48 protein-coding genes (2 of these 48 only partly in view) are annotated in these 57671 nt (G+C 66.9%); 26 read left to right on the forward strand and 22 right to left on the reverse strand.

All coding sequences use genetic code 11. The features are described from left to right. The 6 genes from QC821_RS07220 to QC821_RS07245 all read right to left on the reverse strand — a co-directional run. Positions 1-408, reverse strand: partial view of a biotin carboxylase gene (locus QC821_RS07220; protein ID WP_309718943.1) — the beginning only. The gene continues 1059 nt to the left of window position 1, outside the view; only the first 408 of its 1467 coding nucleotides appear in the window; the start codon lies at positions 406-408; its stop codon lies off the left edge, out of view. Positions 409-585: 177 nt separating this feature from the next. Further along, on the reverse strand, positions 586-1461 hold the full coding sequence (locus QC821_RS07225; protein WP_309718946.1) for a carbon-nitrogen hydrolase family protein: 876 nt from the start codon (positions 1459-1461) through the stop codon (positions 586-588). A gap of 198 nt (positions 1462-1659) precedes the next feature. Further along, positions 1660-2130: an Lrp/AsnC family transcriptional regulator gene (locus QC821_RS07230; RefSeq protein WP_309718949.1), complete on the reverse strand. Its 471-nt coding sequence runs from the start codon at positions 2128-2130 to the stop codon at positions 1660-1662. 27 nt (positions 2131-2157) lie between these two features. Next, positions 2158-3171, reverse strand: coding sequence for a N(2)-acetyl-L-2,4-diaminobutanoate deacetylase DoeB (doeB, locus tag QC821_RS07235; RefSeq protein WP_309718952.1), 1014 nt, complete (start codon positions 3169-3171; stop codon positions 2158-2160). 174 nt (positions 3172-3345) lie between these two features. After that, positions 3346-4545 carry an ectoine hydrolase DoeA gene (gene doeA, locus QC821_RS07240; protein ID WP_309718955.1) on the reverse strand — a complete coding sequence of 400 codons (1200 nt, stop codon included), beginning with the start codon at positions 4543-4545 and terminating at the stop codon, positions 3346-3348. Further along, on the reverse strand, positions 4514-4831 hold the full coding sequence (locus QC821_RS07245) for a hypothetical protein (RefSeq protein WP_309718958.1): 318 nt from the start codon (positions 4829-4831) through the stop codon (positions 4514-4516). Before QC821_RS07245 ends, doeA begins: the two co-directional genes overlap by 32 nt. Positions 4832-4896: 65 nt before the next feature. Here QC821_RS07245 and QC821_RS07250 point away from each other — a divergent pair, with 65 nt between their 5' ends. From QC821_RS07250 to QC821_RS07325, 16 genes are all read left to right on the forward strand, one after another. Beyond that, on the forward strand, positions 4897-5823 hold the full coding sequence (locus QC821_RS07250) for a 2-hydroxyacid dehydrogenase (RefSeq protein ID WP_309718960.1): 927 nt from the start codon (positions 4897-4899) through the stop codon (positions 5821-5823). A 75-nt stretch (positions 5824-5898) separates the two neighbouring features. Further along, positions 5899-6465: a nicotinamidase gene (locus QC821_RS07255; RefSeq protein WP_309718963.1), complete on the forward strand. Its 567-nt coding sequence runs from the start codon at positions 5899-5901 to the stop codon at positions 6463-6465. Further along, complete coding sequence (locus QC821_RS07260; protein WP_309718966.1) at positions 6462-7811, forward strand: nicotinate phosphoribosyltransferase; 1350 nt, start codon at positions 6462-6464, stop codon at positions 7809-7811. Before QC821_RS07255 ends, QC821_RS07260 begins: the two co-directional genes overlap by 4 nt. Positions 7812-7914: 103 nt before the next feature. Then, positions 7915-8592: a hypothetical protein gene (locus QC821_RS07265; protein WP_309718968.1), complete on the forward strand. Its 678-nt coding sequence runs from the start codon at positions 7915-7917 to the stop codon at positions 8590-8592. A gap of 109 nt (positions 8593-8701) precedes the next feature. Further along, the gene (locus QC821_RS07270; RefSeq protein WP_309718970.1) at positions 8702-9628 is read left to right on the forward strand and encodes a LysO family transporter; all 927 of its coding nucleotides are present in this window, start codon (positions 8702-8704) and stop codon (positions 9626-9628) included. A gap of 168 nt (positions 9629-9796) precedes the next feature. Next, the gene (locus QC821_RS07275; RefSeq protein WP_309718973.1) at positions 9797-11065 is read left to right on the forward strand and encodes an ABC transporter substrate-binding protein; all 1269 of its coding nucleotides are present in this window, start codon (positions 9797-9799) and stop codon (positions 11063-11065) included. 15 nt (positions 11066-11080) lie between these two features. Beyond that, complete coding sequence (locus QC821_RS07280; protein WP_309718976.1) at positions 11081-12061, forward strand: carbohydrate ABC transporter permease; 981 nt, start codon at positions 11081-11083, stop codon at positions 12059-12061. Further along, entirely contained in the window at positions 12058-12900 is an 843-nt protein-coding gene (locus tag QC821_RS07285; RefSeq protein ID WP_309718978.1) for a carbohydrate ABC transporter permease, read from the forward strand. The genes QC821_RS07280 and QC821_RS07285 overlap by 4 nt, the downstream gene beginning before the upstream one ends. A gap of 207 nt (positions 12901-13107) precedes the next feature. Then, the gene (locus tag QC821_RS07290; protein WP_309718981.1) at positions 13108-14727 is read left to right on the forward strand and encodes an alpha-glucosidase family protein; all 1620 of its coding nucleotides are present in this window, start codon (positions 13108-13110) and stop codon (positions 14725-14727) included. An 83-nt stretch (positions 14728-14810) separates the two neighbouring features. After that, positions 14811-15917, forward strand: coding sequence for an ABC transporter ATP-binding protein (locus QC821_RS07295; protein ID WP_309718984.1), 1107 nt, complete (start codon positions 14811-14813; stop codon positions 15915-15917). Positions 15918-16015: 98 nt separating this feature from the next. Continuing rightward, the gene (locus QC821_RS07300) at positions 16016-17068 is read left to right on the forward strand and encodes a LacI family DNA-binding transcriptional regulator (protein ID WP_309718987.1); all 1053 of its coding nucleotides are present in this window, start codon (positions 16016-16018) and stop codon (positions 17066-17068) included. A gap of 129 nt (positions 17069-17197) precedes the next feature. Beyond that, on the forward strand, positions 17198-18457 hold the full coding sequence (locus QC821_RS07305; RefSeq protein WP_309718990.1) for an efflux RND transporter periplasmic adaptor subunit: 1260 nt from the start codon (positions 17198-17200) through the stop codon (positions 18455-18457). Then, positions 18454-21555 carry an efflux RND transporter permease subunit gene (locus QC821_RS07310; protein WP_309718992.1) on the forward strand — a complete coding sequence of 1034 codons (3102 nt, stop codon included), beginning with the start codon at positions 18454-18456 and terminating at the stop codon, positions 21553-21555. Before QC821_RS07305 ends, QC821_RS07310 begins: the two co-directional genes overlap by 4 nt. Beyond that, positions 21555-23000: an ATP-binding protein gene (locus tag QC821_RS07315; protein ID WP_309718996.1), complete on the forward strand. Its 1446-nt coding sequence runs from the start codon at positions 21555-21557 to the stop codon at positions 22998-23000. The genes QC821_RS07310 and QC821_RS07315 overlap by 1 nt, the downstream gene beginning before the upstream one ends. Then, a complete protein-coding gene (locus tag QC821_RS07320; RefSeq protein WP_309718999.1) occupies positions 22984-23682 on the forward strand; it encodes a response regulator in 699 nt (232 codons plus the stop codon). Before QC821_RS07315 ends, QC821_RS07320 begins: the two co-directional genes overlap by 17 nt. A gap of 95 nt (positions 23683-23777) precedes the next feature. Next, a complete protein-coding gene (locus tag QC821_RS07325; protein WP_309719002.1) occupies positions 23778-24218 on the forward strand; it encodes a hypothetical protein in 441 nt (146 codons plus the stop codon). Positions 24219-24311: 93 nt separating this feature from the next. Here QC821_RS07325 and QC821_RS07330 read toward each other — a convergent pair whose 3' ends face one another. From QC821_RS07330 to QC821_RS07340, 3 genes are all read right to left on the reverse strand, one after another. Next, positions 24312-25631: a TRAP transporter large permease gene (locus QC821_RS07330; RefSeq protein ID WP_309719005.1), complete on the reverse strand. Its 1320-nt coding sequence runs from the start codon at positions 25629-25631 to the stop codon at positions 24312-24314. Further along, on the reverse strand, positions 25628-26224 hold the full coding sequence (locus QC821_RS07335; RefSeq protein ID WP_309719008.1) for a TRAP transporter small permease subunit: 597 nt from the start codon (positions 26222-26224) through the stop codon (positions 25628-25630). The genes QC821_RS07330 and QC821_RS07335 overlap by 4 nt, the downstream gene beginning before the upstream one ends. A 100-nt stretch (positions 26225-26324) precedes the next feature. Further along, complete coding sequence (locus tag QC821_RS07340) at positions 26325-27539, reverse strand: TRAP transporter substrate-binding protein (RefSeq protein ID WP_309719011.1); 1215 nt, start codon at positions 27537-27539, stop codon at positions 26325-26327. Positions 27540-27989: 450 nt separating this feature from the next. Here QC821_RS07340 and betT point away from each other — a divergent pair, with 450 nt between their 5' ends. Both betT and QC821_RS07350 read left to right on the forward strand, forming a co-directional pair. Further along, positions 27990-30020 (forward strand): choline BCCT transporter BetT, encoded by a 2031-nt coding sequence (gene betT, locus QC821_RS07345; protein WP_309719014.1) that lies wholly within the window; start codon positions 27990-27992, stop codon positions 30018-30020. A 178-nt stretch (positions 30021-30198) separates the two neighbouring features. Further along, on the forward strand, positions 30199-31263 hold the full coding sequence (locus QC821_RS07350; protein WP_309719018.1) for a L,D-transpeptidase family protein: 1065 nt from the start codon (positions 30199-30201) through the stop codon (positions 31261-31263). A 94-nt stretch (positions 31264-31357) separates the two neighbouring features. Here QC821_RS07350 and exaC read toward each other — a convergent pair whose 3' ends face one another. Then, positions 31358-32878 carry an acetaldehyde dehydrogenase ExaC gene (gene exaC / locus QC821_RS07355; protein WP_309719021.1) on the reverse strand — a complete coding sequence of 507 codons (1521 nt, stop codon included), beginning with the start codon at positions 32876-32878 and terminating at the stop codon, positions 31358-31360. Between the two features lie 166 nt (positions 32879-33044). On the opposite strand from exaC, the gene QC821_RS07360 reads away from it, so the two are divergent. Next, the gene (locus tag QC821_RS07360; protein WP_309719023.1) at positions 33045-33689 is read left to right on the forward strand and encodes a response regulator; all 645 of its coding nucleotides are present in this window, start codon (positions 33045-33047) and stop codon (positions 33687-33689) included. 98 nt (positions 33690-33787) lie between these two features. Continuing rightward, complete coding sequence (locus QC821_RS07365) at positions 33788-35074, forward strand: PQQ-dependent sugar dehydrogenase (protein WP_309719025.1); 1287 nt, start codon at positions 33788-33790, stop codon at positions 35072-35074. Positions 35075-35095: 21 nt separating this feature from the next. On the opposite strand, the gene QC821_RS07370 is transcribed toward QC821_RS07365, so the two are convergent. From QC821_RS07370 to QC821_RS07380, 3 genes are all read right to left on the reverse strand, one after another. Next, the gene (locus QC821_RS07370) at positions 35096-36595 is read right to left on the reverse strand and encodes a hybrid sensor histidine kinase/response regulator (protein WP_422720094.1); all 1500 of its coding nucleotides are present in this window, start codon (positions 36593-36595) and stop codon (positions 35096-35098) included. After that, positions 36534-37712, reverse strand: coding sequence for a nitric oxide-sensing protein NosP (gene nosP / locus QC821_RS07375; protein WP_309719031.1), 1179 nt, complete (start codon positions 37710-37712; stop codon positions 36534-36536). Before nosP ends, QC821_RS07370 begins: the two co-directional genes overlap by 62 nt. Before the next feature lie 69 nt (positions 37713-37781). Continuing rightward, positions 37782-39410, reverse strand: a complete 1629-nt coding sequence (locus tag QC821_RS07380) for an alpha/beta hydrolase (protein ID WP_309719034.1) — start codon at positions 39408-39410, stop codon at positions 37782-37784. A 412-nt stretch (positions 39411-39822) separates the two neighbouring features. Between QC821_RS07380 and QC821_RS07385 the strand changes: the two genes are divergently transcribed. Next, entirely contained in the window at positions 39823-41505 is a 1683-nt protein-coding gene (locus tag QC821_RS07385; protein ID WP_309719036.1) for a methyl-accepting chemotaxis protein, read from the forward strand. A 99-nt stretch (positions 41506-41604) separates the two neighbouring features. Here the strand turns inward: QC821_RS07385 and QC821_RS07390 are convergent, their stop codons facing one another. From QC821_RS07390 to ptsP, 4 genes are all read right to left on the reverse strand, one after another. Beyond that, positions 41605-42183 carry an antibiotic biosynthesis monooxygenase gene (locus tag QC821_RS07390; protein WP_309719039.1) on the reverse strand — a complete coding sequence of 193 codons (579 nt, stop codon included), beginning with the start codon at positions 42181-42183 and terminating at the stop codon, positions 41605-41607. Between the two features lie 312 nt (positions 42184-42495). Beyond that, the gene (locus tag QC821_RS07395; protein ID WP_309719042.1) at positions 42496-44235 is read right to left on the reverse strand and encodes a PTS fructose-like transporter subunit IIB; all 1740 of its coding nucleotides are present in this window, start codon (positions 44233-44235) and stop codon (positions 42496-42498) included. After that, complete coding sequence (gene pfkB / locus QC821_RS07400; protein ID WP_309719045.1) at positions 44232-45206, reverse strand: 1-phosphofructokinase; 975 nt, start codon at positions 45204-45206, stop codon at positions 44232-44234. Before pfkB ends, QC821_RS07395 begins: the two co-directional genes overlap by 4 nt. Beyond that, positions 45206-48073 (reverse strand): phosphoenolpyruvate--protein phosphotransferase, encoded by a 2868-nt coding sequence (ptsP, locus tag QC821_RS07405; protein WP_309719048.1) that lies wholly within the window; start codon positions 48071-48073, stop codon positions 45206-45208. The genes pfkB and ptsP overlap by 1 nt, the downstream gene beginning before the upstream one ends. Before the next feature lie 264 nt (positions 48074-48337). Between ptsP and cra the strand changes: the two genes are divergently transcribed. After that, entirely contained in the window at positions 48338-49348 is a 1011-nt protein-coding gene (gene cra, locus QC821_RS07410) for a catabolite repressor/activator (protein ID WP_309719051.1), read from the forward strand. A 133-nt stretch (positions 49349-49481) separates the two neighbouring features. Further along, positions 49482-50387, forward strand: coding sequence for a cation diffusion facilitator family transporter (locus QC821_RS07415; RefSeq protein WP_309719054.1), 906 nt, complete (start codon positions 49482-49484; stop codon positions 50385-50387). Here the strand turns inward: QC821_RS07415 and QC821_RS07420 are convergent. Beyond that, a complete protein-coding gene (locus QC821_RS07420) occupies positions 50382-52559 on the reverse strand; it encodes a hybrid sensor histidine kinase/response regulator (protein ID WP_309719057.1) in 2178 nt (725 codons plus the stop codon). The two genes, QC821_RS07415 and QC821_RS07420, sit on opposite strands and share 6 nt — an antisense overlap. 44 nt (positions 52560-52603) lie before the next feature. Continuing rightward, a complete protein-coding gene (locus QC821_RS07425; RefSeq protein ID WP_309719060.1) occupies positions 52604-53125 on the reverse strand; it encodes a putative pterin-binding protein in 522 nt (173 codons plus the stop codon). Between the two features lie 206 nt (positions 53126-53331). On the opposite strand from QC821_RS07425, the gene QC821_RS07430 reads away from it, so the two are divergent. The 3 genes from QC821_RS07430 to QC821_RS07440 are packed head-to-tail and all read left to right on the forward strand — an operon-like array spanning position 53332 to position 55608. Beyond that, a complete protein-coding gene (locus QC821_RS07430; RefSeq protein ID WP_309719062.1) occupies positions 53332-54828 on the forward strand; it encodes a DUF1538 domain-containing protein in 1497 nt (498 codons plus the stop codon). After that, positions 54825-55175 carry a transcriptional regulator gene (locus tag QC821_RS07435; RefSeq protein ID WP_309719065.1) on the forward strand — a complete coding sequence of 117 codons (351 nt, stop codon included), beginning with the start codon at positions 54825-54827 and terminating at the stop codon, positions 55173-55175. The genes QC821_RS07430 and QC821_RS07435 overlap by 4 nt, the downstream gene beginning before the upstream one ends. 40 nt (positions 55176-55215) lie before the next feature. Then, on the forward strand, positions 55216-55608 hold the full coding sequence (locus tag QC821_RS07440) for a CBS domain-containing protein (RefSeq protein ID WP_309719068.1): 393 nt from the start codon (positions 55216-55218) through the stop codon (positions 55606-55608). Positions 55609-55614: 6 nt separating this feature from the next. On the opposite strand, the gene QC821_RS07445 is transcribed toward QC821_RS07440, so the two are convergent. The 3 genes from QC821_RS07445 to QC821_RS07455 all read right to left on the reverse strand — a co-directional run. After that, positions 55615-56130 (reverse strand): lysozyme inhibitor LprI family protein, encoded by a 516-nt coding sequence (locus QC821_RS07445; RefSeq protein ID WP_309719071.1) that lies wholly within the window; start codon positions 56128-56130, stop codon positions 55615-55617. Continuing rightward, the gene (locus QC821_RS07450; protein WP_309719073.1) at positions 56127-56930 is read right to left on the reverse strand and encodes an MOSC domain-containing protein; all 804 of its coding nucleotides are present in this window, start codon (positions 56928-56930) and stop codon (positions 56127-56129) included. The genes QC821_RS07445 and QC821_RS07450 overlap by 4 nt, the downstream gene beginning before the upstream one ends. Positions 56931-57031: 101 nt before the next feature. Next, positions 57032-57671: the 3' portion of a DUF2189 domain-containing protein gene (locus tag QC821_RS07455; RefSeq protein WP_309719076.1), read on the reverse strand. The gene runs 170 nt beyond the window's last position; 640 of the gene's 810 nt are visible here — the last part of the coding sequence; the start codon falls outside the window, past its right edge — the gene reads right to left on this strand; its stop codon occupies positions 57032-57034.

Raw genomic sequence — 57671 nt, forward strand, 5'->3', positions numbered from 1 at the left:
GCGCACGGTCTCGATCTTGTTGTCCATGCGCGAGCGCAGCGCCGCCGGCGGAAACGCCACCTTGAGGCCGAGCTGCTGGCACACTTCCTCGGTGTGCTCGTCGAACATCAGGAAGGTCGCAGTGCCTTCGCCGCCGCGCGACTTAAGGAAGTCGATGACCTCCTTGTGCTCGAGCAGGTAGTTGTTGATGTCCTCGATGCTCTCGAAGTCGCGGGGGAATTTCTCCTTGGGCACGAAGACGTTCTTCTGGCGCCCGTCGAAGCAGTCGATGTAGTTGATATGGCGAAAGTTGCCCACCCAGTCGCCAATGCCGAGCAGATTGAAGTTGGTCGCCGAGATGAAGTAGATCGGCGTCTTGTTGTTATGGAAGTGGCGGCGCACATCAGAAATGCTTGTGATCTTGTTCATTTCTCTTGCTCCTTGGGGAGGACGCTCCCTGTGCTTGGGCGATGATGACCCCGCCGCAGCCGGCGGAGCATCCTGACGGCCGTCCCCGGTAGCGGACGGCGGCATGAACCATTGGCGCAACTGTCGAATGATCTCAGCTAGCATCTAACGGGTTTCCCTCCTGCGCCGGCGGCGCGATCAGATATCGTGGTGACCGTTATCCGGGCGATGCGGCTTGACCAGCGGCCCGAGCGTATCGAGGAACGGTGTCGGCGAGTTCTCACTGCGATAGACGCCGAAGTCGACGCTGCGATCGCGGAAGCTCTTGAGCGGCTGGCCAAGCCCGCGCAGGCCGACCTCACGCTCACGGCGCACCCGATTGAGATCGATCTCCAGTGGGATGATCTCCTCGCCGATACCCGCCTGGTGAATCACGTCGCCGGCCGGACCCACCACGATCGAGCGGCCGTTGCCCATGGCACCGGCGCCGTTGATATCGAAGAAATAGCACTGGTTGATCGCCGCGTTGGTGCGCGCGATGGAGAGCTCGATATCGCGGTCGATGGTGTCGGTCATGGTCGGGTGGAGGATCACCTCCGCGCCCATCGCGGCCAGGGTGCGGGTGGTCTCGGGGAACCACATGTCATAGCAGATCGAAACACCGAAGCGCCCCACATGGGGAACGTCGAAGACCACGAACTCGCTGCCACCCTCGACGCCCTCCTCGAAGGGCCGGAACGGGAACATCTTGCGATAGCGCGCGGCTACCTGGCCCTGGGGATTGATCACGCTGAGGGTGTTGTAGATCTTGTCGCCATCGCGCTCGAACATCGAGCCGGGGATCAGCCAGATACGGTGCTCCTCGGCCAGCTGGCAGAACATCGCCTCCATGTTGCTGGGCATCGGCTCGGCGTGATGAGTAGCGGCACCGTTGGCCACCAGCTCGCTGAACAGCACCATCTGCACGTTGGGGAATCTTGCCATCAGCAGATTGATGCGATGCCTCATGGCATCGGTGTTGTCTCCGTGGTGCAGGGCATGCAGCTGCACCCCGGCAATCGTGAAATAGGACATGCAGTTCCTCTCCAATGGCGAACGCCTGGTAAAAGATGACATCAATGGGGCCTGACCCCTGCAAGGCGGAATCGCCACAACCCGCGTATCTGAATCAGCTTATGCCAAATTCAACGGGCGTGTAACCAACGTTAACGACTTGACGACCGCCTAAATCCGCGGTTCATGCGCGGAGGGGAGCCTGGTGAGTGCCGCGTTTCAGCGGCTATCCAGTTGAATCGGGGGCACTTGTTGCTTGACCGTCTTGGTGACGATATAGGTGAAGTAGCGCTCGATGCCGACGTCAGAGACCAGCCAGGCGTCAATCAGGCGTTGATAAGCATCAATGGAATCAGCCTCGATCTTGAGCAGATAGTCGACACCGCCGCCCACTGCCACGCACTCGGTGGCCTCGGGCGTGGCATGGACCAGCGCCTCGAAGCGCTGGAAGCTCTCGGCGTTGTGGGCCTTGAGCTCGACCTGTACCCACACCGGCGTGCGCTTGACCAGCGCGTTGGCGTTGATGCGCGCCGAGTAGCCCTCGATGACGCCGGCCTTCTCGAGGCGTCGTACCCGTTCCCAGCAGGGGCTGACCGAGAGGTTGATGGCGTCGGCCAGCTTCGACTTGGTGATGCGCCCATCCTGGGCCAGGATCTCGAGGATCTTAAGATCGTAGCGATCGAGCTTCATGCGCCTTCCAGTGTGTGGGAGAGAGCCTTAGCCGAGTGAGTCGACGATATCGGCGATAACCGCAATGGTATCACCCATGTTGACCAGCGACGGATGACGCCGCGCCGCCAGCACCCCGCTGCGGCTGGCACGGTACTCCACCGGGGCGCTGCCGCTGCGCGTCATGTCATAGACCCTGGCCACCACGTCGCCCTTCTCGAGCCGCTCCCCCAGAGCAAAACAGAGCTCCAGCACGCCGGAGTGTTCGCTCTGCACGTAGCAGCTGGCGTCGGGCATATCGAGGTAGACCTGCGGTTCGGCGGGCATCTCCACCTCACCCGCCAGCAGGCCGTAGTGGATCAGGAAGTTGCGCACACCGCGCTCGGTGATGGCCATGCTCTCGGGGGTCGAGGTCCCGCCGCCGCCGAGCTCGGTGGCGACGAAGATCTTGCCCTGGCTCTCCACCGCGGTGTCGAAGAGAGCGGCGGCATCGAGTTCGAACATCATCATGGCGTAGGGCGCGCCGAAGGCCTTGGCGCCTTCAAGGGCGCGGCGCTGCTGCTCGGGGTCGTCGAGCACGTGGGAGGCGCCGAAGGGGATGATATCCAGGGTGCGCCCGCCGGAGTGCAGGTCGAGCACCACGTCACACATCGGTGTCATCACCCGGGTGAAGTAGTCGGCGATCTTCTCGGTGACGCTGCCGTCGGGGTCGCCGGGGAAGCTGCGGTTGAGGTTGCCGCCATCGAGCCCCGAGGTGCGCTTGCCGGCCATCACCGCCGGGGTGTTCATACATGGCACGATGATTACCCGGCCGGTGACGTCCTCGGCACGCAGGCTGCTCGACAGCTTGAGCAGCGAGGTGATGCCTTCGTACTCGTCGCCGTGGTTGCCGCCGGTGAGCAGGGCGGTGGGGCCGTCGCCGTTCTTGACCACGGTGACCGGGATCATCACCGCGCCCCAGGCTGACTCGTCCACCGAGATCGGCAGCTTGAGGAAACCGTGCTGGATGCCGTCGGCATCGAAGTCGACGGTGGCGCTGATCGGGCTAGGGCGCTTGGTCATTGTTGAAACTCCTTGTTCTTCCGTAGCAAACGGTCGCTCGGGGCTATTCCTGCGATAGGCCTTCAGGGAGGCGCTGTGAACCCATCCCTGGGCGCTACCGATGCCATCCCTGGCATAGGACCTCCCTTCCGGCCTATCCCAGGCGCCCCTCGCTGTGGCCGTTGCCGCTTTCTTTCAGCGCACGAATAGCTGGCGCGGGAAATTCGCCAGGGTCTCGCAGCCGGTCTCGGTGATCAGGATACTCTCGGTGATCTCCAGGCCCCACTCGTCCTCCCACAGGCCGGGCATGAAGTGAAACGTCATGCCCGGCTTCAGGATAGTCTCGTCCGAGGGGCGCAGGCTCATGGTGCGCTCGCCCCAGTCTGGCGGGTATGAGATGCCGATCGGGTAGCCGCAGCGGGCACCACCGCGGTCGAAGCCGTACTTGTCCATGGCCGCACCCAGCGCCATGGCGATATCCGCGGTGCGGTTGCCGGGCTTGGCCACCGCCAGGCCATTTTCGATGCCCTCCAGCAGCGCCGACTCGGCGCGGATGAAATCCCGCGGCGGCTTGCCGAGGAACACGGTGCGCGACAGCGGCGCATGGTAGCGTTTGAATACCCCGGCAATCTCGAAGAAGGTGCCCTCGCCCTGGCGAAACGGCGTGTCGTCCCAGGTCAGGTGCGGTGCGGCGGCGTCCTTGCCGGTGGGCAGCATCGGCACGATGGCCGGATAGTCGCCGCCGTGGACCTTGCCGTGCTCGTCGACCCAGCCTTCGATACCCACCCGGTAGATCTCCGAGACCAGCTTGCTCTTGGGCAGGCCCGGCTCGATCACCTCGAGAATCCGCGTATGCATGCCCTCGACGATCTTGCCGGCGACGCGCATGTAGGCGACCTCCTGGGGCGACTTGATGGCGCGGCACCAGTTGACCAGCGCATTGGCGTCCATGAAGCGCGCATGGGGCAGCTCGCGCAGCAGGCATTGGTAGGCCTTGGCCGAGAAGTAGTAGTTGTCCATCTCCATGCCCACCACGCCCTGGTGCCAGCCGCGGTCGGGCATGATCGACTGGGCCAGGTAGTCCATGGGGTGCATGTCCGGATTCTGCACGTAGTAATCCGGGTAGTAGGTGATGTTGGCCGGGTCGATCCAGCAGGTGCGCAGCGCGCCGTTGGCGTCCATGCGTCGGCCGTACCACACCGGCTCACCCTCCAGCCCCAGCAGTACGCACTGGTGAACATAGAACGACCAGCCGTCGTAGCCGGTGAGCCAGGCCATGTTGGAGGGGTCGCTGATGATCAGCACGTCGATGCCGCGATTAGCCATCTCCGCACGCACCTTCCATACGCGGCTGGCATACTCTTCACGAGTGAAAGGCAGGGTTACCTGATTCATGTGGCCACTCGCCATTACCGAAAATCACCAAAACCGGCACTCCTCCTGAGGAGAAGGCCGAGCCTGCGCGTTGACCTGCTGCACTACCTGCGTCGGAACCCGCTGAACGCTTAAGGCCGGCACGAAAATCGTTGGCCGCGGCGAGGGCTTCCTGCCAGCGGGCACGATAATGGAGGGGGTTATGCCCCATCAACATCCTGGCGACGATACTAGCACCATCGCCAAGCCCGCCGTCAAAGGCTTTATTGGCCTTTTCGCTACCGCCACGACGAACGATATGGCGCAACAACTTTACTCGATGCGTCGCAGCGGCCGATGATGGCTGTCAGATCCCCCAAGACAGGAGACATCATGCGCATTCTGGTGCATATCGACGATGCCGCCGACTGGCAGGCGGCCCTGCAGCAGCGACTCCCCGACGCCGAGGTTTTCACCAGCGACCAGACGGTCGACGATATCGACTACCTGGCGGTCTGGAAGCCCCCTGCCGAGCTGCTCGAGCGCCACGCCGAGGCCCGCGGCATCATCAACCTGGGCGCCGGCGTCGATGCCCTGCTGAGCAACCCCGGGCTACCGGACGACACCCCCATCGTCAAGCTGCGCGATGCCGGCATGGGCGAGCTGATCGCCGACTACTGCCTCTACGGCCTGCTCCATGTGCAGCGCGACTTCGACCGCTATCGCGACCAGCAGCAGCGCGCCGAGTGGCGCGAGCACCAGGTGCTCGACAAGGGCGACTGGCCGGTGGGCGTGCTGGGCCTTGGCGCCATCGGCCGCCATGTCGCCGAGCGCATCACCGCGGCAGGCTTTCCGGTTCACGGCTGGAGCCGCTCACCCAAGACCCTGGATGGCATCAGCTGCCACCACGGTGAGGAGGGCCTCTATGACCTGCTGGGCCAGGTGCGCACGCTGATCACCCTACTGCCCAACACCCCCGAGACCCACCATCTGATCAACGCCGAGACCCTGGCCGCCCTACCTCAAGGCGCCAGCCTGATCAATCCAGGCCGCGGCACCCTGATCGACGAGCATGCGCTGCTCGAGGCACTGGGTGACGCCGGGCACGAGGGCCGCCTGCGCAGCGCCCTGCTCGACGCCTTCCCCGAGGAGCCGCTGCCCGCCGACAGCCCGCTGTGGCAGCACCCGCGGCTGCTGATCACCCCGCACATGGCCGGCCCCACGCCGCTCGGTGCGGCCCTCGACCAGGTAGTGGAAACCCTCGAGGCATGGCATGCCGGGCGCGACGTGCCGACCATCGACCGCAGCGCCGGCTACTGAGCGGCACCAGGTTTCGCCGCGGCGCCGGGGAGCGCTAGGCTGTAAGCAATCAGGCCCGATAGGGAGAGGCAAACGATGACCATGCACATCGATTACGGCCCCGGCGACGCCCTGCTGGTGGTCGACATGCAGAACGACTTCTGCGAGGGCGGCGCCCTGGCCGTGGCCGGCGGTCGCGGCCTGATTCCCGGCATCAATGCCGAAATCGCCGCTGCCAGCGCGGCGGGCACCCTGGTGATCGCCTCCCGCGACTGGCACCCGGTCGACCACGCCAGCTTCACCCATCGCGGCGGAAGCTGGCCGCCGCACTGCATTCAGGACACCCACGGCGCAGCCTTCCACCCCGACCTGGCGCTACCTGACGCGGCCCTGCGGGTGAGCAAGGCCACCGCCTTCGACGCCGACGCCTACTCGGCTTTCGACGCCACCGGCCTGGCCGGCTACCTGCACGAACGCAACATCACCCGGGTGGTGGTATGCGGCCTGGCGCTGGACGTCTGCGTTCGCGCCACGGCCCTCGACGCATGCCGCGCCGGCTTCGCCACCCTGCTGCTGGCGCCGCTCAGCGCCGCCGTAGACCCCGACTCGGCGGGCGACTGCCTGGCCGAGCTCGAGCGCGCCGGGGTCGAGGTACGCCAATGAGCGCGGCCCCGCCCCTGCAGGTCGCCGACGATGACCTGGCGCTGCTCACCGACCTCTACCAGTTGACCATGCTCCAGGCTTACTGGAAGGAGGGCCTGCGCGAGCGCGCCACCTTCAGCCTCTATTTCCGCCAGCTGCCCGACACGCGCCGCTTCATGCTCGCCTGCGGCCAGCAGCATGCCGCCGCCGTGGCCAGCCGGCTGCGCTTCCAACCCCACCACCTCGAGCAGCTGGCCGCCAGCGGCCAGTTCGAGGCCGAGTTCCTCGCCTGGCTCGGCGAGTGGCGCTTCAGTGGCGATATCTGGACGCTACCCGAAGGTACGCCGGTGTTCCCCAACCAGCCGCTGCTCGAGGTCGAGGCACCGATCGCCGAGGCCCAGCTGCTCGAGAGCCTGATCATGAACCTGGTGCAGCTCGAGACCCTGCTGGCGTCGAAGGCGGTGCGCCTGGTACTGGCCGCCGACGGCCGGCCGGTGGTCGACTTCGGCATGCGCCGCATGCACGGCGTCGATGCCGCCGTACGCGGCGTGCGCGCCTACCGCAGCGCCGGCCTGGCCGGCACCAGTAACGTGCTCGGCGGGCTGCGCCACGACCTGCCGCTGCGCGGCACCATGGCGCACAGCTATATTCTCGCCCACGACGACGAGCGCGAGGCGTTCCGCACCTTCATGCGCCACTACCCCGGCACCACCCTGCTGGTGGATACCTACGACACCCTGGACGGCGTGCGCGACCTGATCGCGCTGCTCGACGCCGAACCCGAGCTGCACCTGGGCGCCATCCGCCTCGACTCCGGCGACCTCGGCGCACTGGCCAAGGCGTCGCGTCGCCTGCTCGACGACGCCGGCCACACCCGGGTCAAGATCGTCGCCAGCAGCGGCCTCGACGAGCACAAGATCGCCGCGCTGGTGGCCCAGGGCGCGCCCATCGACGTGTTCGGCGTTGGTACTCAGCTCGGGGTCTCCGCCGATGCGCCGGTGATCGATCTCTCCTACAAGCTGGTCGAATACGCCGGCATGCCCCGCGCGAAGCGCTCGCCGGGCAAGCTCAACTTGCCCGGCCGCAAGCAGGTCTACCGGCGCCTTGACGAGCGCGGAGCGCTGGCCGGCGACACCCTGGCCCTGCGCGACGAGGCGCCGCCCTCCGGCACCCCGCTGCTGGTGCCGCTGGTCGAGGGTGGGCGTCTCGATGCCGAGCAGATGGCCCTGGCCGAACAGGCACCACAGCGGGTCGCCGAGACCCTGCAGTGCCTGCCGGCGTCACTGCGCACGCTGGAGGGCGGCGAGTGCGACTATCCGCTGTCGCTCTCCCCAGCGCTTTCCAGGCTGGCCGAACGCCACCGCTGAGGCCCACACATCGCGCAAAGAATGCGCAACTCGCCCGGCAGCGGGAACCTCGCGCCGGGCCGGGGCTCTCAGGCATGTCGTTCACTGGCCCAGGGAGTCCCAGGTGTCGAGCATCCGTACACTGCTGATCGGCGCGCTGCTGGTCGGCGCCAGCACCGGCGCCGCCGCACAGGGCATGGCCGAGCCCACGCCGTTCACCGCCCACTACCAGTTGCAGATCAGCGGCTGGCCCAACGCCCGCGTCGAGCACCGCCTCAGCCAGCACGGCGAGCAGTGGCAGAGCGACATGCGCGCCGCCATCGCCGTGGCCCGCGGCAACGAGCGCAGCCGTTTTCGCGTCGATGCCGACGGCGTGAGGCCCAGCGCCTACTCCAGCGGCTACTCGCTGCTCGGCATCGGCGGCGACTACCGCCTCGGCAGCCAGGAGCTGAGCGCGCTGCCCGACCGCCAGGCGGCGCTGTTCGACCTGTCGCGACGCAGCGCAGCGCCAGGCAGCTGTGAAGGTCAGGAGGCGACACCCTGTGAACTGCACTTCGTCGATCACAAGGGCGAGGAGGAGACGCTGCACTACCGGGTAGTGGCCCGCGACATGGTGGAGAGCCCCGCCGGCACCTTCGACGCGGTCAGCGTCGAGACCTGGGACCCGGAGACCCCAGAGCGGCAGCTGGTGTTCGACTTCCATCCCGAGCTCCCCGGCCTGCTGCTCAGCGTCGACTACCACCGCGACGGCGAGCGTCGCAGCCGGCTGACGCTGAGCGCCCTCGAGACCGTCACCCGCTAAGCATCGGCGAAATTGGCTTCCCTGGCGTCCAGGCAATCCGTAAAGTAGCCCCCCGGCAGCCGAACAGGCTGCCTTTTTGTTGCCCGCCCGTCGCTGCATAAGGAACGCCATGTTCACCGGCCTGCTGATCGTTCTCCTCCCGCTGCTGCTGGGCTACCTGGTGCCGGTGCGCCATGCCGGCGCCATGGCGATGATCAACCGCGGTGTCAACGCCTCGGTCTATCTGATCCTGCTACTGATGGGCATAAGCCTGGCCGGGCTCGATAACCTCGCCGGGCAGCTGTCGCAAATGGGCGTTCAGGCCGGCCTGCTGTTCAGCATTACCGCCGCCACCAACCTGCTCGGCCTGCTGTGGCTGTCGCGGCGACTGCGGCTGCGCGTCGGCAACTCGCCGGTGGTGGCCAATGCACCAACCAGCAAGCTCACCGCGATGCTCGGCTCGCTGGCGCTGGTCGGGGTGGTCATGGCCGGCGTGCTGATCGGGCTGCTGCTCGGCTGGCTGATCGGTGAACCGGCCTACGCCTGGGCCGAGCGGCTCGCCGAATGGGCGCTGTATGCGCTGCTGGCGCTGATCGGCTGCCAGCTGCGCAACTCCGGCATGTCGCTCAAGCAGATCCTGCTCAACCGCTTCGGCCTGGCGATCGCCGCCACCGTCGCCGCCTGCTCGCTGCTCGCCGGGCTGCTCGCCGCGCCGCTGCTGGGGCTGAGCTGGAACCAGGGGCTGGCGATGGCCTCGGGGTTCGGCTGGTACTCGCTGTCGGCGATCCTGATCGGCGACCAGCTGGGTCCGCTGCTCGGCGGCGTGGCCTTCTTCAACGACCTGGCCCGCGAGCTGCTGGCCTTCGTGCTGATCCCGCTGCTGATCCACCGCGCCACGCCGCTGGCCATCGGCTACGGCGGCGCCACTTCGATGGACTTCACCCTGCCGGTGATCCAGCAGCACGGCGGCGTGGCCTGCGTGCCCATCGCCGTGGTCAGCGGCTTCATCCTGTCGCTGCTGTCGCCGCCGCTGATCCTGTTCTTCCTGTCGCTGTGATGGCGCTATCGCCGATGGCCCTTTTCTCGCTCGTGGCGCGTTAGCCCAAAGTCTAGGTTGAAGTCCCAGCGCACAAACGGCTAACTGTGTGCCAACGAACTTAATCGTTTAAGACGATCGTAATACGCACCCACGACACACAACAACAAACCGACGAGGAAGCCACCCATGCTCAACAGACTGATCCCGGCGATTGCCCTGGCAAGCGCCGCCATGGCCACCACCAGCCACGCCCAGGCCGCCGACCTGACCATCTCCTGCGGCGCCGTGGGTGCCGAACTGACGCTGTGCCAGGAAGGCGTTCGCGCCTGGGAGGAAGCCACCGGCCACAGCGTCGACGTGGTCTCGACCCCCAACTCCTCCACTGAGCGGCTGTCGCTCTACCAGCAGATTCTCTCGGCCAACTCCAGCGACATCGACGTGATGCAGATCGACGTGGTGTGGCCGGGGCTGCTGGCCAACCACCTGCTCGACCTGCGCGAGGTACTCGGCGACGCCGCCGCCGACGGCCACTTCGAGGCCATCGTCACCAACAACACTATCGACGAGCGGCTGGTCGCCATGCCCTGGTTCACCGATGCCGGGGTGCTCTACTACCGCGCCGACCTGCTCGAGGAGCACGGCTTCGACGTGCCCGAGACCTGGCAGCAGCTCACCGAGATCGCCCGCGAGATCCAGCAGGCCGAACACGCCGCGGGCAACGAGCGCATGCGCGGCTTCGTCTTCCAGGGCCGCGCCTACGAGGGGCTGACCGTCAACGCCTTGGAGTGGGTAGCCAGCCACGGCGGCGGCAGCCTGGTGGAGAGCGACGGCGAGATCAGCATCAATAATCCACAGGCCGCCGAGGCCCTCGACCTGGCGGCCAGCTGGATCGGCGACATCGCGCCCAACGGCGTGCTCAACTACACCGAAGAGGAGGCCCGCGGGGTCTTCCAGGGCGGCAATGCGGTGTTCATGCGCAACTGGCCTTACGCCTGGGCCCTGGCACAGAGCGACGACAGCGACGTGCGCGGCAAGGTCGGGGTGACCCAGCTTCCCCACGGCGACCAAGGACAGAGTGCCGGCGGCCTGGGCGGCTGGAACCTGGCGGTGTCCCGCTACAGTGACAACCCCGAACTCGCCGCCGAGCTGGTCGCCTTCCTCACCGGCGAGGAGGAGCAGAAGCGTCGCGCCATCGAGGCCTCCTACAACCCCACCCTCGACGCCCTCTACCAGGACGACGAGGTGCTCACGGCGGTGCCCTTCTTCGGCGAGCTCTACGACACCTTCGTCAACGCCGTGGCACGCCCCTCGGCGCCCACCGGCGACGCCTATGGTCGGGTCAGCAACGCCTTCTTCAGCGCCACCCACGACGTGCTTTCCGGCAACCGCGATGGCGCCACCGCGGTCGCCGACCTCGAGCGCGAGCTGTCGCGCCTCAAGCGGCGCAACTGGTAAGCCCCGGAGCCCCCAATGAGCACGACACTCAACCACAGCGCGCCCGCCGCGGCGCGCCCGCCGGCGGGTCGCTACCGCAGCACCAAGGTTCGCCGCCAGCGCGTGCGCGCGGCCTGGACTTTCCTTGCACCGATGCTGGTTGCACTGGCGCTGGTAGCCGGCTGGCCGCTGATCCGCACCTTCTACTTCAGCTTCACCGATGCCTCGCTGTCCGACCTGGGACGAGCGACCTTCATCGGCATCGAGAACTACCTGATCTACGAGGACGGCCGGTGGTACGGCGTGCTCGCCGACCCCATCTGGTGGCGCTCGGTGTGGAATACCGCCTACTTCGCGGTGGTCTCGGTATCGCTCGAGGTGGTGTTCGGCGTGATCGTGGCACTGATCCTCAACGCCGAGTTCAAGGGCCGCACCCTGGTGCGTGCCGCGGTGCTGATTCCCTGGGCGATCCCCACCATCGTCTCGGCACAGATGTGGGCGTGGATGCTCAACGACCAGTTCGGGATCATCAACCACCTGCTGATGATGGTCGGCATCATCGACGCCCCCATCGCCTGGACCGCAGAGGCGCGCTACTCGATGTGGGCGGTGATCATGGTCGATGTGTGGAAGACCACGCCGTTCGTCGCCCTGCTGGTACTTGCCGCGCTGCAGATGCTGCCCAAGGACTGCTATGAGGCCGCCGAGGTCGACGGCATCCACCCGCTCAGGGTGTTCTTCAAGGTGACCCTACCGCTGATCACCCCGGCGCTGATGGTGGCGGTAATCTTCCGCCTGCTCGATGCCCTGCGCGTGTTCGACGTCATCTACGTGCTGACCTCCAACTCCACCAGCACCATGTCGATGTCGATCTACGCTCGCCAGCAGCTGGTCGAGTTCCAGGACGTCGGCTACGGCAGCGCCGCCTCGACGCTGCTGTTCCTGATCATCGCCCTGGCCACCGTTGCCTACCTCTACCTGGGCCGCAAGCAACTGCAACTGGGAGGCGACGCATGACCCCGCGCCAGCTATCCAAATTCGCCAAGCGCATCGGCTTCTGGCTGCTGGTCGCGCTGGTGGTGTTCTACGCGGTGTTCCCCTTCTACTACGCGGTGATCACCTCCTTCAAACCCTCCAGCGAGCTGTTCCGGGTCGAGCTCTGGCCGAGCCGCTTCGACCTCTCCAACTATGCGCAGATCTTCAGCCAGCGCAGCTTCCTGCAGGCCATCGTCAACTCGATCATCGTCGCCGTGAGCGTGGTCGGTATCGCCCTGCTGCTCGGCATCACCGCCTCCTACGCCCTGGGCCGGGTGCGTTTCCGCGGCCGCTCCACGGTGCTGCTGGTGATTCTCGGCGTATCGATGTTTCCGCAGGTGGCGGTGCTCTCCGGCCTGTTCGAGGTGATCCGCGCCCTCAACCTCTACAACAACCCGGCCGGGCTGATACTCAGCTACACCATCTTCACCCTGCCCTTCACCGTCTGGGTACTGACCACCTTCATGCGTCAACTGCCCATGGAGCTCGAGGAGGCGGCGATCATGGACGGCGCCACACCCTGGGTCACCATCACCAAGGTGTTCCTGCCGCTGATGTGGCCGGCCATGGCCACCACCGGGCTGCTGGCGTTCATTGCCGCCTGGAACGAGTTCCTGTTCGCGCTGACCTTCACCCTCACCGACAGCCAGCGCACGGTGCCGGTGGCCATCGCCCTGCTCTCCGGCGGCAGCGCCTACGAGCTGCCCTGGGGCCCGATCATGGCCGCCTCGGTGGTAGTCACCGTGCCACTGGTGATCCTGGTCATCATCTTCCAGCGGCGCATCGTCTCCGGCCTCACCGCCGGCGCCGTCAAGGGCTAACTCCATCATCACCATCGGGCCCGAGCCTCTGAGGGACGCCGAGGGCAGGTCGAAGCGAAGGTCTTTTGCCATGGATGGCAAAAGTAGCGCCCAGGGAAGGGTTTACAGCGCCTTCGCGCAGGCCTGCCGTCGGATCAGTCCCGGTGTCGGGAAACTGATAGCGACCTCAATGAATACCAAACGCTTCCCATGACCCAAGGATTCAAGATGCAGGACAACACCCTCTGGTGGCGCGGCGGCGTCATCTACCAGATCTATCCGCGCAGCTTCATGGACGCCAACGGCGACGGTATCGGCGACCTCAAGGGCATCAGCGACAAGCTCGACTACGTGGCGAGCCTCGGCGTCGACGGCATCTGGCTGTCGCCCTTCTTTACCTCGCCGATGCTCGACTTCGGCTACGACATCAGCGACTACCGCGACGTCGACCCGATGTTCGGCAGCCTGGACGACTTCAAGACGCTGCTCGCCAAGGCGCATGCTCTCGGTCTCAAGGTGATGATCGACCAGGTGATCAGCCACTCCTCGGACCAGCACCCCTGGTTCCAGGAGAGCCGCGCCGATCGTACCAACCCCAAGGCCGACTGGTACGTCTGGGCCGACCCCAAACCGGACGGCACCCCGCCCAACAACTGGCTGTCGATCTTCGGCGGCTCGGCATGGACCTTCGACCCGCGCCGCCGCCAGTACTATTTGCACAACTTCCTGAGCAGCCAGCCGGACCTCAACTTCCATCACCCGCAGGTGCGCCAGGCCAACCTCGACAATATGCGCTTCTGGCTGGCGCTAGGTGTCGACGGCTTCCGCCTGGACACCGTCAACTTCTACTTCCACGACGCCGCGCTGCGCGACAACCCGCCGGTACCGGCCGGCGAGGCCAAGACCCTGGGCGCGCCGGAGGCCAACCCCTACACCTGGCAGCGCCATGTCTATGACCTGAGCCGCCCGGAGAACCTCGACTTCCTGCGCGAGCTGCGCACCCTGATGGACGAGTTCCCCGGCACCACCACAGTGGGCGAGATCGGCGACGACCACCCCCTCGAGCGCATGGCCGAATACACCGCGGGCGGCGACAAGCTGCATATGGCCTACACCTTCGACCTGCTCAATGCTCCCCACTCGGCGGCCTATATCCGCCAGGTGATCGAGCGCTTCCAGCGCCTGGCCGGTGACGCCTGGCCCTGCTGGGCGCTCTCCAACCACGACGTGGTGAGGAGCGCGACCCGCTGGGGCGACGGCGAGGACCCCATCGCCTACCCCAAGGTGGCCCTGGCCGTGCTCTTCTCGCTGCGCGGCAGCGTCTGCCTCTACCAGGGCGAGGAGCTGGGCCTGCCCGAGGCCGAGGTGCCCTTCGAGCGCATCCAGGACCCCTACGGCAAGGTGCTGTGGCCGGAGTTCAAGGGCCGCGACGGCTGCCGTACGCCGATGCCCTGGGAGAACAGCGCAAGCGGCGGCTTCAGCGCCGCGGGCGTGACGCCCTGGCTGCCGGTGGAAACCCGCCAGCTGCCGCTGGCCGTCGCCGAGCAGCAGGACGACCCGGACTCGGTGCTCAGCGCCACGCGCCGCCTGCTCGCCCTGCGTGCCGCCCATGCGGCGCTGTTCGATGGCGATCTGGCACTGGTCGATGTGGGGCAAGCGCTGCTGGGCTTCATCCGCGAAAAGGGCAACGAACGTATCCTGTGTGTCTTCAACCTCACCGGCCAGGCCCGTGACGTGCAACTGCCGCTGGCGGTCGACAGCGCGCTGCAGGGCCACGGCTTTACCCATGAACTCGACGGCGAGACCCTGAACCTGCCGCCCTATCAGGCCGCCTGGTTCGTCCTCTGAGCCACACTCATAACAGCGACTCATAACAACCAGGCCGGCCTACGGCGAGCCCCTTCATCACCGGGCCGGCAAGGAGACACTCCATGGCAAGCGTCACCCTCGACAAGATCAACAAGGTCTTCGGCAGCACCCATATCATCAAGGATGTCGACCTGGAGATCGGCAACGGCGAGTTCGTGGTCTTCGTCGGCCCCTCCGGCTGTGGCAAGTCGACCCTGCTGCGACTGATCGCCGGGCTGGAGTCGATCAGCGGCGGCGAGCTCTGCATCGGCGACAGCGTGGTCAACGAGCTGCCGCCCCGCGAGCGCGGCGTGGGCATGGTCTTCCAATCCTATGCCCTCTACCCGCACATGACGGTCTTTGAAAACATGGCCTTCGGCCTCAAGCTGGCCAAGACCGCCAAGCAGACCGTGCACGATCGAGTGATGGCCACCGCCCGCATCCTGCAGCTCGAGGAGCTGCTCGAGCGCAAGCCCAAGGCGCTCTCCGGCGGCCAGCGCCAGCGCGTGGCCATGGGCCGCGCCATGGCCCGGGAGCCGCGCATCCTGCTGTTCGACGAGCCGCTCTCCAACCTGGATGCCTCGCTGCGCGTGCAGATGCGCAACGAGATCGCTCGGCTACACAAGCGACTCGGTTCTACCATGATCTATGTCACCCACGATCAGGTGGAGGCCATGACCCTGGCCGACAAGATCGTGGTGCTCAACGCCGGCCGTATCGAACAGGTCGGCAGCCCCCACGAGCTCTACCAGCGCCCGGCGACCCGATTCGTGGCCGGCTTCATCGGCTCGCCGACCATGAACTTTCTGCCCGCGGAGCTGGTGTCCGGCAGTGGCGACGGCTGCCGGGTGACCAGTGACGGCATCGGCGAGCTGGCGCTGCCCCAGGACACCGCCCACTGCACGGCCGGCGCGGCGCTGACATTGGGCGTGCGCCCTGAGCATCTGCGCCTGGCCGAGGCCAGCGGCGACAACGCCTTCGAGATCGTCAACGTCGAGTACCTCGGCAACGAAGTCTATGTCTACCTGGAGCCGAGGGCCGGCGATACCCTGCTGATCCATCGCAGCGAGGCGCCCAGCGCCTGGCGGGTTGGCCAGCAGGTGGCGCTGGCGCCCGACCCCGAACACGTGCACCTGTTCGCTGGCGACGGCCGAGCGCTTGGGCTGGCCCAGTCGCGGGCCGCCGCCTAGCAGCGGGCAACACCTCGCCTGCCGGCTCGCTTGCCGCAGTATTCACGGCGGCAAGGGGCCGGTATTCTGTTGCCTGAATACTTAGCAGGGAAAGCACCGTGTCCACATCGCCACGCCGTATCACGCTGAAAGACCTGGCGCGCGAGCTTGGCGTCTCCACCGCCACGATCTCCAACGCCTTCAATCGCCCCGACCAGCTGTCGCCGGCGCTGCGCGAGCGAATTCTCGGCGAGGCCAAGCGCCTCGGTTACACCGGGCCGGACGCCAAGGCGCGCAGCCTGCGCACCGGCCGCTCGCGGATCATCGCCGTGGTGCTCGCCGAGAGCCTCACCTACAGCCTCAACGACGCCGTGGCCAGCGAGTTCCTGTCGGGTGTCGCCGAAATTCTCGATGCCCACGGCCACACCCTGCTGCTGCTGCCCGGCCGCGAGCACGCCTCCCAGGCGCCGGGCTCGGCGAACATCGCCGACGGCTTCATCGTCTACGGCCTGATGCCGACCCTGGCCCTGCTCGGCGACCTGCCGGCCCAGCGCCCGCTGGTGGCGGTGGACTTCGATATCGAAGGGCGACCGGCGGTGCACGTCGACAACCAGGCGGCGTGTCGCGCCATCGCCCGCCACGCCCTGGCCGCACCGCCCCAGCGCCCGGCGGTGATCAATCTGCGCCTCACCGCCGAGCCCTGCAACGGCCGGATCAGCGCGGCGCATACCCTGCTGCCGGGCAATCGCACCATCACCCGCTCGCGGCTCGACGGCTTTTACCAGGCGTTGGAGGAGCAGGGCTTTGCGCGCCAGGCCGTTCCGCTGTGGAATATCGAGGAGAACACCTTCGAGGTCTGCTCGCCGGTGATCGAAGAGATCCTCGACCTGCCCGACGCCGAACGCCCCGACCTGCTACTGTGCATGTCCGACCGCATCGCCCTGACCGCCCTGACCCTGGCCGAGCAGCGTGGCCTGCGGGTCCCCGAGGACCTGCGCCTGGTCGGCTTCGACGGCATCGCCGAGGGCCAGTACCGCGCACCGCGGCTGACCACGGTGCGCCAGGACAGCGTCGAGAAGGGACGCATTGCCGCGCAGATGATCCTCGGCCTGGCCCCCCCCGAGCAGCGCCTGCTGACCACCCAGCTGTTGATCGGTGAAAGCTGCCCGTAAGCGCGAGACGAGAGCAGCGTTGGCATCCGCGGTTGCCATCGCTTGCACCTTGCTTGCACAGTTCATGACCAATAGCTGCATCCGCCACGGCGATGCTGTGTGCTGCCTTTCCCTCGTCACGAGCCGCCCATGCCCGTCACCTCGGTACGCCCCGCCTCGCCCCTCAGCCCCCGCGCCTGTCAGCGGGGGCGCGTCCGCCTGGGGGCGGTCGCCGCGCTGCTGGTGCTGGCGTTGGGCCTGGCCGTGGCCTATTGGCTGATCAGCCAGCCGCCGCGGGTCGAGCGGCGCCCGCCTCCCGAGGTGCCGCCGCCAGTGGTCGACGTGATCGAGGCCATCCGCGGCCCCGCGGCCCCGCAGATCCACGGCTACGGCCGGGTCCAGGCCGAGCGCGAGACGTTGCTTTCGAGCCGCGTCGCCGGCCGCCTCGAGGCCTTCGCGCCCGGAGTGATCCCGGGCCGGGTGGTAGAGGCCGGCGAGCCGCTGCTGAACATCGACGACCGCGACTATCGCCTGGCGCTGCGCGCCGCCGAGGCCGACCTGGCCAGGGCCCAGGCCGAGCTCGCCAGCGAGCGCGGCGAACAGCTGCGCGCGCAGAGCGAGTACCAGTCGTTCGGCCGCGAGCTGCCCGCCGAGCGCCGCGCCCTGGTGCTGCGCGAGCCGCAGCTGCGCGCCGCCGAGGCCGGCGTAGCCGCGGCCCAAGTGGCCGTCGAGCAGGCCGGGCTGGACCTTGCACGCACCCAGTTGACCAGCCCCTACCGCGCCATGATCCAGCAGCGCCTGGTGGGCAGCGGCAGCGAGATCAGCGCCGGCACCGAGCTGCTGCACCTGGTCGACGTGGCGCACTTCTGGGTCCAGCTCTCGCTGCCCGGCGAGGCGCTTGCGTGGATCGATGCCGGACAGGCCAATGGCGGCGGCGCCGAGGTCCATCTGACCAGCCGTGGCTGGCCGGCGGGAGCCGAGCGCCACGGGCGGATACTCTCGGTGCTGCCGGCACTCGACGAGGGCGGCCTGCAGACCCAACTGCTGGTGCAGGTCGACGACCCGCTGGCACTGGATAGCGATGGCCCGGCGCTGCGCCTCGGCGACCTGCTGCGCGCCGAGGTCATCGCCAGCCCCCGCGACGACCTGTTCGCACTGCCGGCCCAGGCGCTCAGGCCCGGCGACGAGGTGTGGCGTCTCGACGATGAGGATCGCCTGCGCCGCGCGCGGGTCGAGGTACTGCACCGCGGCGAGGACCAGGTGCTGATCAGCGCCGGGCTCGAGGCCGGCGAGCGCATCGTGGTCTCCAACCTCGGCCAGCCACGCGACGGCATGCGCCTGCGACCGCGCACCCTGGGCAGCACCGAGCTTGCGGCGCTGCTCGATAGTGCGGCGGAGGACGAGTCATGATGCGGCGCGGCCCGATCGCCTGGATGGTCCACCACGGCGTGGCCCCTAACCTGCTGATGCTGCTGCTGATCGTCGGCGGCCTGATGGCCTCGCTGACGATCAAGAAGGAGGTATTTCCCGACTTCGATATCGAGGTGGTACAGATCTCGGTCAGCTACCCCGGGGCGACCCCGGAAGAGGTCGAGCAGAGCATCCTGCTGCCGATAGAAGCCGAGCTTGCCGACATCGAGGGCATCGACGAGGTCACCGCCACCGCCAGTGAGGGCAGCGCCAGCCTGCGCGCCACCCTGATCGACGGCGTCGAGGTGATGCGCGTCTATCAGGACATCCAGCAGGCGGTGAACGCCATCACGACCCTGCCTGCCGCCGCCGACCCGCCGCGCATCAACCTGGCCGGGCGCTCGCGCAGCGTGCTGCGCCTGCAGGTACACGGCAACGTCAGCGACCGCGCCCTGCACGACGCCGCCGAGGAGATACGCGCCGAGCTGATCGCCAGCCGCGGCATCGCCAAGGCCGAGCTGTCGGGCAACCGCGAGCGCGAAATCCAGGTGTGGCTCGACGACCAGGCCATGCGGCGCTTCGACATGACCCACGGCCAGCTCGCCGCACGCATCGGCGACGAGGCCCTCGACCTGGCCGGCGGGCGGCTCTCCACCCAGGAGGGCGAGTGGCTGATCCGCTACCAGGGCCGCCGCGACGACGCCCTGGCGTTCGCCGAGCTGCCGGTGGGTAGCACCGCCAACGGCGGCATCATTCGCCTCGGCGATGTCGCCGAGGTCCGCGACGGCTTCGCCGAGAGCGACCGCGAGGTGCAGTACAACGGCCAGCCGGGCCTGACCATCGACGTCTACCAGATCGGCGACCAGACCCCGCTGGGCATCTCCGAGGCGGTTCACGCCGAGCTCGACCGGCTGATCGCCAACCTCCCCGAAGGCGTCACCCTGAGCGTCGCCCGCGACAGTTCCGAGATCTACCGCGATCGCCTCGACCTGCTGCTCAAGAACGCCTGGCTGGGCCTGGCGCTGGTGATGGTGATGATGGCGCTGTTCCTCGAGGCGCGGCTGGCCTTCTGGGTCACCCTGGGCATCCCCACCGCCTTCCTCGGCGCCATGCTGTTTCTGCCGTGGATCGGCGTGTCGATCAACATGATGTCGATGTTCGCCTTCATCATTGCACTGGGTATCGTGGTCGACGACGCGATCATGGTCGGCGAGAACATCTACAGCTACCGCGAACAGGGCCACTCGCTGCGCGAGGCGGCGGTGCGCGGCGCCCGCGAACTGGCCACGCCGATCACCTTCGCCATCCTCTCCAATATCGTCGCCTTCCTGCCGCTGCTGTTCCTGCCCGGTTTCCTGGGCATGATCTTCGCCATGGTGCCGCTGGTGGTGATCACAGTGTTCGTGATGTCGCTGGTGGAGGCGCTGTTCATCCTGCCCGCCCACCTCGCCCACGGCACCAGCCGACGCCCCACGCCGCGCTGGCAGCGCCCGCTGGAGCGCGTCAGACGCAGCATGCAAGGCGGCCTGACACGCTTCACCGAACAGCGCTTCGCGCCGCTGCTGCAGCGTGCCCTCGACCAGCGTGCGCTGACCATCAGCCTGGCGGTGGCGGTACTGGCGGTGGCGCTGGCCTACGCCATGAGCGGGCGGCTGGGTTTCTCGCTGATGCCGCGGGTCGAGTCGGATCAGGTCCAGGCCAGCGTGACCCTGCCGGTGGGCAGCCCGATGGCCGACGACCGGCGTGTCCGCGACCAGCTGCTGGAGGCCGCCGAGCGCCTCGCCGAGCGCGACGACGGGCCGCACTTCACCGGCACCCGTACACGCCTCGACGGCGATAGCCTCGAGGTCCTGCTGCAGCTCGATCCGGCCAGCCTCGACGCCTGGCCGCCGTCGCGGGTGGCCCGCGAGTGGCGCGAGCTGAGCGGCGAGCTGACCAACGTCCAGGCCGTGCGCTTCGAGTCCGACGTCGGCGGCCCGGGCCGTGGGGCGGGGCTGACGCTGCGCCTCTCCCACCCCGACAGCAACGTGCTCGAGGCGGCTTCCCTGCGGCTCGCCGATGAACTCACCCAATTCGGCGGCCTCACCGATATCGACAGTGGCCTCGGCGACGGCCTGCCGCAGCTCGAGGTGCGGCTCTCCGCCGAGGGGCGCGCCCTGGGCCTCAGCGGCAGCGACCTGGCCGCCCAGCTGCGCGGGCCGCTGCAGGGCGTTACCGCCGTCGAGCAGCACGCCGGGCGCACCTCGGTGAGCGTCGAGGTGCGCCTGCCGCCGCAGGCCCGCGACAGCTTGAGCGAGCTCTATCAGCTGCCGATTCGCACCGCAGAGGGCGTCGAGGTACCGCTGGCCCGGGTCGCCGATATCGACATCGGCCGCGCCTCCACCACCCTGCGCCGCACCGACGGCCGCCGCGACATCACCGTCACCGCCGACCTCGACGGCGACGCCCAGGTCAACCAGGTACTGGCGACCCTGCAGGAGCAGGTATTCCCCGGGGTCGAGGCCGCCTATCCGGGCCTCGAGATCGGCCTCGGCGGCCGCCAGCAGGACACCGCCGACAACCTGGCCACGCTGAGGACCGCCATGTGGCTGACCCTGGCGGCGATCTACTGCCTGCTGGCGATCCCCTTCCGCAGCTACCTGCAGCCGCTGCTGGTGATGGCGGCGATCCCGTTCGGGGTGATCGGCGCAGTGGGCGGCCACCTGATCATGGGCTTCGGACTCTCCATCGTCAGCCTGCTGGGGATGCTGGCGCTGTCCGGGGTGGTGATCAACGATGCGCTGGTGCTGATCGACTACGCCAACCGCCGTCGCCGCGAGGGCATGGCCGCCCGCGAGGCGATCGTCGCCGCCGCCACGCGCCGCCTGCGGCCGATCATGATGACTACCATGACCACCTTCCTGGGGCTGGCGCCGATGATCTTCGAGACCTCGCGCCAGGCACGCTTCATGATCCCCATGGCCATTTCGCTGGGCTTCGGCATGCTGTTCGCTACCCTGATCCTGCTGATCCTGGTGCCGGTGCTCTATCTGAGCCTCGAGCGACTGCGCGAACGTCTGACACCGCACGCCGCGCCACGCCCACAGGAGGCCCGCTGATGCCCGCCTATTCGTTCCCTCGCCGCCCGGTGGTATCGCGCCTCGGCGTCAAGCTGTTCGTGATCATCCTGGCGGTCAACGTGCTGATTGCCGGGCTGGTGTTCCTGGCCGTGTCGCGTAGCATCGACCGCGGCTTCATCGACTACCTGGAGACCACCCAGACCACCCGTGCCGAGACCCTGGCCGAAGGCCTCGCCGAGGAGTGGCAGCGGCGCGGCGACTGGCAGTGGCTGCGCGACGACATGAGCGCCTGGCAGCGCCTGGTACGCCGCCAGCTGTGGCCCGGCGACGGCCCGCCCCCCCAGGGCATCGACCGGCGCCTGGGCGATCCCGGCGACTTCGTGCTGCATGACGCCAACGGCCTGCCGGTCATCGGGCTGCGTCCCGACGACGACGACGCCGCCGGCGGCTCCGAACTGCACTGGCTGCCGATCATCAGTCAGGGCGAGCAGGTCGGGGCTCTCGGCTATCGCCCTCCCCAGCAGCTGATGGCGCGCATGGACCGCATCTTCCTGTCACGACAGCAGCGCAACCTGGGCATCATAGTCGCCTCGCTGGCACTCGCTTCGCTGCTGCTGGCCGGCGGGCTGTCGTGGTGGCTGGGCGGGCGCACCGGGCATATGGCGCTGGCCACCCGGCGCCTCACCGAGGGCGACTACGACATCCGCCTGCCGGAGCACGGCGGCGATGAGCTGTCGCGACTCTCCCACGACTTCAACGTGCTGGCGGCAACGCTCGAGGCCAACCGCGAGGCGCGCCAGCGCTGGGTATCCGACATCGCCCACGAGCTTCGCACGCCGCTGGCGGTGCTGCGCGGCGAGATCGAAGCCATGCAGGACGGTATCCGCCCGATGAACGAGGATAACCTCGGCTCGCTGGCCCAGGAGGTCGGCCAGCTCGAACGCCTGGTCGCCGACCTGCGGCTGCTGGCCCAGAGCGACGCCGGCGTGCTCGACGTCTCGCTGGCGCCCCTCGATCTGGCCGAAACCCTGGCCGCGCGCCTCGAGGAGCGCCGCGGCTGGCTGGCCGACCAGGGCCTCGAGCTAGAGGTGCATATCACCGACCAGGCGCCGATCCGCGGCGACCTGCAGCGCTTGCGCCAGCTGTGGCACAACCTGCTCGACAACACCTGCGCCTATACCCAGGCCCCCGGCCGCCTCAGCGTCAGCCTGACCTGCGATACGCAGGTCGTGCGCATCGTCTGGGAAGATACCGCCCCGGGCGTACCCGAGCAGGAGCTCGACCGTCTCACCGAGCGTCTCTACCGGGTCGAGGGCTCGCGCAACCGCGCCAGCGGCGGCAGTGGACTGGGACTGTCGATTGCCACCGCCCTGGTCACCGCCCACGGTGGCAGCATGCGGGCCTCGAATTCCCCCCTCGGCGGGTTATGCTGGACCCTCGAATTTCCACTGCTCAGGGAGAACGTGCATGAGCGCCACGCCTAACGAAACCGTGCTGATCGTCGAGGACGAGCCCAAGATCGCCAGCTTGGTGGCCGACTACCTCCGCGGCAGCGGCTTCGCCTCGCACCACCTCGACCACGGCGACAGCGTGGTGCCGTGGCTCGAGCAGCAGCAGCCCGACCTGGTGCTGCTCGACCTGATGCTGCCGGGTACCGACGGCCTGACCCTGTGCCGCCAGCTGCGCGAGCGCTGGCCGCGGCTGCCGGTGATCATGCTCACCGCGCGGGTCGAGGAGGTCGACCGCCTGCTGGGCCTGGAACTCGGCGCCGACGACTATATCTGCAAGCCGTTCAGCCCCCGTGAGGTGGTGGCACGGATCAAGGCGGTGCTGCGCCGCAGCCGCGCTGCCGAGGCACCGGCGAGCGCCGACAGCGCCGCGCTGGTTCTCGACGACGACGGCTGGCGGGCGCTGGCCGACGGCCACGACCTGGGGCTCACCGCCGTCGAGTTCCAGCTGCTCAAGGTGCTGATGAACGCGCCGGGACGGATCTTCTCCCGCGACCAGCTGATGGACCACATGTACCGCGACCATCGCATCGTCTCCGAGCGCACCGTCGACAGCCACATCAAGAAGCTGCGCAAGAAGATCAGCGACGTGTGGCCGGAGCGCGAGATCATCCGTTCGGTCTACGGCGTCGGCTACAAGTACCAGCCGGAGGAGTGAGACGCTGTTGCGCGATGGTTGCACCCTTGCTGCAACCTGATTGCACCACCGCAGCCGAGAGTGTCAGCGTCACCCTAAGGAACCAGGAGTCCAGCATGATTCGAATGACCGTACGCAAGACCCTGATGCCGGCGCTGCTGGCGCTGGCCATCGCGCCGCTGTCGCTGGCCGTCAGCGCCGCCGACCACGGCGACGCTAGCGCCAAGGGCGAGCGCTATCAGCAGACGCATGCTGAGCATCGCCAGGCGATGCAGGAACGCCTTACCACGCTGGTCGACGGCTGGGAGCTCAGCGACGCCGAGCGCGAGGCGCTGACCGAGGTGCGTGAAAGCATGTACCGCGATATGCGCGAACTGCACGACCAGGACTTCGACTCTCGCGATGAGCGCCGCGAGGCCTACCGCGCCCTGCGCGACGAGCATCGTGCGGCGCTGGCAGAGATCCTCGACGAGCAGCAGCTCGAGGAGCTCAAGGCCGCCATGCAGTCCAAGCACCGCCACGGCAAGCGCGGCGACAAGCCCGAGCGCGACGCCTGACGGACGCGGCGCCGCTGACCCAGTCAGCGGCGCCGCGTTGCGCTATTACCTCCCCCCCCTGCGCCCGACATCCTTGTCGGGCGCTGTCGTCTATCAGCCGTACAGCACCCCCGGCAGCCAGAACACGATGCCCGGCACCATGTAGAGGATGAACATCGCCACGAACACCATCAGCAGGAACGGCGCGATACCGATGAAGATATCGTTGAGCTCGATCCCCTTGGGCGAGATGCCCTTGAGATAGAAGGCCGACATCGCCATCGGCGGGGTCAGGAACGAGGTCTGGATATTGAGCGCCACCAGCACCCCGAAGAACAGCGGATCGATGCCGAACATGTGCAGCAGCGGCAGGAAGATCGGCACGAAGATGATGATGATCTCGGTCCACTCCAGGGGCCAGCCCAGAATGAAGATCATCAGTTGGGCGAGCAGCAGGAACTGCAGCGGTGTCAGCGACATGCCGCTGATCCAGTGCTCGATCAGCGAGTGGCCGTCGAGCAGCGAGAACACCGACGAGAAGATCCACGAGCCGACGAACAGCCAGCACACCATGGCGCTGGTACGCGCGGTGAGGAACACCGCCTCGCGCAGCCGGGCGAAGGTCAACTGACGGTAGGCCGCGGCCAGCAGGATCGCCCCCAGTGCGCCGATACCGGCCGCCTCGTGGGGAGTGGCGAGGCCAAACAGGATCGCCCCCAGCACCGACATGATCAGCACGAACAGCGGCACGAAGGAGGTCAAAAGCCCCCAGTAGACCTTGCCCAGCGGCACATTCAACTGCTCGGCCGGCAGCTTCGGCGCCACCTTGGGGTTGATCATCGCGCGCCCCATCACGTAGAGGATGTAGAGCCCCGCCAGTAGCAGCCCGGGTATCAGCGCCGCGGCATAGAGGCGCACGACCGAGACCCCGGCCATGGCGCCATACAGGATCAACATGATGCTCGGTGGGATCAGGATCCCGAGGCAGCCCCCGGCGCAGATCACTCCGCTCGACATGCGCTTGTCGTAGCCGGCGTTGAGCATCGCTGGCAGCGCCAGCAACCCCATCAGGGTCACCACCGCACCGACGATGCCGGTGGCAGTGGCAAACAGCGCACAGGTGATCAGGCTGGCCACCGCCAACGAGGCCGGCATGCCGCGTGCCGCCAGTTGCAGGCTCGAGAACAGCCGGTCGAGAATATTGGCGCGCTCGACCATGTAGCCCATGAACAGGAACAGCGGCACGGCGATCAGCACGTCATTGGACATCACCCCGTAGGCGCGCTGCACCAGTAGCGAGAAGATGATGTCGCCGATGGCGAAATAACCGAAGGCGATGCCCATGGCGATCAGCGTGAAGGCGATGGGGAAGCCGAGCATGATCAGGATGACCAACATGCCCAGCATCATGATACCAATTTCCGGTTCGCTCATTGCCGATCCTCCGGAGGTGTCTGCTGAGCAGCAAGAATCTCATCCTGCTTGTTGATCGGAATGGCGATCTCTTCCACGTCGCCCAGGCGGCGCGGCCATTTACCGTGCTTGAGACACAGGATGCAGCGGCTGACCTCAGCCACGCCCTGCAGTGCCAGCAGCGCCGCACAGGCGGGGATCACGAACTTGTAGGGGTAGATCGGTGGCCCACCGGGGGTATAGGAGCTGTGCTCGTTCTGCCGATAGGAGAGCGCGAAGAAGTCCCAGCCGTAGAACAGCAGTGCCAGGATGCCGGGATAGAAGAAGATCACGTACAGGCCCAGGTCGAGCCCCGCCTGTACCCGTGTCGGAAAGTAGCGCGACACCACGTCGGCGCGCACATGGGCGTTATGCGCCAAGGCATAGGCGCCGGCCATCATGAACAGGGTGCCGTAGAGCATGTAGCTGGTGTCGTAGGCCCAGGTCGTGGGTGCGCCCATCACATAGCGCATGAAGACCTCGTAGCTGACCACGAAGGTCAGGATCAGGATGGCCCAGGCAAATACCTTGCCCATCCAGGTACTGATATGGTCGATGAAGAAGATGAAACGCATGACAACCTCTCACCATGGACGGCACTGCCGCATCGTGGGCAGTGCCATCAATCGACGTTCCCCGCTGCCTCCTGGCAGCGGGGGAATAAGCCTCGCGGGCCTAGAGGATGATCGAGGTGTCGGTGGGTTCCTTGCCGTAGAAGTGCCGGTAGGCGGGCCCCTTGGGCGTGGTGTGCTCGAGGTGGAAGCCGACGACGCGGTCGCAGTATTCGCGCTGATGCTCGACCACTCGGCGGAAGAAGTCGTCGTTGCCCGACTCGCGCTCGATCACCGTGTCCCAGGCGGCGAGCTGAGCCTCGAGCACCGAGTCGGGAGTGATATAGGTCTGTACTCCCTGCTCCTCGCGCATGGCGTTTAGGTCGCGCGGGTAGCGCTCCATGGCCTTCCAGTACATCTCCGACGAGGCGGCCTTGGCGGCATACTGCAGGATCGCCCGGAACTCCTCGGGCAGCTCGTCGTGCCGCTGCTTGTTGAGGATGATCTCGAAGGATTCGCAGTCCTGATGGTAGCTGCGCAGCATCCAGGTCTTGCTGACATCGGGGAAGCCCAGCAGACGATCCGACGAGGGGTTGTTGAACTCGGCGCCGTCGAGCAGGCCGCGGTCCATGGCCGGGACGATGTCGCCGCCGCCCATGATCGTCACCGCCGCACCGAACTCGTTCATCAGGTCGGCGGCCAGCCCCACCGTGCGGTACTTGAGGCCGCGCAGGTCGTCGGCGCCACTGATCGGCTCCTTGAACCAGCCCAGCGCCTGAGTCGGCATGGGCCCGGTGAGATAGCCCACCAGCGGCAGCTCCATCTGCTCGAGCAGTTCGTTGTAGAGCTCCATGCCACCACCGGTCCAGAACCATGCCAGGAACTGATGGGCATCCCAGCCGAACGGTGGCGGCGTGCCGAACAGCGAGAAGGCCTTGTGCTTGCCGTACCAGTAGGCCGACACCCCGTGGCCGCCGTCGAGGGCACCGGAGATCACCGCATCCTGCATCTGCAGGGCGCCTACCACCGCGCCGGCGGGCAGCAGGTTGAGGCGCAGGCGACCGCCGGACATCTCGTTGACAATGCGTACGTAGTCCGCCGCGAACTCGTGGAAGATGTCCTGGTTGGGCCAGGTACTCTGGAAGCGAAGCGTGGTGGTCTCGGCCACGGCGATACTGGGAAAGCCCACCGCGGCGGCGGCGCCGACGGCAGCCGCTGAACCGGTAAGGAAGCGACGGCGTGAGGCATTGGGTGGCGTGGCGGCAGATTCTAGAGACGGCGTGGTGCTGGCGACTTCCACGGCAGATGTGGAAGCGCTTCGAGGCGTATCGTGAGTCATTGGGTTCTCCAACGAGGCAGTTATCGTTATTTGGTTACCTACGCTGAACCGGGTCTCCTTCCCCAGAGGAGCGGCATGCGACCGATCGCGCGTCACCGGGGCATCCGGCACCCAACGCCTGACATATCACGATCAGTTACATCAGGTATAGCCGGGTAAAGAAGGATTGCAAGGCAGCGGCTCGCCTCTAGCGTTGAATTACAGTCAAGCATGCAGGTCCGTGACTGGGGGGTTGAAGGTACCTCTTGGGTCGGGTATTTTAATTGAACAATCAATCAATAAAAAATTCCATCTTGTCCCGGCGCCTGACTACGCTCAGCTAGCCAACGCCAATCTGCAGTGACTCGGCACGCTGCTGCCGAAAGCGTCTCGCCCCATGTCCCGATGCGTCACATCGCGGCCCAGCGCAGTGCGAGGCACCATATCAACAACGCTAAGGGAGTCTGCCCAATGGCGCATGACCAACATCCCCCCGAACGCCGGGATCGGCTCAACCCGGCCGTCTTTCACGGCTCGGTGGCCGGCATCCTGGTATTCCTGGTCATTACCATGACCTTCACCGAGCAGGCCGGCGAGTTCTTCGACGCCGGCCTGGCCTGGGTAAGCGCCACCTTCGGCTGGTACTACATGCTGGCGGTGGTCGCCTACCTGGTGTTCGTGGTGCTGATCGGCTGCTCGCGGTTCGGCAGCATCCGCCTCGGCCCCGATCACTCGCGGCCGGAGTTCTCGCTACTCTCCTGGTCGGCAATGCTGTTCGCCGCCGGCATCGGCATCGACCTGCTGTTCTTCAGCGTCGCCGAGCCGGTCGCCCACTACCTGGCGCCGCCCGATCTCGACCCCGAGAGCCAGGCGGCCATGCGCGCCGCCGTGGTACAGACCTTCATGCACTGGGGGCTGTCCGGCTGGGGGCTGTACGTGCTGATGGGCATGGCACTGGCCTATTTCAGCTATCGCCACCGCCTGCCGCTGGCGATCCGCAGCGCCCTCTACCCGCTGCTCGGCAAGCGCATCTACGGCCCCATCGGCCACGCCGTGGACATCACCGCGGTGATCTCCACGGTGTTCGGTATCGCCACCAGCCTCGGTATCGGGGTGATGCAGCTCAACTACGGCCTAACCTACATGTTTGGCGTGCCCGAGAGCCTCTCGGTGCAGGTGATCCTGATCGCGCTGGTGGTCATCATGGCGACCATCTCGGTGGTCAGCGGCGTCGAGAAGGGTATCCGCCGGCTCTCCGAATTCAACATGCTGCTGGCGCTGGCGCTGCTGCTGTTCGTGCTGTTCCAGGGCCACACCCTGCAGCTGCTCGACATGGTGGTCAACAACGCCGGCGACTATCTGTCCGGCTTTATCGCCAAGAGCTTCGACACCTACGCCTTCGCCGGCGAAGAGGCCCAGGAGTGGAAGATGTGGTGGACGATCTTCTTCTGGGGCTGGTGGATCGCCTGGACGCCGTTCGTTGGCCTGTTCCTGGCGCGCATCTCGCGCGGGCGTACCATCCGCGAGTTCGTGGCAGGCGCGCTGGGTATCCCGCTGGCGTTCATGATGGTGTGGATGTCGGTGTTCGGTAACAGCGGTATCGAGCTGGTCGCCAACCAGGGCGTCGCCGAACTCGGCGAACAGGCCCTGAGCACCCCGCAGACCACGCTCTACACCCTGCTCGAGTACTACCCTTGGGTGGGCCTGACCGCGGCGGTGGTGACCGTGCTCGGCATCGTCTTCTTCATCACCTCGGCGGACTCCGGGGCGCTGGTGCTAGCCAACTTCACCTCGATCCTCTCCGACGTCAACCACGACGCGCCGGTGACCCTGCGCATCTTCTGGTCGGCGGTGATCGGTCTGATCACCATCGCCCTGCTGATGGCCGGCGGGCTGGCGGCGCTGCAGAGCGCCGTGGTGATCACCGCCCTGCCGTTCTCGCTGGTGATCTTCGCGATCATGGCCGGCATGTATCGCGCGCTGCGCATGGAGGGCGACAAGGCCGATGCCCGCCGTCGCATCGCCGGCACCGCACCGGGCGGCGACTGGCGCGAGCGCCTCGACCGCGCGCTGGATACCTCCAACCGCGCCGGCGCCGCGGCGACCATCGAACACTCGATCCGTCCAGCGCTGACCCAGTTCGCCCAGGAGCTGGAGGGTCGCGGCCAGGTCGCCAACGTCAGCGAGGAGCAGGTCGAGGGCGAGCCGCTGCCGCGCCTGACCCTGCAGGTCGAGCTCGAGAACGCGCCGTTCTTCGTCTATCAGGTGTGCCCGCATCGCATGCGCACGCCGAGCTTCCTGCCGGTGGACGACGACTACTACGTGCGCCTCGACGTCTACCTCGCCGAAGGTGGCACCGGCCAGGACCTCAACGGCTACACCCGCGGCCAGGTGATCGGCGACGTGCTGGCCGAGTACGAGCGCCACCTGCACTTCCTGGCGCTGGCCGGTGAGAACGGCAGCGTCCCCGCCATGCCCGGGTCGGTGGGCGACTCGCCCTGATCCTCTCCCTGGCAGTCAAACCATGCGGCGACTCTTCGGAGTCGCCGCTTGCGTTAACGCCCAGGTGATCGCAGCGGCCCCAAGCGACGGGCACCGGTGGCAGTTGCACCCCCGCGAGTAGCATGGAACACTGTTCGGCAACCCTATCTCACGGCCACTGGCCGATATTCGGATTATCGTGACGACACCCCTTATTTCAACATCGCGCCCCCTATGGCTGGCCCCGCTGGCGCTGAGCATTGCCCTTGCCAGCGGCTCACTGCTGGCCGATAACGGCAGCGACTGGCCTCAGGGCCACTACCCGCTGCCCGAAGACGGCAATATCATCGGCGAGCGCTACACCGTCGAGGTCGAGGGCGACGAGACCCTGCTCGATATCGCCCGCGCCCACAACGTCGGCTATGAAGAGATTCGCGCCGCCAACCCGGAGGTCAGCATCTGGATTCCCGGCGACGGCACCGAGGTGGTGATTCCGGCCAAGCACATCCTGCCCGACGCCCCCCGCGAGGGGCTGGTGGTGAATCTGGCCGAGCTGCGGCTCTACTACTTTCCGCCCACCGGCAACGGCGAGACGCCGCGGGTCGAGACCTACCCCATCGGCATCGGCCGCGAGGGCTTCAATACGCCGCTGGGCACCACCGAGACCACCATGCGCCTCGAGGACCCGGCCTGGTACCCGCCGCGCTCGATGCGCGAAGAGGCCGCCGAGCGCGGTGAGCCCGCACCGGCGGTGGTCCCGCCCGGGCCCGACAACCCGCTGGGCCGCCACGCCATCCTGCTGGATATTCCCGGCTACCTGATCCACGGCACCAACATGCCCGACGGCATCGGCATGCGCGCTAGCCGTGGCTGTATCCGCATGTACCCGGAGGACATCGAACACCTCTATCGCAATATCCCCAACGGCACCGCGGTCAATATCATCGACGACCACTTCAAGGTCGGCTGGGAGGAGGACACGCTCTACGTCCAGGCCTTCGCCCCCGCCGAGCAGCGCGAGGATGCCCTGACCCACCTGCTCGATCCCTTCGACCGCCTGCATCAGGCGCTCGGCGACGATCTCCCGGACATCGACTACGGTCAGCTACGCGAGATCATGGAGACCGCCAACGGCGAGCTGGTGGCGGTCTATCCCCCGCCGGAACCGGTCGAGGAGGAGCCAGAGGTGCCGGAGCCCGGCGGTATCTATCGCTATGTCCTGGATGCCCCGGGCGGCATGTACCAGGAGCTGGTGGCCGGCTAAGCCGGCGGCTTGCAGTGTCCAGCAACGCCAAGGGCGCGACCTAAGTCGCGCCCTTGCTGGTTGAAATACCCCGGCGTGGGCCGGGGCGGCAGGCTCAGAAGAAGCCGAGCGGGTTGATGTCGTAGCTGACCAGCAGGTTCTTGGTCTGCTGGTAGTGCTCCAGGGCCATCTTGTGGTTCTCGCGGCCAATCCCGGACTTCTTGTAGCCGCCGAAGGCGGCGTGGGCCGGATACTGATGGTAGCAGTTGGTCCACACACGACCGGCCTGGATGCCACGCCCCATGCGGAAGGCGACGTTGATATCGCGGGTCCACAGGCCGGCGCCAAGGCCGAACTCGGTGTCGTTGGCAATGGCCAGGGCTTCTTCCTGGTCCTTGAAGGTGGTCACTGCCACCACCGGACCGAAGATCTCCTCCTGGAAGACGCGCATCTTGTTGTGGCCCTTGAGCAGCGTCGGCTGGATATAGAAGCCGCTGTTGAGCGCATCGTCCATGGTCTCCTTACCCCCACCGGTGAGGAACTCGGCGCCCTCCTCGCGAGCGATGTCCATGTACGACATGATCTTGTCGAACTGCTCTTCGGAGGCCTGGGCGCCGACCTGCACATCGGTGTCGAGCGGATTGCCGCGCTTGATCGACAGGGTGCGCTCCATGACCTTGGCCATGAATTCGTCGTAGATGCTCTCCTGGATCAGCGCTCGCGACGGGCAGGTACAGACCTCGCCCTGGTTGAAGAAGGCTAGCACCAACCCTTCCGCCGCCTTGTCGATGAACTCCGGCTCGGCGTTCATGATGTCGGCGAAGTAGATATTCGGCGACTTGCCGCCCAGCTCCACGGTGGAGGGGATGATGTTCTCGGCGGCGCACTTGAGCACATGCCCGCCGACCGGCGTGGAGCCGGTGAAGGCGATCTTGGCGATACGCTTGCTGGTGGCCAGCGCCTGGCCCGCCTCGGCGCCGTAACCGTTGACGATGTTGACTACCCCCGGCGGCAGCAGGTCGCCTACCAGCTTCATCAGCTCGAGAATCGAGGCTGGGGTCTGCTCGGCGGGCTTGAGTACCACGCAGTTACCGGCGGCCAACGCCGGCGCCAGCTTCCAGGTGGCCATCAGGATCGGGAAATTCCAGGGAATGATCTGGCCCACCACGCCCAGCGGCTCGTGGAAGTGATAGGCGACGGTGTTGTTGTCGATGGCGCTTGACGTGTCTTCCTGGGCACGGATACAGCCGGCAAAGTAGCGGAAGTGATCGACGGCCAGGGGCAGGTCGGCATTGATTGTCTCGCGCACCGCCTTGCCGTTGTCCCAGGTTTCGGCCACGGCAAGCATCTCGATGTTCTGCTCGATGCGATCGGCGATCTTGAGCAGGATATTGGAGCGTTCAGTGGTCGAGGTCCTGCCCCAGGCAGGGGCGGCCTGATGGGCGGCATCCAGCGCCTTTTCGATATCCTCGGCGGTGGAGCGAGGGATCTGGCAGAACACCTCGCCGTTGACCGGGCTGACGTTGTCGAAATACTGGCCCTTCACCGGCGGTACGAACTCACCGCCAATATAGTTGCCGTAGCGCTCATCGTAGGTAATCACGGATCCGGGTTGACCGGGATTGGCATAGATCATGGCGTTGCTCCTGTCGGTTATCGCTATTGTCGTTATGGCTGATGCTCGCTTCAGTGTTGGACAGGCCGGCACTTCGCGACATACTGCCATGGCAGGAGCTAGCCTCCTCCCTTGGTAGGAGGCGCCGCCTCCGATACCGCCAGCCAACACAAGGAGCGCGCCACGCATGTACCGGCTGCTGGTCGCCGACGACCACCCCCTGTTTCGCGAAGCGATGGTCGCGGTCATCGCCCGCGGACTCAGCGGCAGCGAGACCCTTGAAGCCGCCAGTCTCGGCGCTGCCCTCGAGGTCGTGGCGCAGCACGACGACCTCGACCTGGCGCTGCTCGACCTCGGTCTGCCCGATGCCGAAGGCCTCAGTGGCCTGGCCCAGCTGCGCCAGGCCGTGCCGTGGCTGCCGGTGGTGATCGTCTCCGCTGAACAGCACAAGCACACCATTCTCGAGGCGCTGAACCTCGGCGCGGTGGGCTATATTCCCAAGTCGACGCCGCGCGATACCCTGCTCGTGGCGCTGCAACAGATCCTCGCCGGCCAGGTCTATCTGCCGCCGGATATCATGCGCACCGGCACTCCGCCGGCCAGCACCGCTTCGCCCCCCGAGCATCATCCCCTGGCCTCGCTCACCGACAAGCAGCGTGAGGTGCTGGCGCACATGGTCAAGGGTGAGTCCAACAAGATGATCGCCTACCGCCTCGACATCGCCGAAACCACCGTCAAGACCCACGTCTCGGCGATCCTGCGCAAGCTCCGGGTAAGCAGCCGAGTCCAGGCGATCCTGCTCGCCAGTGAACGCGACGATGGCTCCCGCTAGCCACACCACTTGCCAGCTCGACAGGGCTTTCCTAGGCTGAGGGTCGGGCACGGATTGCCCGCGCCCGACCCTTCATCGCCTGCAAGGAGCACTGCGATATGACATTACCCGTCCCCCAAGATCGCTTTCCCAGGACACTCCCGCGGCTGGCGCTCGCCGTGATGCTGGCCTCGGCCTACGGCGTGGCCTATGCCGACGACAACGACGCCAATGACAACGGCGACGAGCGCGCCAGCGTCAGCGTGGCCGACGACGACGAGGTCATCAGCGACTACGACAGCGAAGAGGCCACGCTGCGTGTCACCCAGATGGTCAGCGGGCTGGAGCACCCCTGGTCGATGGCATGGCTGCCCGACGACCGCATGCTGGTCACCGAGCGCCCCGGCAATCTCTACCTGATCGACGGCGACGAGGTGACCGCACTCGGCAACCTGCCCGAGATCGACACCGACGAGGACCAGCTCACCGCCCCCGAAGGCGGCAACCAGGGTGGCCTGCTGGACGTAGCGGTGCACCCCGACTATGCCGACAACGGCTGGATCTACTTCACCTACTCGAGCCCCGGCGACGACGACGGTGTCACCAGTGACGACCACTACGGCACCGCCACCGCGCTGGCGCGTGCACGCCTCGACGAAGAGAACGGTGAACTGACCGACGTCGAGACGCTCTATGCCCAATCGCCGCGCACCGAGCCCGGCCGTCACTACGGCTCGCGAATCTCCTTCCCGGGCGATGGCAGCGTGCTGTTCTCGATCGGCGACCGCGGGCTGCGTGCCCCTTCCCAGGATCTCAGCGACCCGGCAGGCTCATTGATTCGCCTGCTAGAGGACGGCGGCGCGCACCCCGACAATCCCTTCGTCAACCAGGCGCCCGGCAATCTGCGCCCCGAGATCTACTCCTTTGGCCATCGCAACAAGCAGGGGCTGGCCATCCACCCCGACAGCGGCGAGCTGTGGGCCATCGACCATGGCCCCTCCGGCGGCGACCTGCTCTACCGGCTGGAGGCCGGCGCCAACTACGGCTGGCCGCAGGTGGCCTTCGGCAGCGACTACAGCACCGGCGAATTCATCGGCATCGGCCGCGAGGCGCCGGGTGTGACCGAGCCCGCCCACTGGTGGGAAGACTCCATGGCTCCATCGGGCATGGCTTTCTACAGCGGCGACGATATCGCCGAGTGGCAGGGCAACCTGTTCGTCGGCTCGCTATACCGGGAACAGCTGCACCGGCTGGTACTCGATGGCAATAGCGTCGCCCATGAAGAGGTGTTGCTTGAAGAGGAGCTGGGCCGTATCCGCGACGTGCGCCAGGGGCCGGACGGCATGCTCTACGTGCTCACCGACGAGTCCGACGGCGGCCTCTACCGCCTCTCTCCCGCCGACTGATGCCCGTACCCGGCGGGCACCTCAGGGTGACCGCCGGTCCGCATCCGCCACGCACTGCAGCAGCGCCATCTTGAGGCGCAGTGGCTTGAGCGGCTTGAGCAGACAGCGATAGCCACGCTCGCGGACGCTCGCCTTGAGCGCCGCGTCGTGATTGGCAGTGATCATTACCACCGGCAGCCGCGGGAAGCGCCGCTGCAGCATCGCCGCCACCTCGAGCCCGTCGGGTTGATGCTCGTCGAGGTGGTAGTCGATGATCAGCGCGTCGGCGCCGCCGGCCATGGCCCCGCTGCGGGTCAATGCGGCAAGCGAGCGAGCGCTGTCGACCGCGCACCCCCAGCCACTCAGCAGCGCCTGCATGCCCTCGCAGATCGCTGGATCGTTGTCGATCACCCAGATCCGCGCACCGGCCAGCGGTGCCAGGCCCGGCATCGCTGGTGCCTGGGTCTGGGCTATCGGACGCCGGGCGTAGGGCACCAGGATCGTGAAGCGCGAGCCGTACCCCGGGGTGGAGGCCAGCGACAGCCGATGGCCGAGCATGCCGCTGATGCGGTCGACGATGGCCAACCCCAGCCCCAGGCCGCGGTCGCTCTGCAGGCGGCCGGCGTCGCCGCGGCGGAACTCGAGGAAGATTTCCTCGCGCTGGGCCTCCTCGATACCGCTGCCGGTATCGGCAACGCTGATTTCGAGCCCCTCCCGGCGGCGCCGGCAGCCGAGCAGGATGCGACCGCGCGGCGTATAGCGAATGGCGTTGCTAAGCAGGTTGCGCACTACCCGCGCCAGCAGCGCCAGGTCGGAATCGATCACCGCCGAGCTGGCCACATAGCGCAGCACCAGGCCGCGGGCCGCGGCCATCTGGCGGTACTCCTCGGCCAGCGCATCGAGCAGCTCGGCGGCGGCGAACGGCGCCACATCCGGCGTCAGCACGCCGGCATCGAGTCGCGAGATATCCACCAGCGTGCCGAGCAGCGTCTCGACGTCCTTCAGCGAGCGGCCGATATGCCCCACCAGCCGCCGCGACTCCGCCGGCAGCGCTGGGTCCTCGAGCTGATCCCCCAGGGCGGTGGTAAACAGGCGCGCCGCGTTGAGCGGCTGCAGCAGGTCGTGGCTGACCGCGGCCAGAAACTTGCTCTTCGAGAGGTTGGCCGCCTCGGCCTCGGCCTTGGCCTCGCGCAGCCGCCGCTCGGTCTCGCCGCGCACGGCGATCTCCTCGCGCAGCTTGGTGTTCACCGACCCCAGCTCGGCGTTGACCTGGCTCAGCTCATCGAGGGTACGATGCAGGGTCTCGGTGCGCTCGCGGACCTGCTCGGCCAGCAGCACAGCGTGCTCGAAGGCCGCATAGGGCGCACCGCCGGCGACACCGCTGGACTCGACGCGCTCGATCAGCGCCGCACACACCTTGTGCAGCCGCGCATTCTCCTCGACCAGGGCCTGCTCGCGGGGCGTCAGCGCGGCATCGCTGTCAGCCGCTACCGGGGCGCCCAAGCACAACCCCGGTGAAGGTCTGGTTGATGTGCATGCCATGGTGCTGCTCCCCGTAGGTGTTGAAACCGATCACTCGCTGGCGTCGCAGTAGGCTCGAGGCCGCCTCGAGGCCGTCCAGCGCCTCGATCTCCAGGCGCCGCAGGAAGCAGTCGAGGCCAATGATCAGCTCGGGCTCGCCGAGCCGTGCGCTCAGGTCGTCGAATACCGCCTCGAGGTCGGGCAGGATCGGCGCCGGGGTCATGGCGGTCAGCACGATGCCGTTCTCCACCGCACAGTAGAAACTCAGGCTGCCGTCGTCGTTGACACGCTGAATCGAGCGTACGTAGAAAGCATCGCCGATGCGCACCGCCAGCGGATAGCGAGCGAATACCGCATCGCCGAGGGCCACCCGGGGGCAGCCTACCAGCCGCGCATACTCGTCGGCGGCCGGCGCGGCGTTGAGCTCGATCACCCGGCGCCGCTGGCGATCGGCCTGGGTCACCACCAGCTTTTCGCCGCGTGGCCGCAGATGGTGGGTGGTGAAGACTTCGAACGGCAGGCAGGTGGTGAACATCACCACCACCGCGGCCTGATCATGAAAGCGTCCGTTGCTGTAGACGTGGGTGTGCGCCAGGCGGTTATCGTCGCCGGCGGAGCCGCCGAAGCTGGGAATGCTGCCCAGTGCCGCGTCCAGGGTCGCCAGCACCTGCTCCTCGCAGCTCGACAGCCCATCGAGCAGGGTCAGGGCGAAGTGGTCGCCGCCGGGCGGTGCCTGGCGCCGGGATGCGGCCAGCAGGCCATCGGTGACGCGCTGGGCACGCACCAGATCGAAGCCATCCAGCTTGTCGATCAGCGCCACCCCGACGCCGAAGTGACGAGCATCGAAGCCCACCGCCACGATGCAGCCGCGATCATAGCCCTCGGAAGTGATCTCGCCGGCGGTGGTGCAGCCGCTGATCGGCACCCCGGCAAAGGCCGACTCCAGCGCCTCGCCGAGTGGCGACAGCGCATACTCGGCGCTGACGAAGAACAGCACGAATCCCAGCTGCGGATGGCGCAGCGCAGCGGCCAGCTCATTAGCCGCACGCTGGGGATCGCGAGTATGGCTGACGGCGGTGTGCACCGCCGTCTGGCGGTCGTTGGCGGCAAGCCGGTCAACCGGTGGCGCGTCGAGCATGGCGGCGCTCCTGCAAGGTTTCCTGCAGTGTAGGCCGCCAGACAGGCGCTTCACAACGGCGCGTGCAGGCTAGCGACGTGGAGCAAACAGGGCCTTGAGCCGCTCCACGTCGTCTGCCGACCAAGCGTCGGGCTCGACCAGCGCCAGCCAGGCCTCGATATAGTCCTCGGCGGCGATCTCGTGGCCGTAGCCGGGCGGCGCGGACCCTGCCGCCAGGTCGGCCAGCAGCTGTAGCCCGGTCACTACCGGGTACCAGGTCAGGTCCTCGGAGACGTCCGGCCCGCGCGGCGCCTGCAGCCACTCCGGCTCGCGGTAGAGCGCCCCGGGCTCGAAGAAGGTCACCGGGTCGCTGGCGTACTGCAGGTAGGCGATACGGAAATCGCCCCACTCCACCGCGCCGTCCCCGAGACCGCCGTGCTGATTCATGAAACGCACCACCGCACCGCCGCGAAAGCGTGGCAGCCAGGCCGGCGAGCCGGCATCGCGATCCTCGGTCAGGGCTCGCCAGGTCGGGCTGCGAAACGGCGGGCCGCTCCACAGCGCACCGTCGAAGGGGTCATCGATGATGTCGTACAGGTCGAAGGAGCGATCCGAATTGAGCGCACCCAGGCTCAAGCCATGCAGGTAGAGCGCCGGACGCTGGTCGTCCGGTAGCGTCGTCCAATGGCGGTAGACCTCATCGAACAGCGCCCGTGCCATCTCGGCGCCGTAGTCGCCCTCGACGATCAACGCCAGCGGGCTCGGCAGGTAGGAGTACTGCGCGGTGACCGTGGCGATATCGCCGCGCTGCAGGTACTCCAGGGTATTCTGCGCCGCCGGGTCCAGCCAGCCACGCCCGGTAGGCGTGGCCAGCAGCAGCAGCGAGCGCTCGAAGGCGCCTACCCGCTTGAGCTCCTCCAGCGCCAGCTGCGCCCGTTGCTTGGGCGTCTCGGCGGCATTCAGGCCGACGTAGACCCGCAGCGGCTGCTCGGCGGGCTCGCCAAGAAAGCGCTCGATATCGTCTGCGGAAGGTCCTGCCGTTACGAAGCGACGACCGCGCAGGCCCAGGGCCTCCCAACTGATCAGCGACGCCTCGCTGCCCGCCACCTGCGGGTCGCCGGGCGGTGCCAGGTCATCCGGCATCAGTACGTCGACCTGCTGGTAGGAGCGGTCCAGGGCGCGCAGGGTCAAGGTAAAGATGATGCCGTCGATCACCGACCAGAACAGTGCCGCGGCCGCCACCACACCGATCACATTCGATACACGACGCGGCACATAGCGCCGCAACCTGCGCGCCAGGAAGCGAAAGGTGCGCCGAAACAGCCTGGCCAGCAGTAGCAAGGCGGCAAAGATCGCCACCGCAATCAGCGCCACGCTGAACGGTCGCGTACCGCTGGCGGGCTCCATCTCCATCAGCACGCGAATCGAGTCCTGCCAGCCGGAAGCGCGCCATAGAAACACCGAGGCCACCACCGCGCAGATGCCAGCGGCGATGCGCTTGAGGCTTAGTGCACCGCGCCGGCCGGGCACCGGCAGCTCGAGATAGGCCCACAGCCAGCGCCCCATCACGCCCAGCCCATAGCCGGCCGAGAACGACAACCCCGAGATGATGCCCTGGACGATAAAGGTGCGTGGCAGCAGGCTCGGCGTCAGTGAAATGGCGAAGAACAGCGTCCCCATCAGCAGTCCGAGCGCCGAGAACTGGCGTAACACCTGCATGCGACCTCTCTCCATCCGTGTCGTATACCAACCGTGATTCGAACCAAGCGCGCTCAGTGCCATCAAGGCTACCCAGCGTGATGAGCAGAGTCCATTGCCAGTCGCCAGGATGTATCACTGGTCCCCAGCGACCACCTCGGGGAGATGCCACGTCAAGCAACAGAACAATCGACCATACCAGCTTTATATTATAGCCATATAAATAAACACACATTAATTTAATATTTTTTCATTAAACTTCTTGCGACTTTCGACTAAAGATTTTGCGCCAATTTCCGATATCCAAAGTGCGGACTATCGCACATTAGTCACCTCCACTCTTGACGACACCTAGCCGCCACTAGAGCGGTAAACACCCTAATCAACTCATATATGCAGGCAGCCCCAAACAGCTGCATTGAGGACCCGACATATGAATCGCTTGATGAACAACCTTTCGGTCAAGACCAGTTTGACCGCCGTGCTGGCGATCTTCGTCGCACTCATTCTGGTGGTGGCCGCCCTCGGCTACCAGAGCGGGCGAATGGGGAGCAATGCACTGCATGAACTGGATCGGGTCGCGATCGACAGGATGCACTACCTGAATCTTAGCCAGGTCGCCGTCGGCGATACCCAGCGTCATTACCAGAACTTCTGGGACGCCCTCGATGAAAACGATACCCAGCTCGCTGCCGAGCAGGCTTCAATGGCCGCGCAGCGGCTGGTCGCAGCGCAAGAGTACTTTGCCACCTTCGAGTCCTTCGCTGCAGAAGGGGGTAACGTCCAGGGAGATACAGCAGAGGCCGACTTCTCGGCCCTTGTCCAGAATGTGCTTATCCCCCAACAAGCCAATGTGGAGCGTCGTGACGAAGCGGCTTTCCTAGCGTTGCTCCCCATCGCTCGCGAGCACAACCGCGCCTTTGCCGCATCGAGCGGCGCCTATAACGATTACGCATACGAACGTAGCAACCAGCTGATCGACGACTTTGATGAGCGGATGCAGCTGTTCGGCTATATCGATATCGCCGTGCTGATCCTGGCCGCGCTGATCGTCGTGATCGTGCGTACCGCCCTGGTCGGCAGCATCGTCAAACCGCTGGACGACGTGGTCGAGCATGCCGAGCATATTGCCAAGGGCGATCTGTCCCATCCGATTCCCGAGCGTGGCCGCAACGAGCTGGGGCGTCTCTACTCGGCTATTCAAAACATGCAGGCAGCGCTGGCCCAGACCGTGGCCAACGTGCGCGACAGCAGCGGCTCGATTCATATCGGCGCCCGCGAGATCGCCAGCGGCAACACCGACCTGTCGGCGCGCACCGAGGAGCAGGCCGCCTCGCTGCAGGAGACCGCCGCGAGCATGGAGCAACTCACCGCCACGGTGAAGCAGAACGCCGACAACGCGCGCCAGGCCAGCAGCCTGGCCAATGACGCCTCGACCACCGCAGGGCGCGGCGGCGAGGAGGTCGACCGGGTCATCACCACCATGCACGCCATTGCCGGCAGCTCGAAGAAGGTGGTGGATATCATCGGCGTGATCGACTCGATCGCCTTCCAGACCAATATCCTGGCGCTCAACGCCTCGGTGGAAGCGGCCCGCGCCGGTGAGCAGGGTCGCGGCTTCGCCGTGGTCGCCAGCGAAGTGCGCAACCTGGCCAGCCGCAGTGCCGACGCCGCCAAGGAGATCAAGGCGCTGATCGAGGCCTCCGCCACCCAGGTCAAGGATGGCTCCGAACTGGTCGAGAGCGCCGGCAGCACCATCCGCGAGGTGGTCGCCTCGGTGAAGCGCGTCAACGACATCATGGATGAGATCTCTGCCGCCTCCCAGGAGCAGAGCTCGGGGATCGAGCAGGTCAATCAGGCCGTATCACAGATGGACGAAGTCACCCAGCAGAATGCGGCGCTGGTCCAGCAGGCCTCGTCGGCCGCCGCCTCGCTGGAAGAGCAGGCCGCCAGGCTGGAATCGGTGGTCTCCACCTTCAAGCTCGCCGGTGGTGCCTCGCCCCTGTCGCGCCCCGCGCCGAAGGCCCCGCCAGCCAGCGCACCGGCCAAACCACTCAAGCTAGCCTCGACCTCGAAGACTACCGACAAGGCCGAGCTGGAGTGGGAATCCTTCTGACACGGTTCCGACAATACCCTGTAAAAAGATGCCGGCAGTCGCCGGCATCGTCGTCTCTAGGCCACGGCAGGCGTCGGCACGGCTCTCACACCTGGTCGCTTACGCCTCGCGATGGTGCAACAGCCGCCCTAGCTGCCCTCGCACTGTGCACTCGCCGCGCAGCCAGGGCGCCAGCAGGCGGGTCGAGAGCGGAATGAGCAGGAATACCATCAGCGGCGTTAGCACCAGGGTACTGACCAGCACCTTGGCAACCAGCGGTAGTGCGGCCAAGGCACTGCCGGCCAGCAGCTGGAACAGCAGCGATACCGGAAAGAACGCCAGCCAGATGGCCACCGCCTGCTTCCAGCGCGGCGGTGACTGGCCGCTGGCATCGGCAAACCAGCGGTCGAGCCCGATGGCACGATGCTCGTGAGGCGCCTCGAACAGGCCGGAACCGCGTGCCAGCCAGGCACGCCGCGACGCAGAGTGCTCCCAGGCGGCAAGGGTGTCGGTATCGCGGAAGCGAAAGATGATCTGGTATTCATCGTCGCCGGGCGGCGGTGCCAGCACGCCGGAGCCGAGGTAGCCGGCAAAGTCGGCGGCCAGGTCGCGGCCTTCATTGAGCCAGGCGATGAACGCGCGGTAGCGGCCACGGGCCACGCGGCGCGCCACCATCAGCGTCACGGGGGCGGTAGACATCGTGTATCTCCTGTTTCATCAGCGGCGCGGGTAGCGCCACCTAGCGAACGAACGGCCCGGGTAAGGGCCCTCCGTTTTCATCTGCTCTATTCAGTGTTGCAAAAACTACACCAGCTTTGCCGGGAATGCTATCAGACCATTATTGAATGGCTATTCAGGATAAAATTAGTGGATTACGTGGAATGCCAGGATATCCCCCTGCCAATGCCAGTATTTGCCGTTCACCGTATAGGCATCGGGCAATAAAAAGGGCAACAAAAAAACCGGCACCCGAAGGTGCCGGCAAGCCATGCGAAGAGATCCCGCAAACGATCAGTTGGTCGCGGCTACCGCCACCGGTGCGGCACCGCGCTTGAGGGCGGCGTAACCCAGGCCGGTGACCAGCGAGCCGATCACGATGGCGGCCAGGTAGAGCAGCACCGGGGTGATGGCGTTGGGGATCAGCAGTACGAAGATGCCGCCGTGGGGCGCCATCAGCTGGGCACCGACCAGCATGGAGAGCGCGCCGGTAATTGCGCCGCCGGCGATGCAGGCGGGAATCACCCGCAGCGGGTCCTTGGCGGCGAAGGGGATCGCCCCTTCGCTGATAAAGCACAGGCCGAGCACGAAGGAGGCCTTGCCCGCCTCGCGCTCCGGCTGCGAGAACTTGTGACGCGCCACGAAACTGGCGATGCCCATGCCGATCGCCGGCACCATACCGGCGGCCATGATCGCCGCCATGGGGGCATAGGTCTGGGAGGCCAGCAGGCCAACGCCGAAGGTATAGGCGGCCTTGTTGACCGGCCCGCCCAGGTCGAAGCACATCATGGCGCCGAGCAGGATGCCGAGCAGCACGGCGTTGGTGGCGTCCATGCCGGCCAGGAAGCTGGTCAGGCCGCTGAGAATCGCCGCCACCGGCTCGCCGATCACGTAGATCATGGTCAGGCCAGTGACCAGGCTCGCCACCAGCGGGATGATCAGGATCGGCTTGAGCGATTCGACGCTGGACGGCAGCTTGACGTGGCGCGCCACCGCCAGCGCCACGTAGCCGGCCAGGAAACCGGCCAGGATGCCGCCGATGAAGCCGGCCTCGATTTCCGCGGCCAGCATGCCTCCGATCATGCCCGGGGCGATGCCCGGCCGGTCGGCAATGGAGTAGGCAATATAGCCGGCCAGCACCGGAATCATCAGCGCGAAGGCGGTGCCGCCACCGATCTGCATCAGCGCCGCCGCCAGGGTGCCCTCTTCCTGGAAGGCCTCTATGCCAAACACGAAGGAGAGCGCGATCAGCAGGCCGCCGGCCACCACCATCGGCAGCATAAAGGAGACGCCGGTCAGCAGGTGCTTGTAGACGCCGACCTCCTTGAAACTCTTGCTGCCCTCAGCGCCGCTGGCGGCACGCCCTGCTTCCTCCACCGCGGCATTGGCCAACGCCGCCTCGATGGTTGGCTGCGGCTTTTTCAAGGCGTTGCCGGTGGAGGTGCGGTAGATACGCTTGCCGGCGAAGCGGGTCGGGTCGACCTCGATGTCGCAGGCCAGCAGTACCAGGTCGGCATCAGCGATCTCCTCCGCGGTGAGCTTGTCCTGGGCGCCCACCGAGCCCTGGGTCTCGACGCGGATCTGGTGGCCCAGCGCCTTGCCGGCCTCACTCAGCGCCTCGGCCGCCATAAAGGTGTGAGCGACCCCGGTCGGACAGGCGGTGACGGCGACGATCTTGCTGCCGGCAGTGGCCACTGAAGGTGCTGACTCCTCCGCCGCCGGCGTGAACTCTCCGGCCTCGCGGCTGGCACGCTCGAGAAAGGCGTCGGGGTCGGGCAGCGCCTGGTCGATGGAGGCCCGGTAGAGGCGCTTGCCGGTGAAGCGTGCAGGGTCCGGGACCCGCTCGGCGGCGACCACGACCAGGTCGGCGGCGGCGATCGTCTCGCCGCTGACCGGGGTCAGCGGCTCGAGCTGGCCGTGCATCTCGACGCTGACCTGCCACTGGCGACGGATCGCGGCCTGTTCCAGGCGACGGGCGGCGAGAAAGGTAGTCGCCATGCCGCTGGGGCAGGCGGTGATCAGGATGATGTTCATGCGAGCGCTCCCCCTGTATCGACGTCGTCGAGGCGACGCACACGGGTCTGTTGTTGGAGAGAAGAGAGATCCTCGGCGTGGACGTTGCCCACCCCGAGGTGACGAACCGATTCCGCCGACAGCGCCGTGGCGAACGCCAGGGTCTGCGGCGCTGCATGGCCTTCGAGCAGGCCGTGCAGCATGCCCGCAACCAGGGTGTCGCCGGCGCCTACGGTGCTGGCCACCGCCACTCGCGGCGGGGTGGCCAGCCAGCTGCCGCGCCGGCTGACCCACAGCACGCCGTCGGCGCCGGCGGAGATCAGCGCCTCCTCGACGCCGGCGGCGTGCAGCCTCAGCGCCGCGGCCAGCCGTTCGGCCGGGGTGTCCAGCGCCCGGCCGGCCCAGTCGGCGAGTTCCACCTCATTGGGCTTGACCGCGGTGGGCCCCGCCTCGATGGCGGCCCGCAGCGCCGCCCCGCTGGTGTCGACCCACACCGGCAGGCCGTGCTCGCGCAGCCGCACCACCAGCGCGGCGAGATCCTCGGCGGCGATCCCCGGCGGCAGGCTGCCGCCGATCAGCACCACATCGGGGCGCGCCTCGCGGTCGCTGGCCAGGGCATCGAGGCGCTCGATCAGCGCACTTAAGGCCGCGGTGTCGATCTCCAGTCCCGGCCCGTTGATGTCGGTGACCCGGCCGTCATGCTCGGCAACCTTGGCATTGATGCGCGTCTCGCCGGCCACGCGCAGGAAGTCATCCTCCACGCCCATGGCCTCGAAGGCGCGCAGGAAGGGGCCGTCGTTGGCAGCGCCAAGAAAGCCCGAGACGCGTACCCGGTGGCCGAGGGCCGCCAGCACACGCGCCACGTTGACGCCCTTGCCGGCGGCTTCGAGGTGGGTGGCATCGGTGCGGTTGACCTGCCCCAGTGCCAGGCGCGGCAGGCTGATCGCCAGGTCCAGCGCCGGGTTGAGGCTGAGGGTGAGGATATTGGCCATCAGCGCGCCTCCAGAGCGTCGCGTACCGCCTCGCTGGTGGCCTGGGCCAGCGCCAGCTCGGCCTGGGCGCGGGCCTCGGCGAGGTCGATATCGCGCAGCCGCGCCTTGACCAGCGGCACCTGGCGGGCGCTGACCGACAACTCATCGACGCCCAGGCCGACCAGCACCGGCACCGCCGTGGCGTCCGAGGCCAGCTCGCCGCATACCCCGACCCACTTGCCCTGGGCGTGGGCGGCCTCGACGGTCATCTGGATCAGCCGCAGCACCGCCGGGTGCAGGCCATCGGCCTGGGCCGAGAGTTCAGGGTGGCCACGGTCGATGGCCAGGGTGTACTGGGTCAGGTCGTTGGTGCCCACCGAGAAGAAATCGACCTCGGCGGCCAGGCTTGGTGCCAGCAGCGCGCTGGATGGCACCTCGATCATGACGCCCAGCTGCACATCGGTGGCACGCTCAGTGGCAGGCAGCTCGGCCAGCAGGCGGTCGTAGATCGCCTTGGCCTGGCGGAACTCGGCGATGTCCTTGACCATCGGCAGCATGATCCGCAGCGGCGTACCTACGGCGGCAATCAGCAGCGCACGCAGCTGGGTCTCCAGCACCTCCGGCTGGGTCAGCGCCAGGCGTATACCGCGCAGGCCCAGGAAGGGGTTGTCCTCCTGGGGTAGCGGCCAGTACGGCAGCGGCTTATCGCCGCCGACATCGAGGGTGCGCGCCACCAGCGGCCGCCCCTCGAGGGCGGTGATCGCCTCGCGATACTCCGCGATCTGGGTGTCGAGATCCGGGGCGCTGGCATGCGCCATGAACAGGAATTCGGTACGCAGCAGGCCGATGCCTTCGGCGCCGCGCTCGACGGCATCCGCGGCGTGGGCGGTATTGCCGAGGTTGGCGGCGACCTCGACGCGCTGGCCGTCGCGGGTGCGCCCCTCGTCGAAGCGCGCCTCCCAGGCCGCGCGCTCCCGTGCCTCATGCTCCTTGAGGCGCAGCTCGGCGCGGCTGCGCCGCTCCGCCGACGGCGCCGGAATCACCCGTCCGCGCTCGCCATCGAGGATCATCTCGACGCCGTTATCGAGGCTCAGCACGCGCTCCCCCGCGCCGACCACCGCCGGGATACCCAATGCGCGGGCAAGGATCGCGCTGTGGGCGGTGGCGCCACCGCGGGCGGTGAGCAGGCCGCGCACCCGCGAAGTATCTAGGCGCGCCACATCGGAGGGGCCCAGGTCGTCGGCGACCAGGATATAGGGGTGCGCTGGCGGCTCGGGCAGCGTGACCTGGCAGAGGATGCCCAGCACCCGGCGCCCTACGTCGCGCAGATCGGCGGCGCGCTCGGCCAGCAGTCGGTCGGCGAGCATCTCCTGGGCGTGGGCGGCGGTGTCGATGGCGTCCCACCAGGCCGCCTCCGCCGAGAGCCCATCGTCGATGGCGTCGCGGGCCGCCTGGTGCAGCTCGGGGTCGTCGAGCATCTCCTCGTGCATCGACAGGATCTCGGCGACCTCGCCGCCCGGCGCGCGTTTGACCAGCGCTTCGAGCTGCGTCTGGCCCTCGGCGATGGCCTGCTCGAGGCGCGGAATCTCGTGACTGGCTCCCTGGCCCTGGCGCGGATAGTCGAAGCGCGGCGTGCGCATCACAAACAGCGGCGCGATGGCCAGGCCCGGCGAGGCGGCCACCGCCTGATGCGCGGTATCGGCAGGCAGCGGCGCCTGCCTGGGTGCTGTGGCAGAGGCGACGGCGGCGTGCTCGCGGCCCTCGTCGAAGGGCGCCACCTTCTCGCCGAGCCCGGCGCTGACCGCCTCACAGACCGCCGCCAGCGCCGTTTCAGCGCCCTGGCCCTCGGCCGAAAACTGCAGCATCTGGCCGCGCCGCGCGCCGAGGCCAATGACCTTGGTCAGGCTCGCCGCAGACACCGCCGCAGCGCCGCCCTCGGCCAGCCGCACCTTGATCGCCAGCGGCTGGGCGCGGGCTACCTGCACCAGCTGCTTGGCGGGCCGCGCGTGCAGACCGTGGGCGTTGAGCACCCGCACCTTGGCGGTCTGCGCCGTCGCCGACTCGCCGGCCAGGCGTGCCAGCACCTCGGCCTCGCCGAGCTCCGCCAGGGTTTCGCCGGCGCCGCTATCGAGCAGCGCCACCAGGCGCTCCAGCAGCGGCCGATGCGCCTCGCCCTGGGCCGCCAGGCAGAACACGCCGTTTACCGCCCCCTGAGCCGAGGCCAGCGGGGCTTCCGGCGTGGCCAGGGCCAGCGCCGGCTGGCTGACGCCGCGCTCGGCGCTGGCCAGCCACAGCCCCTGTCCCAGCGGCTGAGGGCTGGCGGCGGCAATCGCCGCGACGAACTCGCTGGCCACGCAGCCCGCCTGGCGCAGCCGCGCAGCGCCGGCCAGCGCCAGCTCCGCCGCATCATGACCGGGGAACCCCAGACACAGCGTTGCGGCGTCCATCCGTGCCTCGACCACCGCCTTGGAGAGCAGCGCGGCGACCTCGCCGCGGTCACTCGCCGCCGCCAGCCGTTCGGCGACGCCGTCGCGGTCGAGGACGTGGGTCAACTGGCGCAGGATATCGAGGTGCTCGTCGTTCTGGGCGGCGATGCTGACCAGCACATGGACGCGATTGCCGTCGTGCCACTCGACGCCGCGGGGAAACTGCAGCACGCGCACCCCGGTGCGCTTGACGTGCTGACGGCTCTCCGGGGTGCCGTGGGGAATGGCAATGGCGTTGCCGAGGAAGGTCGACGACTGCGCCTCGCGGGCGTGCAGCCCCTGGCGGTAGCCGGCATCCACCAGCCCCGCCGTCTGCAGGGCCTGGGCAGCGGCATCGAGTGCCTCACGCCAGTCACGCGCCTGGCAATCGAGAAGAATGTCGTCCTGGCCGAGTGTCAGCATGAGCTGCCTCCTGGTGATGCCTCGCCCGTCTCGGGCAAGGAGCAGATAATTGCGCGGGTGGCGAGACGTTTGACGCGCCTGATCTGAAGCGCTACATGTTATAGCCACAAGCTGAATCGTGTCACCGCACATTAATGACAATGCTGGATCGAGAACACGCTTTAATCAAGCCACGATGGCTACGACTTTGGCAGGGGGTCTAAGGCCACATCGGTGGCGTAGAATAAGGAAAATCGACGCATGCCCAATCCAAGGAAACCCGTCATGACCCTAGCCGAAATCGCCCGCCTGGCCGGCGTCTCGCGCACCACGGCAAGCTACGTGATCAACGGCCGGGCCAAGGAGCGACGCATCAGCCAGGACACGGTCGACAAGGTCATGGCCGTTGTCGAGCGTCACCATTACCGCATCGATGCCCAGGCCGCCGCGCTGCGGCGCGGCGCCAGCCGCACCCTGGGATTGATCATTCCCGACCTGGAGAACGCCAGCTATGCGCGGCTTGCCAAGCGTCTCGAGCGCGGCGCCCGGGAGCGTGGCTACCAGTTGCTGATCGTCGGCTCCGACGACGACCCGGAGAGCGAGCGCGAACTGGCCCGGGCACTGCGTGCGCAGCGCTGTGACGCGCTGATCGTCGCCAGCTGCCTGGCCATGGACGACCCTTTCTACGCCGAGCTGATGGAGACGGGGCTGCCGGTCATCGCCGTCGACCGCGCCATGGATCCGGCGCGCTTTGTCAGCGTGGTCAGCAACAACCAGTCCGCCGCCCATACCCTAACCCACTCGGTGCTGGCTCCCGAGGTGGGTCGCATCGCCTGGTTCGACGCCGTGCCACGGCTGTCGATCAGCGTCGAACGGCGCGCCGGTTTCCAGCAGGCGCTAGCCGACGCGCGCGCCCAGGCGGTGACCTACAGCGCGGCACGCTACGAGCGCGGCGAGGGGGCAAGGCTGATGCGTCAGCTGCTCGACGACCACGGCCTGCCCGATGCCCTGGTCACCGCCTCGTATACCTTGCTCGATGGTGTGTTCGACGTGCTGCTCGAGCAGGGCAGCCTGCCCCAGCGACTGCGCCTGGCAACCTTCGGCGACGACCGGCTGCTGGATTTCCTGCCGCTGCCGGTCAATTCACTGCCCCAGGACCATGCGCGCATCGCCGAGCTGACCCTCAACCGCGCCCTGGCCGCCTGCCAGGACGACTATCGCCCCGGTCAGGACGTGGTCGAGCGCAGCCTGCGCCAGCGCCTGCCGCAGCTGGTGAGCAACCCACAAATGGTATAGAATATTCAACACATGGGCGCCGCGGCGACAGCGCCCAATACGTGAATACCGGCATCCACCGCCCAGGCATGACTTGTCTGGGCGGTGGATTTTTTGATGCCGCGTCGCCAGACTCATATCCACGGGTGACACCATGAACGCTTATCTTGAACAGCGTGCGCTGAAAATCTCCACCGCCATGACCCTGCTGGTGGCAAGCCTGGGGGTGGCCTTCGGGCTACTCTCGGGGTCGCGCTCGATTCTCTTCGACGGGGTCTTCTCGACCATCGATGCCGCCATGTCGCTGCTGGCACTATTCGTCTCGCGGCTAGTGATGAAGGAGTCCAGCCAGCGCTTCCAGCTCGGCTACTGGCACTTCGAACCGATGGTCGCGGCACTCAACGGCTCGATCCTGCTGCTGCTATGCTTCTACGCCTTTCTCAACGCCGTCAGCGGGTTGATGGAGGGCGGCCGCGAACTGGCCTTCGATGTGGCGATCGGCTATGCGGTCATCGTCTGCGCGGCCTGCTACGGCATGTTCTTCTTCGAGCGCCGCCTCAATCGCCGCGCGCGTTCGGAGTTCGTGCGCATCGACACCCAGGGCTGGCTGATGGCGGCGCTGATCACCAGCGCCCTGCTGGTGGCCTTCATCGCCGCCCTGCTGATGCAGGACACTGCCCTGGCGGCGTGGACACCCTACGTCGATTCGGCGCTGCTGGCGGTATTGACGCTGTGCTTCATGCCGGTGCCGATCGGTATCGTGCGCCGCGCCATGGGCGAAATCATGATGATCGCGCCGCCGGCACTGGATGCCGAGGTGCATGCGGCGATGGCACCGGTCATGCGGCGTGACGGACTGCTGGAGTATTCGAGCCACGTGGCCAAGAGCGGCCGAGTGCATACCATCGAGATCCACCTGCTGACCACGCCTGAGTTTGCCCGCGATGCAGGCGTGGCTCGGCTCGACGAGATCCGCGAGGAGATCGCCTCGCGGCTGAGCATCCCCGGCGAGCAGCGCTGGTTCACGCTATCGTTCACCGCCGAGCGGCGCTGGCTATGAGGTTTCGCTAGCCGGCCAGCGCCGCTCCAGCGCTGCCAGCGACGGCGCCAGGCAGTGCCGCAGCATCTCCAGCGCGGCCTGGCACGGCGCCTGCTGCGCAGCAGCCTGCTCGAGGCGCTGCGCCGCCGCTGCCAGCCGCCCCAGCCCCAGGCTGCCGGCCTCGCCCTTGATCAGGTGGGCCAGCTGGACGATGTGCGGCAGATCGCCGCTCGCCTGGGCCGCCGCCAGCTCGTCGAGCCGCGCCGGCATATTGGACTGCAACAGCGCCAGCAGCGAGCGGCGATCCCTCAGCGGCAGACTCGCCTCCAACTCATGCAGGGCGTCGTCGTCGAGCCACGCCGATGCCTCGCCATCGTCACCCGCCGGCACCGCCGCGGCGCGCCTTGGTTCACCGGGCAGGTGGCGTTCGAGCGCCGCCAGTAGCGTCTCGCGGAACAGCGGCTTGGCCAGGTAGCCATCCATGCCGGCCTCGCGGCAGCGCGCCTGGTCACCGTCCAGCGCCCCAGCAGTCATCGCTACGATCGGCACTTGCCGCGTCCAGCCATCGCGCTGACGTAGCGCGCGGGTCACTGCCAGTCCATCCATGTCGGGCATCTGCACGTCCATGAAGATCAGTGCGAAGCGCTGCGCCTCACAGCATGCCAGGGCTTCGTGCCCGCTACCCGCCAGCGTGACCCGGCAGCCCAGCTGCTCGAGCATGGCCACCGCCACCTGCTGATTGATCGGGTTGTCCTCGACCAGCAGCAGCGATGCCCCGACGCTCGCCGTGGAGTCAGCCGGCTGACTGACCGACGGCGCCTCATCGCCTGCCGCCGCCGACTGCAGCGGCAAGCGCAGCCAGAAACGACTGCCCTGCCCCGGCTGGCTGGTAAAGTCGATCTCACCGCCCATCGCACTGGCCAGCTGCTTGCAGATCGCCAGCCCCAGGCCGCTGCCGCCGAAGCGCCGCGCGGTGGAGGCGTCACCCTGGCGGAAAGGCTCGAACAGCGCCTCACGCTGAGCGTCGTCGATGCCGCAGCCCTGGTCGCTGACGCTGATCTCGAGCTGCCCACTCGCACAGCGCTGGGCGGCCACCACCACCTCGCCGGCGGCGGAAAACTTGATGGCATTGGAGAGCAGGTTGAGGATCACCTGATTGATGCGTCCAGGGTCACCGTAGAGGCGCGCCGGCAGCTGCGGGTCGCACTCGCTGCGCAGCGTCAGCGACTTGGCGCTGGCCTGGGGGTCGAACAGCGCCACCGCCCGCGTCAACAGCTCGCGCAGGTCGTAGTCGGTGTGCTCCAGCTCGAGGCGGCCGGCCTCGATTCTGGAGAAGTCGAGAATGTCGTTGATCAACCCCAGCAGCAGCCCGCCGCTCTCGTGAATGGTTGCCGCATAGTGCCGCGAGGTGGCATCCAACGGCCGCTCGCGCAGCAGTTCACTCATGCCGATCACGCCATTCAGCGGGGTGCGAATCTCGTGGCTGACCGTGGCCAGGAACTCGCTCTTGGCCTGGCTGGCCGCCTCGGCACGCCGTGCGGCGATCTCGAGCTCGCCGCTGAGCGCTTCGGTGGCGCGCCGCGCCGCGGCGCTCTCGCGCGCCTCGCGGAACAGGAACACCACCACCAGTGCGGCGGCGGCACTCATTGCCACGATCAGCGCCAGCAGCAGCCGGTAGAGGGCCTGCAGCTGCTGGCGATCGCGGGTGGTGGTATCGGCGAGGTGGGCATTGATCGCCACGATCAGTTCCTCGCTGTAGCCGCTGAGGGTCGCCAGCCGCGCATCCAGCGCCGCGCGGTCGCCGTTCTGGAGCGAGAAGTCATCGCGGTAGAGCTGCGTATCGATGGCATCGACCTGTTCGATGATCGACGCCATCAGCGACGCGGCTCGCGGAATGGTGTCGAGCAGCTCGGCGAGCTCACCGCGGCGCAGCAGGTTGACGCGGCTGTACATCAGCTCGAAGCGCAGGCGCAGGTCGCTGAGATCGTCCTGCGCGGTGGGGCGGGCCAGCTGCGAACGCATCTGGATCGCCTCACGATCGAGCTTGTAGGCCGCCCAGGCGGTATCGCCACCAACGCTCTGCGCCAGGCTGTCCTGACGCCACAGCACCAGGCCCGCCACGGCGATGGCGGCAACGAAGAACAGCAGCGCGGCAATCGCGCCGAGCTTGAGACGGCCAGGATAGCGCAGCATTACAACGTCCTCACGCCGCTGAGCGCTGGCGTGGCGCCCCGCGCTCAATCGGCATGGATATTGACCACTTGCCACACCGAGCGGAAACGGATCGTCTCGTTGTGCAGCTCGGGGTGGTCATCGAACGGATAGAGTACGAAGATCGGGCCGTAGTCGCGAATCGGCATCGGCTCACCGTTGCGCGTCAGCGCCAGGATCACGTCGTAGTCGTGGAAATTGGCGACCGGTATGTCGGCGGCGAAGTCGTTCAACGCGCGCACCCGTACCGACTCGCTGTCGGCGCCCACCGCTTCCAGCAGGGCGCGTGCCAGCGGCCCCTCGAAGACATTCGGGCCGTCGGTCCAGGGCGTATGGGTCTCTATCACTTTGGCGGGCAGCGACGTCAACATAGCAAAATCGAAGTGAGCCTCGTCGCCGACGTTGGTATGAGCAATATTGCCCGTGACCGTGAGGATCACCTCGCCCTGCGGGCTAGGCAGGGCCCATGCCGTCAACGGCAGGACGCACAACAGCACGGCCATTGGCAGCCGGCTGGCGGAGGGTGACAGGCGGTGGCGAATGCGCATTGGGGCCTCTTGCATACAAACGTTTTTATGATCGCACGCCCGACGACGCACCTTGCCGTCATCAGTGTCGTGAAGGCCTTCCTTTGCACTGTTCGCACTGCTTATTGATCCGTCGCACTATTTTGCCATATTCCCTAGGGTAGAATCTCGTGGTAGCCGACTCCCACCGGCATACTGGACGACACCCAGACCACAGGAGAGGTCTCTTGTCTGAGCAGTTGAAGGATTTTGCCCACGCCTTCTTGCACGCCGTGAACAATCTGCTGCCGATCATCGTGGTAGTGGTGGTGTTCCAGGCGCTGGTGCTGCGCCAATGGCCTGACGGCGGCCTTAGCATGGCGGTTGGCCTGCTGATCGTGGCACTCGGCGTGGCGCTGTTCCTGCGCGGCCTGGAACTGGGCATCTTTCCAGTCGGCAAGAGCCTCGCCAACCAGTTCGCGCGCCGCGGCTCGCTGCCGATCCTGATCAGCTTCGGCTTCGCCATCGGCTTCTCGGCGGTAATCGCTGAGCCGGCGCTGATTGCCGTCGCCGAGCAGGCCGCCGAAATCAGCGACGGGCGCATCGATGCCCTAATCCTGCGCCTGGTCGTCGCTACCGCGGTGGGTCTAGTCATGGCACTGGGCGTGCTCAGGTTGATCCTTGGCCATCCGCTGCACTGGTACATGATCATCGGCTACCTGACGGTGGTCATGGTGACCTTCTTCGCCCCGGAGGAGATCGTCGGGCTGGCCTACGACACCGGTACCGTCACTACCAATGTCGTGACGGTGCCTTTGATTGCTGCGTTGGGCATCGGCCTGGCCACCTCGATCCGCGGCCGCAACCCGCTGATAGACGGCTTCGGCCTTGTTGCGATGGTGGTAGTAACACCGATGATTGCCGTGCAGCTGTACGGCATCATCGTCTACGGCCAGGCCAGTCCCGCAGGGGATGCCGAGCTGGTAATCAACGGCGACGCTGCCCTCGACGCAGCCAATCCGCTACTGCACATGGTGCTCGACCTGTTCAGCATGCTGCGTGACGTACTGCCGATCCTGCTGGTGATCCTGTTCTTTCAGTATGCGGTACTGCGGCGCGCCCTCTCCAATCGGCTACGGGTCGCCGCGGGCTTCGCGCTGGTGATTGTCGGGCTCTACGCCTTCGTGGTCGGGCTCAAGCTCGGACTTTTCCCGATCGGTGGCAGCATGGCCGAGCAGCTGATTCAGTTCGACAACTGGCTATGGATCTACCTGTTCGCCTTCGCTATCGGCTTCGCTACCACCATGGCCGAGCCGGCGCTGATCGCCGTGGGCCGGCAGGCCGAGGAGGCCGCCGCCGGCAAGATCGACGGCCGCGCGATTCGACTGCTGGTGGCACTGGGCGTGGCGATCGGTATCACCGTAGGCACGCACAGGATCATTTCCGGTGACTCGTTACACCTTTACGTCACCCTAGGGTACTGCTGCGTCATCGGCATGGCATTACTGGCGCCACGCTATATCACCGCGCTGGCCTTCGACCTAGGAGGGGTGTCGGCATCGGCAGTAACCGTACCACTTGTCACTGCCTTGGGTATCGGCCTCGCAACTCATGTCGAAGGACGCAGCATGCTGCTGGACGGTTTTGGACTATTGGTCTTTACCTCGATTTTTCCCGTATTGACCGTCATGATTTACGGGGCGGTGATGGAAAAGATATCTGACCGAAGGAAAACAGCCTCATGAAATTTTCCGCGCTGGTGGCCATCGTGCCCGAAGAGTTGGAGCAGGAGTGTCTCGATGAGGCAGACCGCAGCGGCGGCGGCGGGGTCACACTGCTCTCAGGCCGCGGGCTTAGCGGCGAGCCCAAGAAGACCTTCTTCGGCCTGACCTTCGAGGGCAGCCAGACGGTGCTGCTGATGGTGCTCGAGAAAGGCCTGTCGCTGAGCGTGCTCAAGGCGCTGCAGAAGGTGCTCAACCCCGACGGCGAGAGCTCCCGGGGGGTGGTCTTCACGCTGCCCATCGAGCACCTCGGCGGCCTCGACGTCTCGCAGCTGGAGCGTTTCGAGCGGCATCTGCGCGATACGCTCTAGCCATTCACTCACCCGCCACTCGGTGGCGCTACAGGAAGGCATGTCTATGCTGGTCAAGGACATCATGGTGCGCGATGTGGTGAAGGTCTCGGCCTTTGCCACCCTGCGCGAGGCGTTGGCGCTGATGAAGCGCCATTCACTCAAGTCGCTGGTAGTCGAGCAGCAGACTCCCCACGACGCCTGGGGCCTGATCACCTACACCAACATCCTCAAGACCATCGTCGCCGAGAGCGGCGATATCGACCTGGTCAACGTCTATGACGTCTGCGCCAAGCCGGTGATCTCGGTGGGCGAGAACCTCGACGTCAAGCATGTCGCGGCACTGATGACCAGCAATCAAATCAAGCGCGTGCTGGTGCTGCGCGACAATCAGCTGGTGGGCCTGCTGACCATGGACGATATCATCGGCACCGTGCTCGATATTCTCGACTGATACCGCCTAGCGTGGCAGCCGCGCCCGCCCGGGCAACTCCTCCAAGCCATCCAGGTAGCGCTGCAGCTGGTGGGCACGGTCCTCGAGCACGGCGTTGCGGCGCAGCTGCTCGGCCAGCGGCCAAGGCGTATCGCCAGCCGCGGCACGCGTCTCGTCGTCGACATAGCCCTCCTCGGCGTACTGCAGGTCAGCATAGTAGGCCGCAACGAAGGCAAAGTCGGCATCCCGACTCAGCTCCCACTGCTGCTGAGCTAACGCCAACGCCTCGCGCGCCTCGCTGCCGAGCCGCCCCGAGAGGCGCGACACCAGGCGCTCCACCTCGGCCTGCCAGTCGTCATAGGCGTCTGCGGCACAGGCAAGCATCGCTGGCGTGCGCCATTCGCCCTCCTCCATGCAGCTGTCGGTCTGGTGGTCGATGGGGTGGCTCCCCCGCGTCGGCGGCGGCTCCTCCTCGGCCACCGCGGCGAGTGGCGCCGCCAGCAGCAGCACGGCGACGGCCGGGCCTAACAGCGTATGCGTCATGACACTACCTCCACCTCGGCGCCCACCTCCAGGGTGCCGCCGCGGGCAACGATCAAGTTCTGACCGAAATAGATCAGGCCATCCGCCCCACGGCGATATTCGGCCAGGGTGCGCAGCGGCTCGCGCCGAGGCAGAAACTCACCGCTGCCCGGGTCGACGCTGACCATCGCACAGCGTGAGCAGGGCTTGTCGACCAGCAGCTCGACCTCGCCGATACGCAGCAGATGCCAGTCGTCTTCGGCATAGGGCAGGCTGCCGGTCACCACCAGATTGGGCCGAAACTGCGCCATGCCATGCGGCGTCGTGAAGCGCGTATTGAGATCATCCAGCGAGGCCTGGCCGATCAGCAGCAGTGGATAGCCGTCGGCAAAGCTGACCCGCTTGCCCAGCGCCTGCCGATAGCGCGGTGAGCGATCGCCGAGCCAGAGCAACCGCACCGGCTCGCCCAGCGCCTCGCTCATCCATGCATCTGCCTCGGCAGTGGTGGTCAGGCCAGAGAAACGGTCGCCCCATACCTGGGTGGGGAGCGGCTCGCCGATGTGGTTGACGTGATGTAGGGTCAGGTCCTCCAGCGCTGCATGGTGCAGCACGATGCCGCCGTCGAACAGCGTGGTCGAGATGCGCTGCAGCTGGGGGTGGCTGCGCGCGGTGACGAAGACACCGTCGGGCCGCGCCACCATATAGCGGCGATCCCCATCCAGCCCCTCTTCGCCGGCCCAGGCAGCGCTGAGTGCCTCGCCGGCGGTGGATTTGATCGGGTAGCGGTAGAGGCCCGCGAGACGCGGCGGCGATTCAGCCATGCGGTCATCCTTGTATCGAGTGTTGCCGTCCACTACAAAACGACACTGGGGGCGATAGTCGCCCCCAGCATAGTCGTATCGGTAGTCACTCTGCCACGTCATCAGCTCTTGGGCAGTGCCTCGACGCGCACCAGATCTTCGTAGGCGTGCCAGCTGGCATGACCGAGCACCGGCAGGATCAGCGCCAGGCCAATATAGAAGGTCATCACGCCGATCAGCACGCAGCCGGTCAGCATCGCCGCCCACAGCAGCATCGGCCGGAAATTCCGCGCCACCGAGCGCACGCTGGCTTCAATGCCCTCCATGAAGGTCAGGTCATGATCCATCAGGGTGGGAATCGCCACCACGCTGATGGCGAAGGCGCCAAAGGCCAGGATGCCACCGGCCACGGTACCCACCGCCAGCATGCCGAAGCCTTCCGGGGTAGTGATCAGCGCCGTGTAGAGGGTATCGGGGCTAGGCGTCTCGAAGCCGAAGAACAGCGCGAACAGCAGCGTTGCCAGGCGAATCCAGGCAAGGAAGAAGATCATCATCATCACGCCCATCATCGCCAGCTGCCCGGCGTGGGGCCGCCAGGCACCGAAGGCGTCGCCCAGGGTCGGCGTGCGGCCCTCCTCGAGGCGCCGACTGATGCCGTAGGAACCTACTGCGACCAGCGGCCCGAGAAACATGAAGCCGGCCACCAGCGGCAGCAGCCAGTGCCAGTACCCCAGCGTGAAGGCACCGGCGGTGACCGCGATG

This window comes from Franzmannia qiaohouensis, from assembly GCF_031451695.1.
Taxonomy (GTDB): Bacteria; Pseudomonadota; Gammaproteobacteria; order Pseudomonadales; family Halomonadaceae; genus Franzmannia; species Franzmannia qiaohouensis.

Excerpts from the sequence above, each read along its gene's own strand:
- QC821_RS07250 (WP_309718960.1), top strand. The coding sequence starts at position 4,897 with ATGCGCATTCTGGTGCATATCGACGATGCCGCCGACTGGCAGGCGGCC.
- QC821_RS07335 (WP_309719008.1), bottom strand. The coding sequence starts at position 26,224 with ATGCGTTTCATCTTCTTCATCGACCATATCAGTACCTGGATGGGCAAG.
- QC821_RS07450 (WP_309719073.1), bottom strand. The coding sequence starts at position 56,930 with ATGGCTGAATCGCCGCCGCGTCTCGCGGGCCTCTACCGCTACCCGATC.
- exaC (WP_309719021.1), bottom strand. The coding sequence starts at position 32,878 with ATGATCTATGCCAATCCCGGTCAACCCGGATCCGTGATTACCTACGAT.
- QC821_RS07305 (WP_309718990.1), top strand. The coding sequence starts at position 17,198 with ATGCCCGTCACCTCGGTACGCCCCGCCTCGCCCCTCAGCCCCCGCGCC.
- QC821_RS07315 (WP_309718996.1), top strand. The coding sequence starts at position 21,555 with ATGCCCGCCTATTCGTTCCCTCGCCGCCCGGTGGTATCGCGCCTCGGC.
- betT (WP_309719014.1), top strand. The coding sequence starts at position 27,990 with ATGGCGCATGACCAACATCCCCCCGAACGCCGGGATCGGCTCAACCCG.
- QC821_RS07270 (WP_309718970.1), top strand. The coding sequence starts at position 8,702 with ATGTTCACCGGCCTGCTGATCGTTCTCCTCCCGCTGCTGCTGGGCTAC.
- QC821_RS07285 (WP_309718978.1), top strand. The coding sequence starts at position 12,058 with ATGACCCCGCGCCAGCTATCCAAATTCGCCAAGCGCATCGGCTTCTGG.
- QC821_RS07340 (WP_309719011.1), bottom strand. The coding sequence starts at position 27,539 with ATGACTCACGATACGCCTCGAAGCGCTTCCACATCTGCCGTGGAAGTC.
- doeB (WP_309718952.1), bottom strand. The coding sequence starts at position 3,171 with ATGACCAAGCGCCCTAGCCCGATCAGCGCCACCGTCGACTTCGATGCC.
- QC821_RS07225 (WP_309718946.1), bottom strand. The coding sequence starts at position 1,461 with ATGTCCTATTTCACGATTGCCGGGGTGCAGCTGCATGCCCTGCACCAC.
- QC821_RS07280 (WP_309718976.1), top strand. The coding sequence starts at position 11,081 with ATGAGCACGACACTCAACCACAGCGCGCCCGCCGCGGCGCGCCCGCCG.
- QC821_RS07360 (WP_309719023.1), top strand. The coding sequence starts at position 33,045 with ATGTACCGGCTGCTGGTCGCCGACGACCACCCCCTGTTTCGCGAAGCG.
- QC821_RS07420 (WP_309719057.1), bottom strand. The coding sequence starts at position 52,559 with ATGCTGCGCTATCCTGGCCGTCTCAAGCTCGGCGCGATTGCCGCGCTG.
- ptsP (WP_309719048.1), bottom strand. The coding sequence starts at position 48,073 with ATGCTGACACTCGGCCAGGACGACATTCTTCTCGATTGCCAGGCGCGT.
- QC821_RS07295 (WP_309718984.1), top strand. The coding sequence starts at position 14,811 with ATGGCAAGCGTCACCCTCGACAAGATCAACAAGGTCTTCGGCAGCACC.
- QC821_RS07365 (WP_309719025.1), top strand. The coding sequence starts at position 33,788 with ATGACATTACCCGTCCCCCAAGATCGCTTTCCCAGGACACTCCCGCGG.
- QC821_RS07310 (WP_309718992.1), top strand. The coding sequence starts at position 18,454 with ATGATGCGGCGCGGCCCGATCGCCTGGATGGTCCACCACGGCGTGGCC.
- QC821_RS07415 (WP_309719054.1), top strand. The coding sequence starts at position 49,482 with ATGAACGCTTATCTTGAACAGCGTGCGCTGAAAATCTCCACCGCCATG.
- QC821_RS07320 (WP_309718999.1), top strand. The coding sequence starts at position 22,984 with ATGAGCGCCACGCCTAACGAAACCGTGCTGATCGTCGAGGACGAGCCC.
- QC821_RS07260 (WP_309718966.1), top strand. The coding sequence starts at position 6,462 with ATGAGCGCGGCCCCGCCCCTGCAGGTCGCCGACGATGACCTGGCGCTG.
- QC821_RS07385 (WP_309719036.1), top strand. The coding sequence starts at position 39,823 with ATGAATCGCTTGATGAACAACCTTTCGGTCAAGACCAGTTTGACCGCC.
- QC821_RS07380 (WP_309719034.1), bottom strand. The coding sequence starts at position 39,410 with ATGCAGGTGTTACGCCAGTTCTCGGCGCTCGGACTGCTGATGGGGACG.
- QC821_RS07255 (WP_309718963.1), top strand. The coding sequence starts at position 5,899 with ATGACCATGCACATCGATTACGGCCCCGGCGACGCCCTGCTGGTGGTC.
- QC821_RS07325 (WP_309719002.1), top strand. The coding sequence starts at position 23,778 with ATGATTCGAATGACCGTACGCAAGACCCTGATGCCGGCGCTGCTGGCG.
- QC821_RS07440 (WP_309719068.1), top strand. The coding sequence starts at position 55,216 with ATGTCTATGCTGGTCAAGGACATCATGGTGCGCGATGTGGTGAAGGTC.
- QC821_RS07425 (WP_309719060.1), bottom strand. The coding sequence starts at position 53,125 with ATGCGCATTCGCCACCGCCTGTCACCCTCCGCCAGCCGGCTGCCAATG.
- QC821_RS07230 (WP_309718949.1), bottom strand. The coding sequence starts at position 2,130 with ATGAAGCTCGATCGCTACGATCTTAAGATCCTCGAGATCCTGGCCCAG.
- QC821_RS07275 (WP_309718973.1), top strand. The coding sequence starts at position 9,797 with ATGCTCAACAGACTGATCCCGGCGATTGCCCTGGCAAGCGCCGCCATG.
- QC821_RS07390 (WP_309719039.1), bottom strand. The coding sequence starts at position 42,183 with ATGTCTACCGCCCCCGTGACGCTGATGGTGGCGCGCCGCGTGGCCCGT.
- QC821_RS07330 (WP_309719005.1), bottom strand. The coding sequence starts at position 25,631 with ATGAGCGAACCGGAAATTGGTATCATGATGCTGGGCATGTTGGTCATC.
- cra (WP_309719051.1), top strand. The coding sequence starts at position 48,338 with ATGACCCTAGCCGAAATCGCCCGCCTGGCCGGCGTCTCGCGCACCACG.
- QC821_RS07435 (WP_309719065.1), top strand. The coding sequence starts at position 54,825 with ATGAAATTTTCCGCGCTGGTGGCCATCGTGCCCGAAGAGTTGGAGCAG.
- nosP (WP_309719031.1), bottom strand. The coding sequence starts at position 37,712 with ATGCTCGACGCGCCACCGGTTGACCGGCTTGCCGCCAACGACCGCCAG.
- QC821_RS07395 (WP_309719042.1), bottom strand. The coding sequence starts at position 44,235 with ATGAACATCATCCTGATCACCGCCTGCCCCAGCGGCATGGCGACTACC.
- doeA (WP_309718955.1), bottom strand. The coding sequence starts at position 4,545 with ATGAATCAGGTAACCCTGCCTTTCACTCGTGAAGAGTATGCCAGCCGC.
- QC821_RS07445 (WP_309719071.1), bottom strand. The coding sequence starts at position 56,130 with ATGACGCATACGCTGTTAGGCCCGGCCGTCGCCGTGCTGCTGCTGGCG.
- QC821_RS07370 (WP_422720094.1), bottom strand. The coding sequence starts at position 36,595 with ATGGCATGCACATCAACCAGACCTTCACCGGGGTTGTGCTTGGGCGCC.
- QC821_RS07290 (WP_309718981.1), top strand. The coding sequence starts at position 13,108 with ATGCAGGACAACACCCTCTGGTGGCGCGGCGGCGTCATCTACCAGATC.
- pfkB (WP_309719045.1), bottom strand. The coding sequence starts at position 45,206 with ATGGCCAATATCCTCACCCTCAGCCTCAACCCGGCGCTGGACCTGGCG.